The organism is Simplicispira sp. GW247-4R2A, from assembly GCF_059424465.1.
The window spans coordinates 1-56,087 of sequence record NZ_JBWKZM010000016.1 but is presented as its reverse complement, the minus strand read 5'-3'; the positions used below and the strand labels follow the sequence as shown (position 1 = coordinate 56,087).

The window sequence follows — 56,087 nt, the reverse complement described above, 5'->3', positions numbered from 1 at the left end:
CCTGGCGCGGCAGGGCGATGAGCGCCGCGAATCCGCGCAGTGCGGCGTACAGCGTCGTGAATGCCAGGGCAAGGCCCAGCAGGACCAGGTTGAGCGAGAGGTCGAGCCGCCAGGGCGGCCAGAAGACGGTGACCGTTCCCTGGTTGTTGCCGGCAAACAGGGCCGAGGCCACCGCCACGGCAAACAGCGCCAGGAGCCAGAGGGTTGCGCGCATCGGCGGGCCCGGTTCTCAGCGCCCAGCGGCCGCCGTGGCGAGCGCGGAGAGGGTTTCGTCCAGGCGGGGTGCCTCGGCCGTCTTCAGGTGCGACTGAATCTGCTGCAGTGTCGTTGCGGCGTTTTGCGTGCGGCGCGATGCCGGGTCGAAGTATTTGTTCAGCGCGCTGCTGGCGATGGTCATGTCGGAGCGCGCGGCGTCAAGCTGGCGCGCGAGGATGCCCAAACGGGCATTGAGCAGCATGAGCTTGAGGTTTTCGCGCAGGAAAAAGGCCTGGTCGGGCGATATCAGAATGGCTTCTGGCTGGTCGATGCGGCGGATGCGCACGAGGCTGCGCAGTTCGTCCTGTACCGCCAGCCAGCCCCGCTGGAGCAGCGCCAGCCAGGCGGGAGAGGGCTCGGGCGCGGGCGCGCCCGCTGGCGCCGCGGGGTGTGCACTGGCGGCGAGGCGCTGCGTGGCCGCCGCCTGGGCCACGGCGTTCTTCAGCGGCAAGTCGTCGATTTGGCGCAGCAACTCATCGAGCCGCGCAAGCAGGCCTGCCGTGTCGGTCACGCTGGCGCTGGAGATGCGCTCCAAGTCCAGCGCGAGCGCGCGCTGCACCGGGGACAGGCGAGGCTGCGCGGCACGCTCGATGCGCTGCTGCGCACTTTTGATGGCTGCCACCAGCGGCTGCATGCTGCCGGTGAGCTGCGCCTGCTGCTGCGCCAGGCGCAGGCCGGCGTCGATATCGACCACCAGGTTTTCGTCGCGCGAGCGCGACAGGCTTTGCATCAATTCTTCGAGCTGGCTGCGCTGCAGGGCCACTTCGTTGACGCGTGTTTCCTGCACCGCCAGCTTGGCCGAGGTTTCCTGTGCCAGGTCGCTCGCCTGGCGTGCCAGGGCGCGCGCCTCGATCGCCTGGCGGCCGGCGTCCTGGCTTTGGCGGGCCAGCGCTTCCTGAATGCCGCTGAGCCTCTGCCACAGCAGGGCGCTGCCCGCCAGGCCGAGTACGGCCAGCACGGCCACCAGGGCCAGTGCCCAGCCCAGCATGCGGGCGCTGGACGCGAAGGCGCCAGGGGCTGCGGCCGGTTCGTCGGGTGTGCTCATGCGTGGGATTCTATCGACGTCGCCACGTCCGCCAGCGCGGGCCGGCACTCGAAAACCGCTCCGAAGCCTGCTGCGCGCGCCGCCTCGGCGATGCGCGGGTGCGTGGCCAGAGCGCGAGCGCCGTCCCAGCGCTGGTCGGGAAGCGCCGCGCAGAGGTGGCCCAGGGCCTGTGCGCTGCTCAGCACCCACAGCGGACCGCCGGTGACGGCGGTGCTGCGGGCCAGCGCAAGCTGGTCATGGGTGAACTGCGGCGCGGCGCGCGTGTAGGCGACGACGAAATCCACCTCGCCGCCTGCCGCGCGGATTTGCGCACTCAGCCAGTCGCGCCCGCTGCCTGTGGCGTTGGCGCCGGGTTCGCTACCGCGCACCACCAATACCCGGTCGCCTGCGCTGACACCGGGGCCCACGCGCTCCCACAGCGATTCGGAATCGAACTGGCGGGCCCCGGCTGCCGGTTGGTCAATGCGCTCGGCAGGAACGCCCAGGGCGTGCAGCACGCTGGCGGTGCCCGGCCCCGGTGACCACACTCTTGTTTTGATAGCTGGTTGCGCTTGCTGCATAAGCGCTAGAGCCTGATTTGACTCAAAAAAATGGCGTGCTGCATTGCCGCTGACAACCATCACGGCGGTGTAATCGGCCAGGCGCCTTTGCACTGCAGCCAGCGCCTGCGGGTCGCTGGCCGGGGCAATCGCCATCAGCGGCAGCGCCGCCGCCGCAATGCCGCGCGCAGCAAGCGCCTGCACCCATTGGGAGGCCTCGGGTTCTGGGCGCGTGATGAGGGCGCGGGGCGCGGCAGGCATTGGCTAGTGCGCGCCGCGTTCGCGCAGCTGCGCGGCCACGGCCTGGCCCAGCGCGTCGGCCTGTGCCAGCGTGGTCGCCGACCCGCTCGCGCTGGCGCGCACCAGCGGCGTGCGCAGTTCCGGGTCGCCCCAGGCGGCGTCGATATGCAGTTGCGCCCCATCGAGCCGGGCGTGCGCGGCCAGGGGCATGGAGCAGCTGCCGCCCATGCAGCGGCTCACGGCGCGCTCGGCCGCCACGCGCAGCCAGGTGGGCAGGTGGGCGAGTGGCGCCAGGGCTTCGATCAGCTCGCTGCGGCCAGCGCGCACCTCGATGCCGAGCGCGCCCTGGCCGGCAGCGGGTAGCATTTCGGACTCGTCGAACTCGCAGCGAATGCGCTCTTGCAGCCCCAGGCGTTTCAAGCCAGCGGCCGCCAGCACGATGGCTTCGTACTGGCCTTCATCGAGCTTGCGCAAACGGGTGTCGAGGTTGCCGCGCAGTGGCTCGATGCGCAGGTCGGGCCGCAGCGCTTGCAGCAGCACGGTGCGGCGCAGGCTCGACGTGCCGACGACCGCGCCCTGGGGCAGGTCTTGCAGGCGGGCGTAGCGCGGCGAGACGAAGGCGTCGCGTGCGTCTTCGCGCTCCATCACGCAGGCCAGGGCAAAGCCTTCGGGCAATTCCATGGGAACGTCCTTGAGCGAGTGCACGGCGATGTCGGCGCGGCCGTCCTCCAACGCGGCTTCCAGCTCTTTCACGAACAGGCCTTTGCCGCCGACCTTGGAGAGCGTGCGGTCCAGAATCTGGTCGCCCAGCGTGGTCATGCCCAGCAGGCTGACCTGGTGGCCGCGTGCCGCCAGCAGGGCTTGCACATGTTCGGCCTGCCACAGGGCCAAACGGCTTTCGCGCGTGGCGATGACGATCTTCAGGGGTTTGGAATTCACGGCGCGGCAGAGGAAAAACTTGAGCCAGGGATGCTAGCATGCTGCGCCGCAGCAGCGCCCGCCGCGCGGCGCACCCCTTTCGGAGACCATGCATGGCCAGCACGCGCAAGAACGACAAAGACCAACCCCTCATCGACGATATCCGCCTGCTCGGCCGCATTTTGGGCGATGTGATTCGTGAGCAGGAGGGCGCTGCGGCCTTTGATCTGATCGAGCAGGTGCGCCAGCTCTCGGTCGCCTTCCGGCGCGACGCCGACCACGAGGCCGACCGGGCGCTCAAGAAGTTGCTCAAGGGACTCTCGGCCGACCAGACGGTGAGCGTGATCCGCGCCTTCACCTATTTTTCACACTTGGCCAACCTGGCCGAAGACCGCCACCACATTCGCCGCCGCACCATCCGCGAGCGCGCGGGCGATACGCAGGAAGGCAGCATCGACGTCGCCCTGGCGCGCCTGCGCTGGGCCGGCATTGCGCCCAGCACCGTGGCGCAAACCCTGGCCGGCAGCTACGTCTCGCCCGTGCTCACCGCCCACCCCACCGAGGTGCAGCGCAAAAGCATCCTGGACGCCGAACGCGCCATTGCCAAGCTGCTGGCCGAGCGCGGCGAGCTGGCCGAGCGCGCCCAGCTCTACAACAGCGCCCGCGACGCGCTCACGCCGCGCGAACTGGCCACCAACGAGGCGCAACTGAGCGCCCGCGTCACGCAGCTCTGGCAGACGCGGCTGTTGCGCTACAGCAAGCTGACAGTGGCCGACGAGATCGAGAACGCGCTGTCGTACTACGAAGCCACCTTCCTGCGCGAGATTCCCAAAATCTACGCCGAACTCGAACAATCCCTGGGCCAGGGCAGCGTGGCCAGCTTTCTGCGCATGGGCCAGTGGATTGGCGGCGACCGCGACGGCAACCCCAACGTGGGCGCCGACACCCTGGTGCAGGCCCTGCGCCGGCAAAGCGAGGTGGCGCTGCGCCACTACCTGACCGAAGTGCATTTGCTGGGTGCCGAGCTCTCACTCTCCGCCCGGCTGGTGGAGGTATCGGGCGAGATGCAGCGCCTGGCAGAAAGCTCGCCCGACACCAGCGAGCACCGCCAGGACGAGCCCTACCGCCGCGCGCTCACCGGCATTTACGCGCGCCTGGCAGCCACGCTGGCCGAGCTGAGCGGCGGCCAGGCGGCGCGCCATGCGGTGGCGCCGCAAAATGCCTACCCGCACGCACAGGAGTTTCTGGCCGAACTGCGCACCATTGAGCAATCGCTCGCCACGCACCACGGCGAGGCCCTGGGCGCGCAGCGCCTGCACCCGTTGATCCGTGCGGTGGAGGTGTTTGGCTTTCATCTGGCGACGGTGGACCTGCGCCAAAGCTCCGACCAGCACGAACGCGTGCTGACCGAACTGCTGGCCACGGCGCGCGTGGTGCCCGACTACACGCTGCTGAATGAGGAGGCGCGCTGTGCCTTGCTGCTGCAACTGCTGCAGGATGCCAGGCCGCTGCGCGTCATGGGTGCGCAGTACAGCGCGCACACGCTGGGCGAGATTGCGGTGTTCGAGACCGCGCTGGCCATGCGCCAGCGCTTTGGCAATGACGCCATCATTCACTACATCATCAGCCACACCGAAACCGTGAGCGACCTGCTCGAAGTGCTGCTGCTGCAAAAGGAAGTGGGGCTGATGCAAGGCAGCCTGGGCACACCGGAAGCCCGCGCCAACCTCATCGTCGTGCCGCTGTTCGAGACGATTGAAGACCTGCAGAGCGCCGCCAGCATCATGCGCGGCTTCTACCAGACCCCCGGCATCGCCGCGCTGGTGCAGCGCTCGGGCGGCCAGCAGGACATCATGCTGGGCTACTCGGACAGCAACAAGGACGGCGGCATCTTCACCAGCAACTGGGAGCTGTACCGCGCCGAGATCGCGCTGGTGGAGTTTTTCGACGAGCTGGCTGCCACCACCCCCATCCGCCTGCGCATGTTCCACGGCCGTGGCGGCACCGTGGGGCGCGGCGGCGGCCCCAGCTACCAGGCCATCCTGGCGCAGCCACCCGGCACCGTGCGCGGCCAGATCCGGCTGACCGAACAGGGCGAAGTCATTGCCTCCAAATACGCCAACCCCGAGATCGGCCGGCGCAACCTCGAAACCCTGGTGGCCGCCACCCTGGAGGCCACGCTATTGCAGCCCACCAAGCCCGCCACACCCGCGTTTCTGGACGCGGCGGCGCAACTGTCGGTGGCCAGCATGGCGGCCTACCGCGCGCTGGTGTACGAGACGCCCGGCTTCACCGACTACTTCTTCAACTCCACGCCGATCCGCGAAATTGCCGAGCTCAACATCGGCTCGCGCCCGGCGTCGCGCAAGCCCAGCCAGAAGATTGAGGATTTGCGCGCCATTCCCTGGGGTTTCAGCTGGGGCCAGTGCCGCCTCACCCTGCCGGGCTGGTACGGTTTTGGCTCGGCTGTGGAGGCGTTTTTGAACGCCCCCGGCAAAGACCCCAAGGCCCAGCTCGCGCTCTTGCGCAAGATGGTGCGCGAATGGCCCTTCTTCAGTACCTTGCTGTCCAACATGGACATGGTGCTCGCCAAGAGCGACCTGGCGCTGGCGTCGCGCTACAGCGAGCTGGTGCAGGACGCCCGCCTGCGCAAAAAAGTGTTCGGCGCCATCGAGGCCGAGTGGCACCGCACGGCCGACGTGCTGACCCGCATCACCGGCGACAAGCAGCGCCTGGCACACAACACCGCGCTGGCGCGCTCCATCAAACACCGCTTCCCCTACATCGACCCGCTGCACCACCTGCAGGTCGAGCTGATCCGCCGCTGGCGCGCAGGGCAGGGCGACGAGCGGGTGCAGACCGGGATTCACATTTCGATCAACGGGATTGCGGCGGGGTTGCGCAATACTGGTTGATTGCTATTGCATTTATAGCTGCTAGCGCTTATCGGGTAAGCGCTAGGGGAATTTTTTCGTCAAAATTCAACTCCCCAGCAGCTCCCCCACCGCGTGCAGGTCTTCCACGCGGTCGCACACCGCCTTCACGGCCATCATGATGGGGATGCCCAGCAACAACCCCCACAGGCCCCAGAGCCAGCCCCAGGCCAGAACGCTGACGAAAACGGCCACCGGGCTCAGGCTGCTGGCGCGGCTGGTGAGCCAGGGCGTGAGCAGGCTGCCCACCAGGGTGTGGATCACCAGCGACGCGCCGCCCACGGCAAAGGCCATGTCGAGGGTGCCGAACTGCAGAAACGCCACCAGCGCCGAGGCGCCCGTGACGGCGAGCGAGCCGATATAAGGCGCCAGGTTGAGAACCGCGGCGATCACGCCCCAGACTGCCGCGTTTTCCAGGCCCAAGATGGCGTACACCAGGCCCGTGGCCAGGCCCACGATGGCGCTGGTCGCCAGTTGCACCAGCAGGTAGCGCTGCACCTGGCCGTTGATCTCATCGATGACCTGCAGCGTCACCTTGCGCCGCGCCAGGCTGCGGCCGGCGATGCGCATGAGCTTGAGGCGAAAGGTGTCGCCGGCGGCGAGCGCGAAGAAGGTGAGGAACAGCACGATGGTCAACTGGCCCAGCACCGACATCAGCCCCATGGTGCCGCTCCAGAGGTAGTCGCGGATGTCGAGCGGGCTGCGCTCGATCTGCACCCGCTGCACGCCGCGCCGGGCCACGGAAGGCGCGCTGGTTTCGGCGGCGGCCTGCTCGATCTGCGAAGCCGCCTTTTGCACCGTCTCAATGGGGCTGGGCTGGCGGGCGCGCTCGCGCATCTTGTCGCGCACCTTGGAGGCGGCTTTTGGCAGCGAATCGACCACCTGCGAAGCGCCGTCGCTCAGTTGGTACACCGTGCCCGCCAGGCCGCCGCTCAGGGCCAGCAGCAGGGCCGCCGTCGCGACGCCGCGCGGCACGCGGTGGCGATTGAGCCAGCCGACGACGGGCGAGAGCGCGCAAATCAGCAGAGCGCTCGTGGCGATGGGGATGAACACCGCCGCCGCCCAGTGCAGCACGGCCAGGCAGGCGCACAGCGCAATGATGGCCAGCGAAGCGCTGCGCGCGCCCACCGGCACATGCAGCGACACGGGTTCCGATCGGTGCTCGGTGGGGGTGAGCACCACCGTGCTGGCGTCTTCACAGGGCGAGGGCTGGGGCAGTGGCTCGCTGGCGGTTGGGTCGGTCATCGGCGGATTGTGGCGTGTCTGGCGCGCCGCCCTTGTAGGCGCGTATCGGCTTCGACGCGAGGTGGCGGGTGACCGAAACCGGGCGCGAACCCATCGCGCACCGGGCTCAGGCTATCAGCAAGCGGGCCAAGCCCGATCGCTGTTGCTCGCGTCCACCGTGCCCAGCAACTTCGTCCAATAAGTGGGCAGGCTGGACCAGGGGCTGCCAGTGCCGTCCAGATCGGTGACGTACACCAGACCCGTGTTGGTACGCGCCTTGTTGGCCGTTTGCACGGCCGTTTGCATGGTGGTGCAAGCGCCGGCGCTGTAGACCAGCATTGCCTGCTTGGTGTTGTCCTGGTTGTAGACCCAGGTGTGGGAGGGCTGCGGGTCAATATTCTGGTAAGCGGCTGCGCTGCCTTCGAAGTTCACCAGCACATCGGCCACGCCTGCATAGCCAGCGTCCGGGAAGGTGCCTGGGTCGCCAATGACGCTCAAGCCCTTGCCGTGGATGTAGGTGTAGAGGTCGGTGTAAAACGCCAGCCGGTCGCTTCCTGCCGCCATTTCTCCAAGGAAGAAGCCGTCGAGCAATGCGGGATAGAGCTCTATGTATTTGTCGATGGTGGCCTTGACATCGACCACGGAGCGCGTGCCGCTGCCGTAGGCGGTAGACACATAGGCCACCACCTTTTGGTTGCCCGGTTTTACCGCCTTGAATTTGGTGATGGCACTGACGAGATCGGTGTCCGCTTTGCTTGTACTGGTGAGAATGCCGTTGCTGGCGTTCGCGATGGCGGTGATCTTCACATCCGGGTAGCTGGTGGCACCGCTGATGAGGGTGTCCCAGGGGGATCCTGTGGCTGCGCTGAAAAAGGCGGGTACCAGCAGCTCCAGATCTTTTGGCCTGGGGCGTATGAACAGTGTGATGAGGTCGCTGCCCGAATGTGTGGCGCTGGTGGCCGTGGCCCCTACATCCACAGGGCCCGGCTGCGTGACTTGCAAGTCCGAGGCGGCAGTGCCTGTGACCGTGGCGGTCACCGGGCGTGTCAGGCTGGCGGAGGCGCTGTTGACGGTGAGCGTGACCAGGGTGCCATCGGCAGCGCGAGCGCCATTCACGTCCACGCTCACTTGCAGGTTGATGGGGGTGTTGGTGTCGTATACGCCGCCATCTCCAACGGGGCCGGTGAAGTTCACACTGATCGGCCCAGATGAGGGTGTGGGAGCTGGCGCTGGCTCAGTGGAGCCCCCGCAGCCTGCCAAAGCGGCGGTCAGAACTAGCACGCTTGCGGCGAGGCGGCATGAGGGGCGATAGTGGTGAGGCATTCCTTCTCCTTGAATTTCGTGCCATTGTGAGGGATTGTGGGTGCTTGCCACCGCCGCAAAACAGCGGTTCTGGTTGGGAAAGACCAGTTTGTTGCGCCGATTGCCGGCGCGCCAGATCGCTACCATGAGCCGCATGCCCCCACCCATCCTCCACATCCGGGCTCTCGCGCCCTTGCTGGCAGCCGCGCTGCTGGCCGGCTGTGGCACCCTTGATGTGCCGCGCGCCGACAACTACCCCGCTACTGGCCAGAAAAAAGTGCGCGCCGTGCACCACTGGGATGTGCTGGCCAGCGATGTGGCCGGGCGTGTGGTGGAGAAAATATCCGAATGGCCCAAAGGCGACTACCCCATTCATGTCACCGTGCCCGACAACTCCAGCTTCAATCAGGGCTTTCTCAAGCTCTTGCGGGTGCAGTTGCTGGACCGGGGCGTGGTCTTGTCCACCGTGCCGACGGCGGTGGAACTGGAGGTGCAGACGCAAGTGGTGCAGCACGGGGCGGATGTGCCCCGCAGCCTGCCCATTCCCCTGGGTGGGACGATGTTGGGGGCGAGCGTTGGCGTGTGGCGCGACTGGAAGGACCATTACTCCAACCGCGTGTTGTTGCCTGGCGCGGCGACTGCGATTGGCGTGGGCGCGGGTCTGGCCATCGATCTGGCGCAGCTCTACACCCAGGGTGCAGCAGCCGGCGGGCCCACGCGCACCGAAGTGCTGATTACGACCACACTCAAGAGCCATGACCGCTATCTGGCAGGCTCGGCGGACATGTACTACATAGAGCGAGCGGACGCCGTGCTGTACCAGCCTGAGTTGCCCGCGCCGCCCCCCACACCGCTCAAGACCTGGCAGGTGGTGACGCCATGAAGCGGGGGTGTTTGGTGGTGCCCAAGAGCATTGCGGCGTTGGCGCTGGTCTTGTTGGCGGCGGGGTCGCTGACCGGCTGCGCCGGCTACTACTACGGCGAGAAGTACGGCCCAACGCTGGCCCTGTCACCGCACACCGACATGGTGGGCAGCAGCTACGCCGCCGCTGATGCACTTTTGCAAAACGCGCCGCTGGACCCGCGTGCGCCGGTGCTGGTGGCGACGCTGGTCGACCTGGATCACCTGGGTGCTTCGTCGCGTTTTGGCCGCGTGGTCTCCGAACAGATTGCCGGGCGCCTGACGCAGCGCGGTCTGCCCGTGCCCGAGCTGCGCTTGCGCGAATCCGTGGCGCTGGTGCCGCAAGAGGGGGCGCTGCTGCTCTCGCGCGAGCTGCGCGAGGTGAGTCGGGCGCATGCAGCGCAGGCCGTCGTGGTGGGCACGTATGCCGTGTCGAGCCGGCAGGTGTTCGTCAGCCTCAAGCTCGTGCGGCCGGAAGGCAACTTGACCATTGCCGCGCACGACTACGCGCTGGTGCTGGACGACGAGCTTCGCAGCCTGCTCGGTCTGCGTTGACCAGAAAGCGAAACCCGGCCGCTGCCATGCGCCGGGTTTGCCGGGTTTGCTTTTATTTTGATAGCTTACAGCGCTTGCTGCATAAGCGCTAGAGGCCAAAAAACCTTGAAATTTTCAGTGCAGCATCAAGGCGCCGCTGGTTTTGCTCTTGCCTGCGCGCGCCGGCGGGTTGCACAGGCCGCAGGTGTAGCCGCGGTTTTCGTACAGCTCGGTGACAAACTGGCCCTTGCAGTCGCTGCACTGGGTGCGGGTGAGCATGCCGGCGTCAACAAACTTCACCAGGCGCCAGGCGCGGGTGAAGGACAACAGGGGCTCCACCTGCGCGATTTCGATCTGCTCGCTGTAGAGCCGGTAGGCCTTGGTGAGCAGTTCCACCGAGTCCAGGTCCATGCCCTTGCCCAGGTATTCGTAGATGTTCAGGAACAGCGAACTGTGGATGTTTTCCTGCCAGGTCAGGAACCAGTCGGTCGAGAACGGCAACTGTCCTTTGGATGGCGACTTGCCCGCGATCTCTTTGTACAAGCGGATCAGCCGCTCGTAGGACAGCGTGGTTTCCGATTCGAGCACCTGCATGCGGGCGCCCATGCCGATCAGCAGGGCGGCGCGCTCGATCTGGCGCGATTCGTTGAGCACGCTCTTGGCGGCGGCGCGCTTGGGAGCGCTGGTGCTGGCGGTGGTGTCGGTCATGGCAGTCTCGGGCAGGTGGGGGGTGAGCGAAGGTCCGGGCGATCAGAGCACTTCGGAGACGCGGCTGGCCATCAGGATGTTGGCGTGCAAGGTGTTGGTGGCTTCGTTGCCCACCTTGCGCGGCGTGTCGTGGTTGGTCAGCAGCCCCCAGACCAGGGAGTCGTCCACGCGGAAGCTGCACAGCAGCGTGTTGCGGGACGCAATCTTCATCACCTGGGCCGGCGAGAGCGAGGCCAGCAGGTCGGCCGCTTCTTCGTTGAGCCCGAGACGGAACACCGCCTCGGCCTTGTCCTGGCGGATCAGCGTCTGCGCCAGCATCAGGTAGGTCAGGTTGGCTTCGCGGATTTCGGCGAGCACTTGTTCTTGGGTCATGGGGCACATCCTTTTCAGGTCCGGGGGCGCTTTGCATGCCGTGTGCATGCTTTGGCGATCCGGTGAAATGGATTGTGAAACCGGCCTAAAAAGAAATTAAGTCGGCATTCGGCTGCGCAGCGTGTCTGGTTTCGGGGTGGGGTTTGTAGGAAGTTGCCTTACACCGCCCGCTGCTTTTGGCCGACTGCGCAGAGGAGCGGACCTGCTGCGCTTTCTCCGTCAACCGCGTTCCACGGGCCGTGTTGGGTCGCTGCACCATTCGCTCCAACTGCCGGCAAAAAGGGCAGTGGGCGCGTAACCGGCAAGCTCCATGGCCAGCAGGTTGGGGTTGGCGGTGACGCCGCTGCCGCAGTGGTGCACCACCGTGGCGGGGTCGTGCGCGCCCAGCAGCGCTTCGAACTCGCTGCGCAGTTGCACGGCGTCCTTGAAGCGTCCGCCAGGCCCGAAATTCTGCGAGAAGGGCCGGTTGAGCGCGCCCGGGATGTGGCCCGCCACCGGGTCCAGTGGCTCGACTTCGCCCCGGTAGCGCTCGGGAGCGCGGGCGTCGATCAGCGTCTGGCTTGGCGTGCCCAGTTGCGCCTGTACCTGGAGTGCGCTGCGCAACTCGCGCAGCGGTGGGTGCAGGTGGAAATTGGACTGGAAGTGCGCCGGTTCCTCGCCGGTCGTGGTGCCACCGCCGGCGGTACGCCAGGCGGCGAGGCCGCCGTCGAGCACCGCCACCGCATCGTGGCCCATCCACTTGAGCATCCACCACAGGCGGCCGCAGAAGGCGCTGCCGTTGCGGTCATAGACCACCGCTTGCATGCGGTTGGCAAACCCCACGCTTGAGAGCCATACGGCAAAGCGCTCGCGTGTCGGCAGTGGGTGGCGCCCGCCGGACATCGGCCCGTCGACCGCATGGGCGGTGACGATGCTGCCGCCCGCGCCGGGCGCACCGTGCGGCGCGCTCAGGGCCTCGTCCAGGTGGGCATAGACCGCGCCGGGGATATGCGCTTCGAGAAAGGCGCTGCGGCCGGCCGATGGCTGGGGCAGGTCGAAGCTGCAATCGAACACCATGCAGGGCGCGTCGCCCGCGTGCAAGGCCAGCAGCTGCTCGGCGGAAATGAGGTGGGTGTAGACCATGGGTGGGTAAACGTGCGTGTCAGGCCTCCATTGTGCGCAGCCTCGGGCCCGTGTGCATCAGAGCTCTTCGGCAGGTGCCGACGCCACGCTGCGGGTACGCAGGGCGGTGGCAACGATGCCGCTGGTGATGATCAGCCCCATGCCGGCCCAGCCTGAAGGCGCGATGATGTCGCCAAAGATCGCCATGCCGTAGAGCGCGCCAAACACGATGCCCGAATACTGTAGGTTCGCCACCACCAGCGTGGCGCGCGGGGTGTGGGCGCTGGCGTAGGCGCGTGTCATGCACAACTGGCCGCCGGCGGCCAGCACGCCGATGGGCAGCAGCCACAGCACCGGCCAGCCAGGCCACGCCGAGTGGCCGGTGGCCAGCACCGCGGCGCCGCCCGCCACGACCGAGCCCACACCAAAATAAAACACCGTGCGCTCCTCGGGCTCGCCGATGCGCGAAAGGGCCACCACCTGCATGTAGGCCAGCGCCGCGCACATGCCTGAAAGCAGACCCACCAGAGCCCCCAGCGCCTGCCCAGGCCCCTGCCCGAGGCTGGGGCGCAGCAGCAGGACCACACCAACGAAGCCAGCGGCCACGGTGAGCAGCAGGGGGCCCTGCAAAGCCGGACGCGGCGTTTCGGGCGAGGGGCGCCAGTTCACCAGGGCGCCGCCGACCAGGAACGCGGCGATCCAGACGCTGCTCATGTAGTTGAGCGTGACGGCCGTGGGCAGCGGCAGCTGGGCGATGGCGTAGAACCAGCCGCCGAGCGAGATCACGCCGATGAAGGCGCGCCAGGCGTGCATGCGCGGGTAGCGCGTGGCCAGTGCCACGCCGCGTGCACGCGCCAGCCAGGCGAGCAGCGCCATGCCGATCAGCCCGCGCGCGAGCACCAGCTCGGCCGAGGTGAAGTACGCCGAGCCAAACTTGACGCACACGCTCATGCTGGCGAACAAAAAGGCGGCGAGCACCATCCACAGGGCTTGCATGGGCGTGTGAAAATTAAATGAAAATGGCTTTTAGCGCTTATTCAGCAAGCGTTTTCAGCTACTGTAACAATAGCATCGTGGCCGTGCTTCCCGCGATTGGGCTCCCTGGAACTGGCCCTGCCCGGCCACTGGCGCCTCAGAGGCTTGCTCCCATGCGCTGGCGGTACCACTCGTGGAAGTGCTGCATGCCGTCTTCCATCGGGCTCTGGTAGGGGCCGACTTCGTTGTCGCCGCGCTCAAACAAAGCCTTGCGGCCGGCGTCCATGCGCTCGCCGATTTCGTCGTCCTCCAGGCAGGTTTCCATGTAGGCGGCCTGCTGGGCCTCGACGAATTCGCGCTCGAAGGCCGTGATTTCCTCGGGGTAGAAGAATTCGACCATGTTCAGCGTCTTGCTCGGGCCAACCGGGTGCAGCGTGGAGACGGTGAGCACATGCGGGTACCACTCGACCATGATGTGCGGGTAGTAGGTGAGCCAGATGGCGCCGCGCTCGGGCAGCTTGCCGTGCCGGTACTTGAGCAGCACCTCGTGCCACTTCTTGTAGACCTGGGAACCCGGCTGGCCGAAGGTGGCCGCGACTCCCACGGTCTGCACCGAGTATTCGTTCTGGAACTCCCAGCGCAGGTCGTCGCAGGTGACGAAGTTGCCCAGCCCTGGGTGAAAGGGGCCGACGTGGTAGTCCTCCAGATAGACCTCGATGAAGGTCTTCCAGTTGTAGTTGCACTCGTGCAGCTCGATGCGGTCCAGCGTGTAGCCGTCGAACGAGAGTTCCTTGCGCGGACCCATGCCCGAGAGGTCGGCTTCGATATCGCGGCCGTTGTCCTCGAACAAAAGCCCATTCCACTCGCGCAGCGGGTAGTTTTTCAGGTTCAGGCAAGGGTCGTGCTTGAAATGCGGCGCGCCCAGCAGCTCGCCGCCGGGGCTGTACGTCCATCGGTGCACCGGGCAGACGATGTTGCCGCCGGCACTGCCCTTGGCATGCTCCTGCAGCGTGCCGCGCCCGCCCAGCATGATGGCCTGGCGGTGGCGGCAGACGTTGGAGATGAGCTCCACCTGGCCGCCAGGACCCCGCACCAGCGCGCGGCCCTCGCCTTCCTGGGGCAGGGCGTGGTAATCGCCCGCTTGCGGCACGCTGAGCGCATGCCCCACATAACGCGGGCCGCGCTGGAACAGCGTGGCCTTCTCGCGCTCGAACAGCGCGGGGTCGAAATAGCTGGAAACCGGTAGTTGGCTCGTGGCCGGCTGCAGTCGAAGGCTTACATCAGACATGGGTGACCTGATAAAGACTCCCCACAGGGAGAGACGCACAGCGTCAGTGAAAAAAATGAAACCGGCGTGGTGCCGGTTCGGTATGGAATGGGATTATAGGCAGCGGGGTTATTGCTGCGCTGGCAAAGCCCGCAGGGGTGCCACGTGTATTGCGCTGGCCGGCAGCATCGCCTTGCGGGGAGGCCGCCTGTGCTCTCGTCCTAAAATTGCCGGCTTTGCTTGTTGACCACCTCCCGCCCATGGCAAAACCCAAGACAACCGAACCGGCCAGCTACGAAACTGCGCTCGAAGAGCTCGAGCAATTGGTCGCGCGGATCGAGTCGGGCCAAATGCCGCTCGAGCAACTGCTCACCGGCTACCAGCGTGGGGCCGTGCTGCTGGCTTTCTGCCGCGAGCGGCTCGAAGCCGTGCAAGACCAGATCAAGGTGCTGGACGCCGGCGTTGTCCAAACCTGGACCGGCGAATGAGCGGCGTACCCGATCAGGCATTTGCCGCCTGGAATGTGGCGCAACTGGCCCGCACCGAAGCCGCCCTGTCTCGGTGGGTGGGGCCGGGCGCACCTGAAGACCTGGGCCAAGCCATGCGCTATGCGGTGCAAGGTGGTGGCAAGCGTCTGCGTCCGCTGCTGGTGCTGGCGGCGCGCGAGGCGGTGGCGGGCGAGGGGGCTTTGCCTGGCAATGCAGCGATGCGCGCAGCGCTCGACGATGCGGCGCTGCGCGCCGCGTGCGCCGTTGAGCTCATTCATGCCTACTCCTTGGTGCACGACGACATGCCCTGCATGGACAACGACGTGCTGCGCCGGGGCAAGCCTACCGTGCATGTGCAGTTTGGCGAATCCGGCGCATTGCTCGCGGGCGACGCGTTGCAGGCACTGGCCTTCGAGCTGCTCACTCCCGAGCACAGCGCCATCCCGGCGAACGTGCAAGCCGCCCTGTGTCGGCAGCTCGCGCGCGCGGCGGGCGCGGCGGGCATGGCGGGCGGGCAGGCGATCGATTTGGCCAGTGTCGGCCTACAGCTTGACGAATTTCAACTGCGGCGCATGCACCAGCTCAAGACCGGCGCGCTCCTGCAAGCCAGTGTGATGATGGGCGCCGCCTGCGGCACGCCGGGTGCGCTGGCGCTTGCGGGCCTGGCGCGTTACGGGGCCGCTCTCGGGTTGGCGTTCCAGGTGGTCGACGATATCCTGGACGTGACGCAGGATTCGGCCACGCTGGGCAAGACGGCCGGCAAGGACGCGGCCCACGCCAAACCCACCTACGTGTCACTGCTCGGCCTGGAGCCTGCGCGGCAATGCGCGCAGAATCTCCACCGCGAAGCACTGGCCGGGCTGGACGCCAGCGGCCTGCCCGACACCACGCGGCTCGCGGCGCTGGCAGACATGGTGCTGCTGCGCTCAAATTAGAAGTAAAAATGCCTCCTAGCGCTTATGAAATAAGCGCTATAAGCTATCAAAAATATAGTATTGAATGTCCACGAACGCCTACCCCCTGCTTGAGACCGTGAACGACCCGGCGGATCTGCGCCGGCTCTCACGCGCCGAGCTCAAGCGCCTGGCCGACGAACTGCGCGCCTTCGTGCTTGACAGCGTCTCCAAAACGGGCGGGCACCTGAGCTCCAACCTGGGGACAGTGGAACTCACCGTGGCGCTGCACTACGTCTTCGACACCCCGCGCGACCGCCTGGTGTGGGACGTGGGCCACCAGACCTACCCGCACAAGATATTGACCGGCCGGCGTGAGCGCATGGGAACGCTGCGCCAGCTGGGCGGCATTTCCGGCTTTCCGCAGCGCGCCGAGAGCGAATACGACACCTTTGGCACCGCGCATTCCAGCACCAGCATTTCCGCCGCCCTGGGCATGGCGATGGCTGCCAAGCGGCGCGGCGATGAGCGCTATGCGGTGGCCATCATTGGCGACGGCGCCATGACGGCCGGTATGGCCTTCGAGGCGCTGAACAATGCCGGCGTAGCGGACTGCAACCTGCTGGTCATCCTGAACGACAACGACATGAGCATCAGCCCGCCCGTGGGCGCGCTGAACCGCTACCTGGCGCAGCTCATGAGCGGGCAGTTCTATGCGGCTGCCAAGAACGTCGGCAAGACGGTGCTGCGCCCCGTGCCGCCGCTGCTGGAACTCGCCAAGCGCCTTGAGCAGCAGGCCAAGGGCATGGTGGTGCCGGCGACGCTGTTCGAGAAGTTTGGCTTCAATTACATCGGGCCCATTGATGGGCACGATCTGGATTCGCTCATTCCGACGCTGCAGAATATCCAGGAGCTCAAGGGTCCGCAGTTCCTGCATGTGGTCACCAAGAAGGGCCAGGGCTACAAGCTGGCCGAGGCCGACCCGGTGGCCTACCACGGCCCCTCGCGGTTTGATCCGAAGATCGGCCTGGTCAAGCCCGCCACGCCGCCGCGCCAGACGTTTACCCAGGTGTTCGGCCAGTGGCTCTGCGACATGGCGGCGCACGACGAGCGCCTGGTGGGCATCACACCGGCGATGCGCGAAGGCTCGGGCATGGTGGAGTTCGAGCGGCGTTTCCCTGATCGGTACTACGACGTGGGCATTGCCGAGCAGCACGCGGTGACATTCGCCGCGGGCATGGCCTGCGAGGGCGTCAAGCCGGTGGTCGCCATCTATTCCACCTTCTTGCAGCGCGCCTACGACCAGTTGATCCACGACGTGGCCTTGCAAAACCTGCCCGTGGTTTTTGCGCTTGATCGCGCAGGTCTGGTGGGCGCCGACGGCGCGACCCATGCGGGCGCCTACGACATCGCCTTTGTGCGCTGCATCCCCAACATGGCCATGGCCTGCCCGGCCGACGAACGTGAGTGTCGCCAGTTGCTCTGCACCGCCTTCGCCCAGAACCACCCGGTCGCTGTGCGCTACCCGCGTGGCAGCGGTGCCGGCACCGCGCCGTTGCCGGGGCTGGACGCCTTGCCGTACGGCAAAGGCGAAATCCGCCGCACCCGCAGCAGTGCCTTGCGGCCAGCCGGCCTGCCGCGCATCGCCATCCTGGCGTTTGGCACCTTGCTGTACCCGGCCCTTGAAGCCGCCGAGCAGTTTGACGCGACCGTGGCCAACATGCGCTGGGCCAAGCCGCTGGATACCGAATTGCTGCTGCAACTCGCCGCCGAGCACGACGCGCTCGTCACGCTCGAAGAGGGCTGCATCCAGGGCGGCGCAGGCAGCGCGGTGCTTGAAGCCCTGGCCGCCGCGGGCATGCAGAGACCGGTGCTGCAGCTCGGTCTGCCCGACGTCTTCATTGAGCACGGTGACCCGGCCACGCTCCTGTCTTTGCAGGGGCTCGACGCGCCAGGCATCGCAGCCTCGGTGCAGGCGCGCTTTGGTGCATCGGTGCGTGCCATGGGCGAGCGCGCAGCCTGACAATTCCCCTGCGGAGGTAGGGGCGCTGCGCTTTCCGATGCGCAGTGGCTGCAGGTGCATGCTTGCAGAACCCTGAAGGCATGCGCCTCGCGGCGGGCTTTCGCGGGAAAACCCGCAGAGGCTCTGGAAAGTGCCTTTTTACAATTCCTCCATGGCTGCTAAAGTGGCTGGGCCGCGCGGCGGATGTGCCACGCGTTAGGCACTATTGCAACCCCGTTTCTCAAGAGGTTCTCATGGATCGTCGCTCACTCATCAAACATGCCGGCGTCGCTGGCGTACTGGCCGCAGGGGTTGCCCCTGCCGTGCACGCCCAGGCCACTGTCCGCTGGCGCCTGGCATCGAGTTTCCCCAAGTCGCTCGACACCATTTTCGGCAGCGCCGAGATGTTCGCCAAGACGCTCAAGGCGTTGTCTGGTGGCAAGTTTGAGGTCTCGGTACACGCCGCCGGTGAGTTGATGCCTCCCTTCGGCGTGGTGGATGCCATTCAAAACGGCACGGTGGAAATGGCGCAGACCGCGCCGTACTACTTCACCGGGAAAGACTCCATTTTTGCCTTTGGCTGCGCGGTACCTTTTGGCCTGACGGCGCGCCAGATGGACGCGTGGATGGAACACGGCAACGGCCGCAAGCTGATGGACGAGTTCTACGCCAAATACAACATCAAGAGCCGCAGCGCCGGCAACACCGGCACGCAGATGGGCGGCTGGTACCGCAAGGAAATCAATACCGCTGAAGACTTGAAGGGCCTGAAGATGCGCATGGGCGGTGGCCTGTTCGGCGAATCCATGCAGAAGCTCGGCGTGGTGTCGCAGAACATGCCAGCGGGCGAGGTCTACCAGGCGCTGGAAAAGGGCACGCTGGACGCTTGCGAATTCGTCGGCCCTTACGACGACGAAAAGCTGGGCTTCAACAAAGTGGCGCCTTACTACTATTACCCCGGCTGGTGGGAAGGTGGCGCCGAGCTGGAATTCTTCATCAACGCCAAGGCCTACGCGGCGCTGACGCCCGAGTTCCAGGCCATGGTGGACGCCGCCACGGCCGTCGCCGCCCGCGACATGACGGCCAAGTACGACGCCTTCAATCCCATTGCGCTCAAGAAGCTCGTGGGCGCCAAGACCCAGCTCAAGGCGTTCTCCAAGGAGCTCATGGACGCCGGATTCAAGTCGGCGATGGAAGTGTTTGCCGAGCACGAAGCCAAGTCGCCCGAGTTCAAGAAAATCCACCAGGACATGCGAGCCTTCCAGCGCGATCAGATCCTGTGGGGCCGTTTCTCCGAGTTCCGCTTCGACAGCTACATGACTTCGGTCAAGCTGTAGCCCGCAATCGTTCTTGTCGCGATCAAGCCATGGCGGCATTGATCGCCCAAGCAGCCGGAATCTCAGGCCCGCGCCTGCGCGGGCCTGACGCCGGTTTTTTTTTTGGCACCGCATCAGCACCGCCAGCACCTTTTTTCATCCACAGGAGACTTGCAATGGATCGTCGTTCCCTTATCAAAAATGCCGGTATCGCCGGGGTGCTCGCGGCAGGTGTTGCACCGGCTGTGCATGCGCAGGCCGCGGTGCGCTGGCGCCTGGCGTCGAGTTTCCCCAAATCGCTGGATACCATCTTCGGTGCCGCCGAGGTGTTTTCCAATGCCGTCAAGAGCATGTCTGGCGGCAAGTTCGAGGTTTCGGTCCACGCTGCTGGCGAGTTGATGCCTGCGTTCGGTGTGGTCGATGGGGTGCAGAACGGCACCGTCGAAATCGCGCACACCGCGCCCTACTATTTCTTCGGCAAAAACGAGGCGTTCGCCATCGGTGGTGCCATTCCCTTCGGCATGAACTCGCGCCAGCTCACCGCCTGGATGGTGGACGGCAACGGCGAAAAGCTCATGCGCGAGTTCTATGCCCAGTACAACATCATCGACTTCATTGGTGGCAATACCGGCACACAGATGGGCGGCTGGTTCCGCAAGGAAGTCAAATCGCCTGAGGACATCAAAGGCCTGAAATTCCGCATTGGCGGCTTTGGCGGCAGGGTCATCGAACGCATGGGCGGTGTGCCGCAAAACATTCCTGGCGGCGAAATCTACCAGGCGCTTGAAAAAGGCACGATTGACGCGGCCGAATGGATTGGCCCCTACGACGATCAGAAGCTGGGCATCAACAAGGTGGCCCCGTTCTACTACTACCCCGGTTGGTGGGAAGGCAGCTTGAACCTGTCGTTCTACGCCAATGACAAGGCCTTCAATGGTCTGTCAGATGAGAATAAGGCCATCATCAAGGCGGCTTCCTACGAAGCCCATGTGACCACGCAAGCGCGCTACGATGCACGCAACCCTGGCGCACTCAAGCAACTGGTTGGCGCCAAAACCAAGGTGCTGCCGTTCCCGCAGTCGGTGATGGACGCCTCGTTCAAGGCTGCCAAGGAAGTCTATGCCGACCTGAACGCGAAGAACCCCGCCTGGAAGAAGATCTACGCCGACTACCTGAACTTCCAGCGCGATGAAGTGCTGTGGTTCCGCTTTGCGGAAGGTACCTTTGACAACTTCATGCAGCGCCAGAAACTCTAAGCGCAAGCAGTCCGAAGAACCCCGCCTGGTGCGGGGTTTTTTTTGTGGGTGCGCCCGACGGGGTGCACCCACTCGGAGGGGAAAGCCCTCTACCCGCCCCGCATGGGGAAGCGTTAGCAATGGCAAGGGTTTCGCGGGGGACGGCGAGTCTGAAGAGCGCGCCCAATGGCAAGGCGCTGCGGTGCGTGCGCCTACTGCGCCAGGAGCGGCGGCACCGCGTTAATTCAACCGGTAAGCTCCAGCAAGCACCTATGCCTGTGAATTTGGTGGCCCAGAGGCCTCCCGCATTCCCGTAACGTCTGCGGCAAAAGTGGTTGTCGTGGCACGCATTGGGCAGCTTCGTTCGGTAAGTCGCTCGGCATTGGGGTGCGCAGGCCCCGCGAGCGGTACGGGCCAGGGCATCGGTTGGGGTTTGACGGACCGGTCTCGCTATGGCTCTGGAGCGTGGTTCCGGCCTGGAGGTGCTGCGTTTCTCGAGAGTTTTGCTCGCCTCCTTGAAGAGGAGGGGCAAAAAAAAGAGCCCTGCGATCGGCAGGGCTCTTGGCTTGGAGCGGGAATGAGGGCCCGCCGGGTTTATTTTTTCTCGCTCTGAATAGCGTCCTGTGCCGCCTTCATCGGATCTTCCGGGACTTCGGGTTGCTCGCCGGGAGCCGGTTCCGGTGCAGCGGCATCCAGCGCATCGAGCTTGCGCATTTGGGATTCCATTTGCAGGCGAATCTTGTCCAGGTCGTACACCTCCTTCTTGTCGAGGCCGCTGGAGACGATGCCTGGGAAGACGATGATCAACGAGACCATGATCACCTGGATCAGCACGAACGGCACGGCGCCCCAGTAGATCTGCATGGTGGTGATAGGCTGGATCAGTTTCTTGGTGACGCGGTCAGTGTAGGCAGTGGCCGGTGCCACGCTGCGCAGATAGAACAGCGCAAAGCCAAACGGTGGGTGCATGAATGAAGTCTGCATGTTCACCGCCAGCAGCACGCCAAACCAGATCAGGTCAATCCCCAGCTTGTCGGCGACCGGAGCCAGCAGCGGCACGACGATGAAGGACAGTTCGAAGAAATCCAGGAAGAATGCCAGGAAGAAAATCAGCAGGTTGACCAGAATCAGGAAGCCCACCTGGCCGCCGGGCAGGCCGGTGAGCAGGTGTTCCACCCAACGCGGCCCCTCGACGCCCTGAAACACCAGGCTGAAGACGGTCGAGCCAATCAAAATGAACACCACGAAGGTGGACAGGCGTGTGGTCGAGATGAGGGCCTGCTTGAGCAGCTTGAAACTCAGGCGTCCACGCACCATCGCCATGGTGAACGCGCCCAGTGCGCCCATGGCGCCGCCTTCCGTTGGGGTGGCGATGCCGAGGAAGATAGTGCCCAGCACCAGGAAGATCAGCAAGAGCGGTGGAATCAGCACGAAGGTCACGCGCTCTGCCATGCGCGAGAGCAGGCCCAGGCGCGTGATCTTGTTGAGCATGGAGAGTACAAAAGCCAGCGCCACTCCAACGCACATGGAGACGACGATCGTTTCGTCCTTGGCAACGCTGGTGACGGTTTCACCTGACCACCAAGTGTGAATGTCGGCAATGTGGTGCGCGAAGAACAGCGAGGCGCCCACGGAAACGATGGTGAGGGCCAGCAGCGAGGGGAGGCCGCTGCTGCCGTTGTCTTCGCGGATGGTGCGAGCCTCTGGCGGCAATGCTGGAACCCACTTGGGCTTGAAAATCGCCAGCAGAATGACGTAGCCGATATAAAAACCCGTGAGCATGAAGCCGGGGATGAACGCGCCCTTGTACATGTCGCCCACGCTGCGGCCCAACTGGTCGGCCAGCACGATGAGCACCAGCGACGGTGGGATGATCTGTGCCAGCGTGCCTGAGGCGGCGATGACACCGGTGGCAATGCGCCGGTCGTAGCCATAGCGCAGCATGATGGGCAGCGAGATCAGGCCCATGGAAATGACGGAGGCGGCGACCACGCCGGTGGTTGCGGCCAGCAGCGCGCCGACAAAAATCACGGCGAGTGCCAGACCGCCGCGCACCGGGCCAAAGAGCTGGCCGATGGTCTCCAGCAGGTCTTCCGCCATGCCGCTGCGCTCCAGGATCAACCCCATCAGTGTGAAGAAGGGAATCGCCAGCAGCGTGTCGTTTTGCATGATGCCGTAGATGCGCAGCGGCAAGGCCTGTAGCAGTGCTTCGGGCAGCAGGCCCAGTTCAATGCCAATGAAACCAAAGAACAGACCGCAAGCCCCGAGACTGAAGGCCACGGGAAAGCCCATCAGCAGGAACACGATCAGCCCCGCGAACATGATCGGGGCCAGATTGGAGGTAAAGAATTCCATGAATGTGTCTCCGCTCAGTCGGCTTGGGTGGCTGCGTTGCCATTGCCTTTGGCGGCTTCGGCCATACGGCGGATGGATTCGGCCAGTTCTTCCTCAGCCGTTTTCTCGTCAAGTTTGACGGTTGGATCAGGCACCAGGCCCTTCAGGAAGGCGATGCGCTTGATCAGCTCCGACCAACCCTGCAGCAGCAGCAACGCGAAGCCCACCGGCATCATCAGGTACACCGGCCAGCGGATCAGGCCGCCTGCGTTGCTGGACATTTCGCCGGATTGGTAACCCTGGAGGAAGAACGGGATGCCAAACCACAGTACCGCCGCGCACATCGGCGTGAGGAACACCACGAAGCCGAACACGTCGAGCCAGATCTGCGTGCGCTTGGAAAACCGGCTTGAGACGACGTCCACACGCACATGCTCGCGGTGCAGCAACGTGTAGCCTGAGGCGAGCAGGAAGGATGCGGCAAACAGGTACCACTGCACTTCCAGAAAGCCGTTGGAGCTGTAGTTGAAGACCTTGCGCACGATGGCGTTGAGGCCGCTGATCACCGTGGACGCGAGGATCAGCCAGATGACGGCCAGACCGACGCGCTCATTGAGCCAGTCGACGCCTCTGGATAGTTTGAGTAATACCTGCATGGAGTCTCCAAAAATGGACTGTGACGAATCGCTGGCGGTTTGCCATGAGTGCCATAGGAGGCGGCTGGAGCTGGAAATCGCCGGCTGCAAATGGGCCGCAGCGGTCCATTTTCGTTTTCGACGCTCCAACTCCAACAGTCTCCAGGCGCGCTCTTGTAACTTTTCGAGTCGAGCGATTCTACGAAGCACTGTAGGCGCAGGCTGACAGCAGCGTGACGGTGTATTCCCTAGGCGCGGTATGCGTCAGAAGCTACTAAAAATATAGCAATTAGGGTTAACGCTTAGAACGAAAAACGTGCTTTTGCGCGGAAAACCTCCACCACGGCAGCACAGCGCTCATAGCCAGAACCTGGCCGCAGTACTCGGGTGCGTAGCCCGCGAGCTGTGCCATGCGCGTCTGCCAGGCAGCCGACTGCAGCAGCGTTCGCAGCGCCAGAGTGGGGGCCTGGTCGAGGCTGGATTTGAGACAGGCGAGGTGGTAATGCTCGTGCACCAGGGGAATGAAATCGAGCCCGCGTTCGCGTGCCGCCATCTCGATGCCCAGGCCAACATCGGCCGCGCCCGCAGCGACGGCCTGTGCCACGGCGGCGTGCGAAGGCTCGGTTTGCCCGGCTGCGCCCAGGGCGCTGGCCTCCAGCCCTTCGCGCTTCAGCAAATCGCCCAGCAGCACGCGCGTACCCGTGCCCAGAGGCCGGTGCACGAAGCGCGCGCCGCGTGCTGCCACGTCGGCTAGGCGCAGCAGGCCAAGTGGGTTGCCACGCGCCACGATAAGGCCTTGCGTGCGCCGTGCAAAGCCGATCAGCTTGTGCAGGCCGGGTTTGAGCAGCGGCTTGTACGTGCGCGCTGTCTCCGAGCCTGGCGCGGCGCCCTCCAGCGTATGAAAGCCGGCGAGCGTGCAGCGCCCCTCATTGAGCGCACGAATGGCGTCCACGCTGCCGGTGAAGCGGATGTCAAGGTGCAGAGCGCCCCGAGCCCTTGGCTGACCGACCGACCCACTTGTCGGGTCGCCCGCCGCAGCGACTTCGCGCAGCAGCCCCAGGGCGTCGTCGTGGCTGGCGTAGAGCGTGAGCACGTGGGCGTTTGGGTCGAAGGCGACGGCAAAGGCGCGCTCCAGGTCAGCGTGCAGCGCGGCGATCTGCGGCGCCAGGCGGGCCTGGGCCTGGCGCTCGGCCCACAGGAGCTTCTGGCCAAATTCGCTCAGTTGTGCGGCCTGGCCCTTGCCCCAGACAACGAGCGTGCCGCCCAGCTCTATCTCCCAGCGCTTGAGCGCACCCCACACGTGGCGGTACGACAGGCCCAGGGCGCGCGCGGCGCCCGAGATGGAGCCTTCCTGCGCCACCGCGGCCAGCATTTCAGGCAGCGGGTTGCGGATCAGGCGGTTGCCGGCGTCGCGCGACAGTGTGTAGTGGAGCTGAATCCTATGCACGGTGTTTCATATGGTGGCTTGCAGACGGGGCGCCTACGATAGCGCAGCCCCATTTTGCTATTGGCATGTCCTCCACCCTGTACCCCAGTTTCGTCACAGCGCTGCAGCTCATCGCCAGCTTCGATCCAGCGCTCTGGAGCATCGTCGGCCGCTCACTGGCGGTCAGCACCACGGCGTGCGCGATTTCCTTTGGCGCGGGGCTGGCGCTGGGGGCCTGGCTGGGCGTGGCGCGCTTTCGCGGGCGTGGCGCGCTGCTGTTGCTGCTGAACACCTTGCTGGCCTTGCCGTCGGTGGTGGTTGGCCTGCTGGTGTATTTGCTGCTGTCCCGCAGTGGCCCGCTGGGCTGGCTGGGTTGGCTGTTTTCTTTCCAGGCCATGGTACTGGCCCAGGCCGTGCTGGTGCTGCCCGTGGTGACGGCGCTGACCCGCCAGACGGTGGAAGACGCCGAACGCGCCTACGGCGAGCAGCTCCAGTCGCTCGGCGCCGGGCGCATGCTGCGCAGCCTGCTGCTGGCCTGGGACACGCGCCTGGCCTTGTTCACGGTCCTGGTCGCCGCCTTTGGCCGAGCCATCTCTGAAGTGGGCGCGGTGATGATCGTCGGTGGCAACATCGATGGCTTCACCCGCGTGATGACCACGGCCATTGCGCTCGAGACCAGCAAGGGCGACCTGCCGCTGGCTCTGGCGTTGGGCACCGTGCTGCTGGCTGTGGTGCTGGCGCTGCATGGCAGCGTGGCGCTGCTGCAGCGCTGGGCCAGCCGGCGTGATGCGGCGATCGGCGCCGCAGCCCTCACGCTTGCTGCCGGGGTAGCGGCGTGATGCCCAACCCGGCACCGCTCCTGGCCCTGCGCAGTGCCGGCGTGCGTTTTGGTGCCCTGCATGCACTGCAGGAAGTCAACCTGAGCGTGCATGTCGGCGAGCGCCTGGCACTGATAGGCGCCAACGGCAGTGGCAAGAGCACCCTGCTGCGCGTGCTGCATGGCCTGCAGCGCCTCTCCAGTGGCGAGATGGTGCACGGAGCGCCGCACCGCCAGGCCATGCTGTTTCAGCGCCCACACCTGCTGCGCGCCAGCACACAGACCAACGTGGCGCTGGCGCTGTGGCTGCGCGGCCACGCCTGGCGCGACGCGCGCGCGCAGGCGCTGCGGGCCCTGGCGCGTGTGGGCCTGGAGGCGCTCGCACGGCAGAACGGCCGCACGCTCTCGGGTGGGCAGCAGCAGCGCGTGGCGCTGGCGCGCGTCTGGGCGCTGCAAGCCCAGGTACTGCTGCTCGATGAACCGACGTCCAGCCTGGACCCGCACGCCAAGCGCGAAGTCGAGGCGCTGATTGCCCAGCTCGCTGGCTCGGCCTCGGCGGATGCGCAGGCCGGCCCTGTCACCACCGTGTTCAGCAGCCACAACCTGGGCCAGGTCAAGCGCCTGGCCACCCGCGTGCTCTATCTGGAGCGGGGCCGCGTGCTGGCCGACCTGCCCGTTCACGATTTCTTTAATGGCCCCTTGCCAGAGGCTGCCCGTTTGTTCGTCAAAGGAGATACCCTGTGAAAAATATCAGGCTTTTCAGCCCTTCAGCGCATGTGTGTAAAGGGCTTCTAGCTATTTCTTTGGTAGCTGGAACCGCCGCTTGGGCCGACACCATCACCATGGCCTCGACGACGTCCACCGAGCAATCTGGTTTGTTCTCCCACTTGCTTCCGGCGTTCAAGAAAGACACCGGCATCGACATCAAGGTGGTGGCCGTGGGGACTGGCCAGGCGCTCGACATGGCGAGACGCGGCGATGCCGACGTGCTCTTCGTGCACGACCAGGCCGCCGAGGAAAAATTCATAGCCGAGGGTTGGGGAATCAAGCGCTACCCGGTCATGTACAACGACTTCGTCATCGTCGGCCCTCAGGCTGACCCGGCAGGCATTGCTGGCAAGGATGTGGTTGCGGCGCTGAAAAAAATCGCCATCGCCAACGCGCCCTTCATCTCGCGTGGCGATAAGAGCGGCACCTATGCGGCCGAGCTGCGCTACTGGAAGGCTGCCGATACCGAAAAAGGCACGGGCTACAAGGCCTGCGGCTGTGGCATGGGCCCGGCGCTCAACATGGCTGCCGCCAGCGGTGCCTACGCGCTGACCGACCGCGGCACCTGGCTGAACTTCAAGAACCGCGCCGACCTGGGCATCCTGGTGGAAGGCGACAAGCGCTTGTTCAACCAGTACGGCGTGATGGTGGTCAACCCCGCCAAATACCCACAGGTCAAGCTCAAGGACGCGCAAAAGTTCGTTGACTGGGTGATCTCCCCCACGGGCCAAAGCACCATCGCCGATTACAAAATCAACGGGCAGCAGCTGTTCTTCCCGAACGCGGACAAGTAAGCTGCCAAAGCCAAGTGCCGAGAAACTTCAGGTGTTTTCGGCCTTTTGCGCAAGCAGGGTCTGCGTATGCAGCTATTCTTTGAATAGCATTCCCCTCAATCGAGCAACGCCACGCCTTTGACTTGCGCGAACAGCGAGCGCCCTGGTGCTATGCCGAGTGCCGTCACCGAGCGCTGCGTAATGCGCGCCAGCAGCCGCGCGCCGCCGGCGTCCAGCGCCACCATCCACTGGCCGGAGCTGTCTTCGCGCAGGCCGGTCACGGTGGCGGGGACAATGTTCAGAATGCTGGTGCCGCTCTGGCGCTCCAGTGTCAGGCTCACGTCGCGCGCCTGGATGCGTACGCGCAGGCGCTGGCCCAGGGGGCGGGCCGTGGTACTGATCACGTGCAGTTCGCCGCCGGCAAAGCCCAGGGTGGAGAGGTGCTCCGCGCTGTCGTGGTGTACGAGCGTTCCCTCGACAATGGTGGCTGCCGCGTCGCCCTGGGCCAGGGGCAGGTCGAGGCGGGCCATCAGGACTTCGGCGCTGCCGCTGGCGCGCACGCGGCCGGCGTCCAGCAGCACCATGTGCGTGGCCAGGCGCGCGACTTCGTCGAGCGCATGGCTCACATACAGCACCGGAATGGCCAGTGTGCGCTGCAGGGCTTCGAGATAGGGCAGCAGCTCGGCCTTGCGACCGGCGTCCAGGGCGGCCAGGGGCTCGTCCATCAGCAGCACGCGCGGCTGCGCGGCGAGCGCCCGCGCAATGGCCACACGCTGGCGCTCGCCGCCCGAAAGCGTGGCCGGGCGCCGGTCCATCAGGCCGGCAAGGCCGAGCAAATCGACCGTTTGCTCGACGGCGACAGCAGCGCCTGCGACCGCACTGCGCCCCGTAGACTGGACGCGCTTTTGCGCATACATGATGTTGCCGCGCACGCTGAGGTGATCGAACAGGCTGGCTTCCTGAAACACAAAGCCCAGTGCCCGTTGGTGCGTGGGCAGCCAGATGCCGGCCGCGTCGTCCTGCCAGGTGCTGCCCGCCACGCGCACCAGGCCAGGGTGGGCGCGCTCCAGACCGGCGAGTGCGCGCAGGCAGGTGGTCTTGCCGCAGCCAGACGGGCCGAACAGGGCAATAAAGCCGCGCCCTGGCAATTGCAGGTCCACGTCCAGCGTGAACGGGGATCGCTCCAGCCGCAGGCGCGCCTGGATGCCAGGGTTTCCCGCATTCATGGCAGCAGCCTTGTGCGGCGCGTCAGGTTCAGCCCCAGCAGCACCAGGAATGAGAACACCACCATGCCGCCTGCGAGCCAGTGCGCCTGTACGTATTCCAGCGCCTCGACATGGTCGTAAATTTGCACCGAGACCACCCGCGTCACACCGGGGATATTGCCGCCCAGCATGAGCACTACGCCGAATTCGCCCACCGTGTGCGCAAAGCTCAGGATGGCGGCGGTGACGAAACCGCCGCGCGCCAGTGGCAGGGCCACGGTCAGGAAGCGGTCCAGCGGCCCCGCACCCAGCGTGGCGGCGGCTTCCAAGGGCCGCTCGCCCACGGCCTCAAACGCACCCTGCAGCGGTTGCACGGCAAACGGCAGTGAATAAATGAGCGAGCCCAGCACCAGCCCCCAGAAGGTGAAGGGCAGCGTGCCCAGACCCAGCGCCGTGGTCAACTGCCCCAGCGGGCCGTTCGGCCCCAGCGCCGCCAGCATGTAAAAGCCAATCACCGTGGGCGGTAGTACCAATGGCAACGCCACTACGGCCGACACCGGCCCGCGCCAGCGCGAGCGCGTGCGCGCCAGCCACCAGGCCAGCGGTGTGCACAGCAGCAGCAGCAGCGCCATCGTCGTCACCGCGAGGCGCAGCGTCAGGCCGATGGCGCGCAGGTCGGTCTCAGTGAAGCCCATGAAGCTCGCAAACGACTTATTTGATGATGCCGTAGCCGTAGGATGTGATGACGGCGTGTGCCGCGTCGCTGCGCAGGAACTCCATGAGGGCCGCCGCCGCCGGATTGTCCTTGCCGTGCTCAAGCACGACGGCGTCCTGGCGGATGCGAGCGTGCATCTCGGCTGGCACGCGCCAGGCCGAGCCCTTGGTGATCTTGCCGTCCTTCATCACCTGAGACAGCGCGACGAAGCCCAGTTGGGCATTGCCTGTGTGGACGAACTGGTAGGTCTGCCCGATGTTCTCGCCCATCACCAGTTTGGGTTGCAAGCTCTCGGCCAGGCCCAGCTTGTCGAGCGTCTGCATCGCGGCTGCGCCGTAAGGGGCGAGTTTCGGGTTGGCAATCGCCAGGTGCGCAAAGCTGCCTGTGGCCAGCACTTTGCCTTCGGCGTCCACCATCCCCGCGTCCGGGCTCCACAGCACCAGGCTGCCCAGAGCGTAAGGGACCAAGCTGGTGCCGACGGCCTTGCCGTCCGACACCAGCCGCCCAGCCGTCTTGTCGTCGGCCGAGAGGAACACGTCAAACGGTGCGCCGTGGCTGATCTGCGCGTAGAACTTGCCGGTGGAGCCAAAAGTCAGCTCTGCCTTGTGTCCGGTTTCCTTGGCAAAAAGGGCGGCAATGTCCTGCATGGGCGCTGTGAAGTTGGCGGCTACCGCCACCTGCACTTCGCCGGCCTGGGCGGCGAAGGCACAAAGGCTCAGGGCAAGGGCTGCGAGAAGGCGGAGAAGGGATGGCAGGGAGGACGGCATGGTGGCTGGCGCTCAGGCGCTATTCATTTATGGAATAGCGAAAGTATAGGCCCCGCGTTGCATGGGGCGTCAGACATGGGTGTGCAAATGGTGGGCATCCGGCACATGCGGGTGCGCATGCCGCACTGGCGGATGCTGGTGCCAATGGCTGTGTGGCCCGATCGGCATTGGTTCGTGGCGGTGGAGATGGTGGCCGTCGTCATGCGAATGTGCGTGCTCGTGCTCCAGCCATTCGTGGACGTGTTCGTGGTCGTGGCTTTCGAGCAGATGCAGGCCGACGCCCGCGAGCATCAGGAGCCCGCCGACGGCCAGCAACCAACTGCCTGAGTGGCTTCCCATGACCCACGCGCCCAGCGCGCCAATAAATGGTGCAAACCCAAATACCGACCCCGTTCGGCCGGCGCCAAATGCCCGCTGCGCCAACAGGTACAGACGCAGGCTCAGGCCGTAGCCCGTGGCGCCAACCGCCAGCAAAGCCATGGCTGTGCTCCATGCCGGCATGGGTTCGGCAAAGACCAGAGCCAGCACGAGGGTAGCGGCCGCGCCCAACCCCGATTTGTAGAGAACCACTTGGCCTGGATCGCGCTCGGCAACCTGCCGCGACAGGCTGTTGTCCACTCCCCAGGCTGCGGTAGCACCAAGAACCGCCAGCAGTCCCAGCAGTTGGTTGTCGCCCGCGAGGCCTTGCTCGAACACCAGCACAGCACCTCCAGCGACCAGAAACAGCAGGGCAGCCACCACGCGCCGGTCCATGGTTTCACCGTATAGGCGCCAGGCCAGCAGTGCGGTAAAAACCGCTTCCAGTGTCAGCATCAGGGAAGCGCTGGTACCACTGGTGCGCTGCAAGCCCCAGGCCAGCGCAACAGGCCCCAGGACCGCGCCGAAAAAAGACATCCATAGCAGACGAGGGGCATCGCTGGGTGTCACGCGGGCCTCGCGGGTGGCAGGCAGGCGCAGCCACAGCGCTACGCCTGCAGCCCCCAGGTACAGCAAACCCGCAGTGGTGAACATGCCAAGTCCCTGGCCGAAATGCTGGACCAAAGGGGTGCTGAGCCCAAACAGGGCCGCGGCCATGAGCGCGAGCCATGCGCCCTTGCGCGCTGGGGAATGGGAGTTCACTGGAATGCCTCGCACAAAATTTCATGATGCCACGCAACGCAGCAATGCCAGTACGCTGGTCACTAGATCGCGCCGCTTAGAGCAGGCTCTTACACCGGCCCAATTGCCTGAATGCGCACGTCGACACACAGGCCGCATTGTTTCTCTTCGTCCGCGAAACCTATTTGGACTTCCGCGCCCAGGCGGTTCGCTATGGCCTTGACGATGGACAGCCCCAACCCGGAACCCATTTGGTCGGTGCCAAGTGTGCGATAGAAGGGGTCGAACACGCGCTCTCTCTCGGTGATTTGAATACCCGGACCAGAGTCCCGGATTTGCAGAACGACATGACTGTCTTCCGTCCTGACCGAGAGATCGACCTTGCCTCCGGCGGGTGTGTAGCGAATCGCGTTATCGACCAGGTTTTTCACCAGCGTCATCAGGTCTGGCTCGTTTACCCACACTTGGGCATCGTTCGACCCTTCGATTCCCACATCAATATGTTTCACCTCGGCCAGCGGCATCAGGTCTTCCAGAACACGGCGATAGATATTTTGTATCGACACAGACGATTTTGGATGGTCGAGTGCGGTCTGTGCCTTCGCCAGGGCAAGCAACTGGTCGAGCAGGCTGCGACTGCGCTCGATGCCGCAGCGCAATGTCGTGAGTCGCTCGTGCGCGAGATCCGACATGTCCGTTTCGGCCAGCCGCTCGGCCTGTAGTGACATGGCGGTCAACGGGGAGCGGAGTTCATGCGCGGCGTCGGCAACAAATCGGCGCTGCGCTTGCATGGACCGTTCCACTCTGCCCAGCAAGCGGTTGATGGCGCCAGCAAACGGGAGCACTTCGATGGGCAAGGCGTCTTCCATAATTGGATGCAGTGCTGTTTCGGCACGGCGGTCGACTTCTGCCGAGAGTGCGGCAATCGGCTGAAACATCTGTCTCACCAGGCTCGTGACAAGCAGGAGCAGGACGGGTACCAGTATCAGGAACGGCATCAAGGTGCGCAGGGCGCTGATTTCGGCAATGTCGTCCCGCACATCGGTTTCCTGTGCCACAGCAATGCGCTCACCCAAAGGGGTTGTCTTGACCAGTACACGAAAGGACTCGCCTTCGACATCCACTGTCTGCAGTCCGTCAGCTAAGGGCAGGGGCAACGGTAGTACGGCGCCCATATGCCCTTGCCCCACCGCGCGCGCGCCTTCGGAAAGAAACTGCACCACGACACGCGTCTCGCGGTAATTGCGACGGGCCAGGCTGTCGTTCTGGGGCAGGCTGGGGACCAAGTGTTGCCGGTCAAACAGTGTGGCCACCTGCTGCAGTGTCACATCCTGCAGTTCATGGGCTTGCTTGAATGCGGTGACAAACGAAAACACACCTGCCACCGCTGCGACGACCAAAATCGTCAGCGACAGCGCGACAGAGAGCTTGAGTTGCAAGGATGCATTCAGGCGTTTTTTGAAACCATCCATCCCGCTCCCCTGACATTCTTGATGACCTCGCTGCCCAGCTTGCGCCGCAGCGCATGGATCAGGAACTCGACAGCATTGCTGTCCACCTCTTCGCCCCATCCATAGATACGGTCTTCCAGGTCGCTGCGTGAGAGGATCGCCCCAGGCCGCACGAGGAGTGCCTGCAGGAGGGAAAACTCCCGGTGGGACAGCTGAACCGGCGTACCGTCCGCAGCCGTCGCTTGCCGGGTGGCTGGGTCTAGCGAGACGGTTCCATTGCCCAGCAAGGGGACCGCATTTCCACCTTTTCGGCGCAGTACTGCACGCATGCGGGCCAGCAGCTCGGCCACCTCAAACGGCTTGACGATGTAGTCGTCAGCCCCACCGTCGAGACCGCTCAGGCGGTCGGTCAGGCCATCGCGTGCGGTGATGATGAGTAGGGGAACTGGGTTGTCCCTGGCGCGAATGTGGCGCAGCACTTCCAGCCCATCCTTGCCGGGAAGCCCCAGGTCGAGCAATACCAGGTCGTAGTGCTGGCACGTCAAGCTGGCAAGGGCTATGGCACCATCCTTGACCCAGTCGGTTGCATAAGCGGCGTCTTTCAGCGAGGACTGGATGGCTTCGCCGATCATGGCGTCGTCTTCGACCAGCAATACCCGCATAGGCCCTCCAATTCGTGATCTGTCAATGTGCTGTGGCAGCGGCGCGCTGCCGGAACACCACGATGCTGATTACGATAAAGGCAAACAGGGCCGCAGAAGCCGAGTAGCGGCTGAGCGCCAGGCCACCAGCGCTCAAAGGCTTGTCTAGAAAATCCCCGACCACGGCACCAAGGGGGCGCGTCAGGATGAAAGCGGCCCAAAACAAGAGCGTACGCGACACCTGCGTCCAAAAATACGCCGCCACGACCAATGCCAGCAATACAGAAAACACTGCGGCTGCCCCGGTGTAGCCAAGACCGGCTGTGTCTGCAGTCCAATCTCCCAACGCCGTCCCTAGCGTCTGTGAAAACATGATCGTGACCCAGTAGAACATTTCTGCCTTCGATGAACTGACCGTGTTGACCGACACCGACCCGAGCGTGCGGTGCCAGACGAATAACGAGCCTAGCAGCAAGGCCAGAAGCAGGGTCGATCCTCCTGCGTACCCAATGCCCAGCGAGCGGTCAAAAAAATCCGCCAGCGTGGTGCCCACGGTGGTGGTGGCGATGATGGTGACCCAGTACAGAGAAGGATGAAATTTTCTGGCCTTGATCTGTGCCACCACGGCCAGTGCGAACACGGCGGCAAAGATACCGGTGGCCACCAAGTAGCCCAGGTGCATGGACATGGAAACCGCGTCGCCCCCCGTTTCGCCCAGCGTGGTGGCGGCAATTTTGATGATCCAGAAAAGCAAAGTGACTTCCGGCACCTTGCTGAGACCTTTGTCTGTAGTGGTGTTCATGGTGATGTGAATTGTTCGTGATTCTTGCGAAATTTGCCGGGATCGCCGTCAACTCCGCTCTGCCACGGCCGTTGGCGCTGTCCACTGCGCAAACCCCACCAGGAGAACGATCACACTCAGAAAGATTGCGCTGGTCCACGCTGTACCCATTCCCAGGCCACCCGTGGCTTTTGTCTGCGTCAGCAGGTCCCCCAGTGCGGCGCCGAAGGGGCGCGTGAGGATGTAGCCGATCCAGAACATCAGAATCGCATTGCCGCCCATGCGCCAGGCGGCAAAGGTAATGGCAATCAGTGCGCCATAGGCCACAGTGCCCCAGGCGAAGCCTAGCCCGAGCGTCTCACTTGCCAGGTCACCCGCTGCCGTGCCCAGCGCAAAGGTGCAGAGGATGGCCGCCCAATAGAACAGTTCCCTGCGCCGTGTGACGATTGCATGAATCGACAGGCTTTTTTCCACGCGATACCACACGAGGAACGTGGCGGCCAGCACCGCGGCCAAAATTGGCGTGCTCAGCGTCAAACTGATGCCAAGGCTGTCTGTAAAGAAGTCTGTGATCTGGGTGCCCACGATGCTGACGAGCACGACCGTGAGCCAGTAGGCCCAGGGTGTGTAGCGCCGCGTGCGCAGTTGCAGGGACAGGGCGAGCGCCAGCAATGTCCCCATGAAGGCCATGGTCAGGGTTGGCCCGAGTCCGGCGTCGAACGCCAGGAAGTCAGCGCCGGTTTCGCCGACCGTGGTGGACATGATCTTGATGACCCAGAACGACAGGGCGATTTCCGGGACTTTGTTGGACAGACTCTTTAGGGAGTCGGCTGTGGGGGCAGTTTCCATCGCTTGCTTCCAGAGCTTGGCTGAAGAAGCCTTGAATGTGCCGTTCAATACTTAGCGCAAGCATAGAGATAGAGGCGCTGCCACGCCTCATGGTGTGTGATTTCTGGCTACCAAAGGAGGGTGCGAGATGGGGTCGCGCCGGGTGCCCGGCCACCGTGCGTTCGACTGTGAGGCACAAGGTGGCGCGGCGTCCGGGTCACGCGTCGCCGGCTGCCAACCGCAAGTTCACGCCGTGGGCAGCATCGATGCGGGGGCGCGCCAGAGGGAGAGAAGATCGGCGTCGGTTTCGCCAGCGCTCAGGGGCTGGAGTTGCCCTGTGGCATCGATGCCGTACACCGGTGGCATGCGACGGCTACAGTGGCGACTCCACATCGAGGCGCTGTAGGCGCCAGCCAGTCCGATTTCGATGATGTCGCCCTCCTGAATCGCCGGCGCATCGATGCTGCCCAACAGGTCGCCCGCAAAACACAGTGGGCCGGCGATGACCTGGGTCCGCGAGGCGCCCATGCGCGGCGCGAAGTGCGGGTCCAGCGCAGCCAGCGGGTAATCCCAGTCGTCGGGGCGGTAGACGCGGCGCAGCAGGAAATCGGCCCCGAGGTGGATGGTGGCAACATCGCGGCAGATGTACTCGACGCGGGAATAGGCCCGCGCGCTGGCCGCGAGCAGGGAGCGACCCATTTCGGTGTAGACCGTCCAGCGGCCGCTGAACAGCTCGGGCACTGCCGACCGCAACGCCTGGGCATAGACCTCGTAGCTGTCTTCAGTGGCCAAGCCGCCGCCCAGATTGATCCAGCGTGTCGAGGGGTGTCGTCGCGCAATGTCGACCAGGCGCCTGGCCGATAGCGCCAATTGCTCAATGGAGCAGCCCTGGGAGCCGATGTGGGCGTGCCAGCCGGCGCAGTCGAGGCCCTCGGGCAGGCTGTCGTGGGGCTCGCCAAAGCGGCTGCGTGCGTCGGCGACGCTGGTATGGGCGATGCGGCCGGGGCCGGTCAATGTGTTCACACGCAGGGAGCAGGGCGCACTCAGGCGTTCCAGTTCGGCCAGGCTATTGGCGCTCAACACCCAGCCCAAGGCCTCGGCACGTGCGATTTCTGTCCGCGTTTTGGCGGGGGAGTCAAACAGTACCGTTGCGCCTGGGCAGGCCTGGTGTGCGACGAGCCCTTCCTGCAAAGAGGCTGCTTCAAAGCCGAAACCCCATCGGGCGAATCGGGGCAATAGTGCCGCGAAGGGTGCCGCCTTAAGTGCCAGGCAGTGCTGGAAGCTTGGTAGGGCGTGACGCAACTCCAGGGCTCTGGCCTCTAGCTGATCAAGGTCATAGACGATGGCGCTGGGCTGCTCGTCGGTCAGGTGCAGACGCCCGCGGAGTCGGGTGTGCAGTTCAGCCATGGCGCAGTTCGTCTCGCAGGGTGCGGGCCAGTCGCGCAAGGTCGGGTGCCATCTGGTCCGGGTTGGTGTGGGCGCTGAGCGCCACACGCAGCAAGCTGCGTCGGCCGGCTGCCACTGGTTGCCCGATGAAAAAACCTCGCTGAATCAAACGCCGGTGCAGTGTGAGTGTCTGATCGGCGTTCAGGCCAAGGTCGAAACTCAGAATGCCCTGCCTGTCGTGCGGGGTATCGTTGTCAACTGCGCCGCGCGGCAACTGCGGCACGAAGGCGGTTTGCAGGGCATTTCGCCAGGCGCTGCGTTGCGGTGGTCGTGCGAAGTTCTCCAGGGCCAGTCGCCAGCGAGCGAGCAAACCGGGCGCTACCGTGAACCCCCGGGCCTGTGGCCAGCCGGCCGGAAACAGTGTGGCGCCACAAAATGGCGGTGCGCCGAAGTATTTGGAGCCGGTGATGATCACCGCCCAACCCTGAGTCAGCCAGCGTTGCACATCCTGCGCGGCAAAGCGGCCTTGTGATGCATCAACCACCACCCGAACGCCCGCGGCGTGTTCATCCTGCAGTTGTCTGCAAGCGGCCTCCGAGGGGGCACTCAGGCCCGTTTTGGAGCAGGATACGTGGTGCACCAGTAGCGGCAGATGGTCATGGCGCTGGGCGATGGCGAAAAGCTGCGAATCGATTTGGTCCTGGCTCAGTACCCGGCCGGCCTCGTCGCGCAGCAGCACCTTTTCCATGGCGGTATCGATCGCCAGTGGTGTGGTTACGGGGCAGCCCAAGGTGTGGGTCAGGCCCGCAGCAGCGCGTTCGCAACCGCTCCCGATTTCACGCGGGTCCATCAACACGGTGCAGTAGGGGTGCGGACCCATGGCCAGGGCACAGCTGTATTCGGCGTCGGTGCCCGAGGCGGCCAATCTGCACTGTGTGGCGCCAAAGAGGGTCTGCAGGTGGCGCTGCGGATCCAGGGCTGTGGATCGGTGCTCCAGCGTGCGCCACTGCGCCAGCAGGGCCGGTGTGATCGGATTGGCAGTGCAACTGCCAAAGTTTACCAGGCTGTCGTCGGCCAGGGCAGGCAAGCCGTAGCGGGTGCGCCCGCGGTCGTCAACACCCTGCAGCAGGGTGGCCAGACCGGCCGGCAGCGTGCGCCGTGGCGCGGTGGCCAGGGCGCTCATTGCAAGATCCAGGGTTTCAGGTGCCTGCGGTCTTGCGCGGCGCAGGCCAGAAGGTCCTGGAAGGCAGCGAAGAGGGCCAGCATGTGGGGCCGCTTGTAGCCGAAGTCTTGCAGGGGGTCCATGGCGTGGGCGACGCCGCCGGTATCGCACTCGAACACCAGCAGGCGACCGTCCTGGGTTTCACCGCAGTCGATGCTGACGTAATCCAGGCCCAGGCGGTTGTCTATCGCGGCCAGTGCCGATGCATGGCGCTGGCCAAAACTGGCGGCGAACTCGTCAAAGAAGCGGCACTCCTCGGCACGGTTGTCCGGGCGATCGAGCATGTCGCCGTTCAGGTAGTGCACCATCCAGCGTGCCGAGGCCGCCATGTGCACCGGAAACGGCTTGCCGCCAATGAACGCAATGCGGTACTTGCGGTATTGCCCGTCCGCGCTGACGTAGTCGACAAAGGGCGAAATGACAAACTCGTCTGCACTTTCGCTGGACAGGTAGGCCGCCAGGTCGGCAGGGCCTGTGAGCTTGGCCAGCCCTTGACCTGCGTGGCTGCCGTTGGGCCGGCAGATGATGGGAAAGGCAGCTCCCGGCAGCACTTGATCGAGGGAGACGTGCTGCCCCGCCAGCTCGTTCAGCGCAGCGCGATCGAGTGCCCTGGATGGCGGCATCGTGCAGCCGGGTACCTCGCGCAAGGTCTGCCAGACGGTTTCGCGCGCCAGTGCCAGAATCCTGTTGGGATCATTGAGCGTGGCATGGGGCAGGGTGCTGCTCGCGCCTGCCAAGGCTTGCAGCATGCCCTTTGTGGCGGGTGACACGCAGACCCCAACACAGGCCACGTCATGGGGCGGCAGTTCGGTCCACAAGGCCGGGGCATCGGGGTCCAGGTACAGCATCTCCAGCGTCACGTTCGACCCACTCAGCAGGAATTCGAGCGGAATGTTGGCCATCAATCTGCCCGGCGTCATCAGGGTCAGCAGGCGCAGGCGAGGGGTCCCGCGGGCAGGCAAGGTGTAATGCCGGGAAATCGACAGGGCTTCGCGTTGCAGGCTGCACCCCAGATCGTCCTGATCCATCAGGAACATGACCGACGACAGGTCCAGCATGGCGTTGGCGTCATTGGGGTCGCGCCGCAGGCGATCGAGCAAGCGCTGGCGCTGCGGATTCAGGTCCAGACCCCGAAAGGCCATTTCCATCAACGTGGGAAGACCGATGAGCGCTGTGTCGTCAGCCGCCTCGGGATAGAACAATGCAGTCGGAACGGTGCAGGAGGAAGGAGCGACTGAAGGGCGGTTTTCAATCATCGGTTGGGTCGGTCGCTAGAAGGTGTCGGGAGCATTGTTTCCGATCCAGGCGCGTGTGATGGCGGCAATTGGGTGGCATCCTGGGCACAGTTCTGCAGCTCCACCTCTGCCTGCGCCCTGGCGGCGGTATGGCGACGGTCCGAGGCCAGAGTCTTGTCCCCATGCGAGGGTGCCAGGGCGAGGACTGTCGACGTACCCGTGCGCTTCTCTGGTGCGCTGCTTCCCGGTCCGCTGCCATTGGTCTGGCCAATAGTGAGGCCCTTCGTTGCACCCATGGTCCGTGGCTCTTAAATCGAGAACCGTTGTGCCAACGTCTGACCCAGAGGTTCGAGTCGGATGGCTTCTTCCTGTACCAATTCGCCAAAAGCACTTCCAGACAGCACCTGGTACTCATGCAAGCGTGCAGGAGCCAGAGGGTCTTGCGGGTGAATACCCAGGCTGGGGTGGCACATCAGCAGGTCGCCGCTGTGGCACGCCCCCAGCCACCTTCTTGTCCAATTGAGGTAGCTGTCCTCGTTGCCCCTGAAATCGTGCACACCCAGCAGGTGCGCGTTCTGGCGGAAGCCTTGCGCCTGTGCCTGCCGCGTTAGTGCGGCTGACCCCAGTGCTTCAATGGTCCAGGGCTTGAATGCCTGCCGCCAGGGCATTGGCGTGTTGATGTGCGCGCGTGCCGTGTTTCTCAGCCATGGCAGGTTGCCCGCATACCGCCGTTGTAGCTCGGTCAGCAGTTCATCCCGCACGACCGGGAACTGGTGAACATGCTGGTGTCCGTCCACGTAGGCGGGTGGGCGGCCGGTTTGTTGTTCAAACGCATCGAGTTGGGCGCGGATTTCGCTGCGGATACTGGTGCGGTCGAGCGTGCGCAGCCAACTGCGCAGGATGAGCGGCCCAAGCTGCTGTGGCTGCAGCAGCAACGGGTGCTGCGTGAGGTCCAGGTGCAGGCCGATCTCGGTCTGTCGGGGATCAATTTCTTCGAGTTCCGGGGCCCATTGACCCCATGCTGGAGCGCCCACCATGCAGCCAATGGCCTGCGTGCGTCCCTGCCAGGCAAGCAGCAGCGCCGCCTCACAGACGCCGGCATGCAGGCCAAAATCGTCTACAGCAATGCACAGGCTGCGGCTATGCTCGGCAGTTTCATGCGCACGCGTTCCCTTGTCCATACCAATCCCCCCGGCAGCTTGCGGGGGCGCATTGCCTGGTTCGTGCTGGTGGGCACTGCTGCTGCTGCTGTCCATTGGAGTGTGGTCGTGATGTTGGTGGCGCATGCTGGCTGGCGGCCCTTGCTGGCCAATGTGTTGGGGTGGTTGATTGCTTTTGGCGTTTCGTTTTCTGGGCACTACCGCTGGACCTTCCGTGACCATGGCGTACCGCTCTGGCGCTCAGCCATGCGGTTTTTCGCCGTATCGGCAAGCGGTTTCGCCATCAACGAGGCCGCGTATGCCTTGCTGCTGCACTGGAGCGGTCTGCGCTACGACCTGGTCCTTGCCGTGGTGCTCGTCGCCGTGGCGGGTGGCACCTACCTTTTGAGCCGCCATTGGGCTTTCAACCGCAAGCCAGCGCGCTGAGCATGGCAGGGTTCTTGGTGTCGATGCGCCACAGGGTGGTTCCGCTTTCGTGGTGAATGTCGGTGGCAACGCCGAGGAAGGGGTACCGGGTCAGCGCTGAAGAGGAGCCAAGCACCCAGGTGGTGGCCGAGTGGCACAAAAGGGCGGGCAAGGCAGCGGGCAGCACCAGGAGCTTGGCGGCAGCGGTTTTGTCGAACTGGCCGGCGTCGGCGATTTCCTTGCGTTCGTTGTCGCGGTGGTGGAGTTCGGGGTCGTCCCAATTGCTCACCACCGCCACGGGCGCATTCAACCGGGCATAGAACGGCAGGTCGAAATAGTATTGGTCCAGCATGACGACAGGTTCTGATATTTGGCGGTTTTCGCGCAATACCTGAGCAAAAGCACGCGTGGATTTCTCTGGATGTACGGCAATCCAGGTCAGGATACCCAGCGTCAGCATGCACCCGATGCCGGCACCAATGCGCCATAGGCGGATGGATGCGCGTGACAAGAAAGCCTGCGACAAAAAGCCATCTGCCGCGAGGAACGCCAGCGGTGGAACTGCCGGCAGTACATAGCCCAGCAACTTGGATTTGGGCAGCGAGAAGAACAGAACAATCATCGCGGGCCAAACCAGCATCAGCAGTCGGACCGCCTGTTGTGGGGCTGACAGGCCGACCTTGGGCTTGATGGAGCGCGCCATCCAGGGTAGCCACGGCAGAAAGCACACGCACAGCACCGCGGGGTAAAACCAGAACGGCATCATGTTGTTGAACCCGCTTTCGGTGAAGCGCTTGAAGTGCTGAACGACGAAAAAATAGTTCAGAAAATCGGGAAACCGATCCTGCATGGCCACGAACCAGGGGGCTGTCAGCGCCAGAAAAACCAGTATCCCGGGCCACCACAAGAGAGCGAACAGGCTGCGCCAGCGTTTTTGCAGAACGAGCCAGACAAAGATCACCCCTGCAGGAAGCACAAAGCCAATCAAGCCCTTGGCCAGCACGCCCAAGGCGGCCATGGCCCATGCGCCAGTCAGTACCGCACGCCAGGGCTTGCCATGCTCGGCCAGCAGGGTCGCATGGGCCAGCAGCACGATGGTGGCGCCGATGCAGCCCGCCACCAGCATGTCCAGGTTGGCAAACTGCGCAGCGACAAGCCACAAAGGCTGCGCCAGCAACACCACCAGGCCTGTCCGGGCCTCACGCTCGCCCGACCACCGGCGAATGAATGCATACGCGGCGGTCGTACCGAGTGCAGCGCCCAGCAAGGAAGCCACTCTGGCCGCCCACTCGTGGTGGCCAAAGAGCCACAGGGAAGCTGCCGTGATCCAGTAGAAGAGCGGCGGTTTGTGGAAGTACGGCAGCCCGTTGAGGGTGGGCGTGAGCCAGTCGCCCGAGCGCAGCATTTCCCAGGCAACGCCGACGTAGCGCCCCTCGTCCGGCAGCATCAAGGGGCGTGCCCATGCAGTCCAGGTCAGCCAAGCCAGCACGAGCAAGGCGAAGGCCGTGGTGGTGGGCGTTCTCTTGGTTGTCAGTGCCTGCATCAATCGGCCTTCCTCAAGCCCTGGCCCAGTGCACGCTTGACAATGTAGACAGGTCGCGCCTTGACTTCCTCGAAAATGCGTCCCACATACTCGCCCACCACGCCGAGCGAGAGGAGCTGGATGCCGGAGAACCCCATCAGCCCCACGGCGATGGTGGTCCAGCCGCTGATCACGTGGCCATACAGCAGATAGACGGCGGTCAGGTAGGCGCCATAGAGCAGCGCGAAACACGCCAACACGAAGCCCATGAAGCTGACGGCACGCAGCGGCCAAGTGGTAAAACCGGTCAGGCCGTCCACCGAGAGCCGAATCAAGCTCCAGGGGTTGAAGGTGGTCTTGCCGTGCAGCCGCCCCTCTGGCACGTAGGGGACGGCAAGGGCATCGAAGCCGACCCAGGCGTACAGCCCCTTCATGAACCGGTTGCGCTCTGGCAGCGAAAGCAGGGCATTTACCACGGCGCGGTCCATCAGGCGAAAGTCCCCTGCGCCGGCTGGCACCTCGAAGCGCCCCGCCATATTGACAAGCTTGTAGAACACGCGCGTGCCCAGGCGTTTGAACAGACTTTCATCTTGTCGGTCTTCGCGCAGCGCGTAGACCACATCGCGGCCCTGGCGCCAATGCTCCAGGAAGGTGGGAAGAAATGAAGGCGAATGCTGCAGGTCGGCATCCATCATCACAATGGCATCGCCCTGCGCCGCTTCCAGGCCAGCCGTGAGCGCGGCCTCCTTGCCGAAGTTGCGTGACAGCAGCAGTGCGCGAAAGCCCGGTGTCTGCGCCCATTTGGCAAGCACCAGGCTGGTGGCGTCCGAGCTGCCATCGTCCACCAAAATTACTTCCCACCGGCGCGAGCAAGCCTGGAGGGTGTCGCGCAACTGGGGCAGCAACTGCTCCAGGTTACGCGCTTCGTTGTGGCAGGGAACAACACAAGAGACAGAGCCGGATTCGCGCGGTGGTGGCTGGATGGTGACGGGTGCTTCGGTGTGGGCGGCATGGTGGCGTACGTCGCAGGGTGGTGAAGCGTCGGCTTCGTGATGCTGCGGCACTGTGGCAGCACCTGGATTGGCGATCATGGAAGTCCTATGGTGGTGGCTGACCGTATTGGACGCCGGAAGACGATGTGAAATGTTAGCCAGGCGCTGGTGGCGCCCACCAAGGCGCCGGCCAGAACATCGGAGGGGAAATGCAGCCCAAGGTACACACGGCTCCAGGCCACAAGCACGGCAGCAGCCAGAGCCAGCAACGCCCAATACGCACGTCCCGCCGTCAGTGCGACAGCCGTGGCAAACCCGAAGGCCACGCTTGCATGGCTGCTGGGAAAGCTAGGGGAAGCTGCGTGCGGCAGCAACTGTTTGCCAAGCCCGACAACAAAGGGTCGATCGACAGGAATGAAATGCTGGGTCAGCCGTGCCAGCAGCCATGCCATCGCCATGGCGATCAACACGTGCAGCACGCGCAACTTCACCTGGCGGTCTCCCGCCACAAAAACGCCGGCGATTCCGCCTGCCATCAGTTGCGGCAAATGGTTGGTTGCGAACAGGGCCAGCGCTGTCAACCAATGCGGCGAAGTTGCCGATCCATTGATCGCTAAAAAGAGCGCAGAGTTGAGAGACATGGCTACAGCTTCGGTCAGGTGGAGAGCAAACATGCAATTGTCAACGCCAAGTCTTAGGACAAAATTAGGGCGACGCTGATCAAATTCTTCTCGGCCTGGGGGCGCATCCGCACCTTGGGCAGCGTCCTGCGTTCCCTCGGTGCGGCCCGGAAAACGCGTTTGCGGTGGCGTCCCGCACCGTATGGGGAGGGGACAACACTCCTCAAGCCTTGCCCGGTTGCTTCCTGAGGCACTATTGCGCCCTATGACTTTGCCCCTTGCCCTGCCTGCCGCCCTCGGACATGAGCTTACCGACAAGCGCATTGCCATTCTGCGCGAGATCGGCGTGTGCGGCTCCATTTCGCAAGCTGCCCGCGCTGTCGGCGTGAGCTACAAGGCCGCCTGGCAAGCGGTGGATACGCTGACCAATCTGGCGCGCGTGCCGTTGGTGGCGCGTGCTGTGGGTGGGGCGGGTGGAGGCGGCGCTTCCTTGACCTCTGCGGGCCGGGAATTGCTGGCCGCGGCCGATGCGATGGCGCAGGCACGCGGTGCGGTCATTGCAGACTGGCAGGCGCGGCCCTACACCGGCCAGGCGCTCGCCCGGCTGGCGGTGCGCACCAGCATGCGCAACCAGTTGCCATGCGTGGTGCAACGCCTGGAGGCGTTGGGGCCGATTGTGCGGGTGCATCTGACCCTGGAGGTGCCGCAAACGGCGCAAGCGGACTCCAGGAGCGAGCTGGGGGGGCACAAGGATGCTGCTGCGTGGCCCAGCTTGACCTCGCGGATCACCCGCGAGAGTGCCGAGTTACTGGGCTTGGCGGCGGGTCAGGCGGTGCAGGCGCTGTGCAAGGCCACTGCCGTGCGCGTTCTGCGTGCCGCCACTGGCGGCGAGGTGGTGCGGTCGGGCGCCTGTGCACTGCAAGCCAAGGCAGTGCGCGTTGTGCGTGGACAATTGGGCGATGAAGTCGCGGCCGAGCTGTGGGGCAGCGCACCGTGGGGTCAGCAGATGGTGGGATTTGCGGCACCCGGCAGCGGTTTGCGTGCTGGCAGCCGGGTGGTGCTTGAGCTGGAAGAAAATGCCGTGGTCCTGGTGCAAGCCTGAGATTGGGGCCTCACGAGCAAACCTAGGGGAGTGTCTGTCATGGAAATGGAAGGTCGCCGCGCGTTTGCCGCTGGCCAACAAGAACTGTGGGATGCATTGAATGACCCCGAATTGCTCAAGGTATGCATCCCTGGCTGTGAGAGGTTCGACATAGGCGAGGCTGGACAGCATGCAGTGGACCTCGAGCTGAGAATTGGCGCGGGCATGGTGCGCTTCAACGGCAGCGTGCAGGTGGCGGATCGCTTTGAGCCTGATCGCTACCAAGTCCAGTTCGAAGGCAATGGTGGGGTCGCGGGCGTGGGCAAGGGGGTGGCGCGGGCGCGGCTGATTCCGCTGGCCGACTACGCTCCAGGCCATCCGCGCTGCCAATTGCACTACAGCGTCGACGCTGTGCTGGATGGGAACATGGCCCTGCTTGACCCGCGCCTCGTCGAGGGCGCTGCGCGGGCCTTGATCGAGCATTTTTTTCGCCGCTTTGATGAGCAGTTGCGCAGGCGTTACCCGCGTGCAGCGCCAGCCGAACCGGAGGCCGTGCCCGAGGATATGGATGCCCAGGAGCGCGCTGGTGCACCCACCATGCTGCTCGACCGCTCGCCACGTGCCCGCCCCGCGGCGCGTGTGCAGCCGGCGCCCAAAACCATGGGCACACCGGCCTGGGCGTGGGCGGCACTTGCCGCGCTCGTGGTGTTGGTAGGGGGCTATCTGTTGGTGCGCCTGCGATAGGCCGGCGGTGCAGATTTGCTATTCTAATAATAGCTTATAGCGCTTATCCAATAAGCGCAATGGCCGAATATCACCCATTTTTTTGCCCGCCAGGCGCCTTACCCGTTTTTGCGTGTGCCCAGTTTGCGGTACACGGTGGCGCGGCTGATGCCCAGGCTGCGTGCGGCCTCGGCCACGTTGCCGCGCGCCTCGCGTACCGCGCTGCGGATCCATTCGGTTTCGGTTTCTCGCAGTGAGGCACTGGCAGCGGCGGGCGCGCGTCCGGGCGCGCTCTGGCGCACCGCCATGGCCTGCAAACGCAGGCCCGACCACAGTGGCAGGTCCACGCGCTGGCCGCGGGTGGAAGCGTCAAACAGGCGCGGCCAGTCGAGTGCCAGCAAGTCGCTGCAGTGCAGGCACGTGCCAGGCAATTGCTGCGGCATGGGCATGAGTTGGCGTGCCGCACTGTTGCAGCCCAGCAGGTAGCCGTCGGCGTCGAGTGCCATCAGGCCGTCGGCTTCGCTGCCCAGTTGGGCGCCGGGCCAGTTGACGCGCAGCAGCAGCGCATAGGGCTGCTGGCGCAGCAAGGCGTCTTCCAGTGCGCGTGCCGAGCGGGCGAGCACATGCCGCAGCTCGGGCCGTTCGGGGACGTCGACACCCGTCAGATCGAGCATGCCCACGCAGTGGCCCTGTGGGTCGAATAGCGGGGCCCCTGCGCAGCTGTAGCTGCCATTGGCGTCGAAAAAATGCTCGCCACGGTGCAGCCAGACCGGGTGCAACTCGGTCAATGCGGCACCGATGGCAGCGGTGCCCACGCTTGCCTCCGACAGATCAATACCGCGGCGGCCAATGGCGTGTGCGCGCGGGTCGTGGTGGTCCACCGGGCCGGTAACGTCCAGCACCACACCGCGTGCATTGGTCAGCAGGGTGAAATAGCCCATGCCGCCGGTGGCATGGGTGAGATGCTCCAGCACCGGCCGGGCAGCGCGCAGCAGGCTTGCATGCTCGTCGTGGTCGCGGCGCAATGCGGCGGCGCTGACGCCGTCAAATGCCAGCGGATGTTGCGGCGAGCGACCCGCCTGCAAACAGCGCCGCCAGGAGCGCACGATCCAGGGCTCCATGCCTGTCGGGGGCACCCCGAGGCCTTGCACCAGCAGGGCATGGCGTGCCTGCGCGATAGAGGCGCTGCGGTCTGGCGTATGGGAAGAGACGGTGGTCACGGTGGCGCCAAGGAAAGTGGACGCACGCTGCGGTGCAGCATGTTTCAAATTGAGAATATCGCCAAGCGGCCCAGCCGGGTTCAGGGTTGTCCCTAGCCACCGGCCCAGGTGGGGGGCAGAAGATGGCAATTGCTCTTTTCCAGCCAATCCCCACCAGGAGACAGCCCGATGCCCGTGCAGTTCACCGTCAATGGCCGGCCGGCCAGCGTCGACGCCCCCGCCAACACCCTGCTTGTGCACGCGCTGCGCGAGCACCTCCACCTCACCGGCACCCATGTGGGGTGCGACACCAGCCAGTGCGGCGCCTGCACCGTGCTGCTCGATGGCCGCGCCATCAAATCCTGCGCCATGCTGGCCGTGCAGGCCGAGGGCTGCGAGATCACCACCATCGAAGGCCTGGCCACGGCGGACGGCGGCATGCACCCCATGCAGGCGGCGTTCAAGGAGTGCCACGGCCTGCAGTGCGGCTTCTGTACGCCCGGAATGGTGCTCTCCGCCGTCGATCTGGTGAAGCGCTACCCCGGCGCGAGCGAGGCCGAGATCCGCGCGCTGCTTGACGGCAATATGTGCCGCTGCACCGGTTACCAGAACATCGTCAAAGCCGTGCAGCAGGGCCAGCAGGCCATGGCTGCCTCCGCAGCCTGAGACCAACGAAGGAGACACAAGCCATGGGTGCATCCGACTTTTCCAAGCTGCCGCACATCGGCGAATCCGTCCGCCGCAAGGAGGACTACCGCTTTCTCACCGGCGCTGGCCAGTACACCGACGACATCGTCCTGGCTGCGCAAAGTTTTGCCGTTTTCGTCCGTTCGCCGCACGCCCACGCCAAGGTGGTCAGCATCAACACCGATGCGGCCAAAGCTGCCCCCGGTGTGATCGGCGTCTTCACCGGCGCCGATGTGGCGGCCGACAACATCAACGGCCTGCCCTGCGGCTGGCTCATTACCAGCACCAACGGCGAGCCCATGAAGGAGCCGCCGCACCCCATCCTGGCACAGGGCAAGGTGCGCTACGTGGGCGACGGCGTGGCCATGGTGGTGGCCGAAACCTTGCAACAGGCGCGCGATGCCGCCGAACGTGTCGAGGTCGATTACGACGTGCTGCCGGCGGTCGTCAACGTGCAGGATGCGGCCGCGGGCGCCGTGGCAGGTGCCGGCCTGCACGACATTGCCGAAGACAACCACTGCTTCAAGTGGGCGATTGGCGACAAAGGGGCGGTCGATGCGGTGTTTGCCAATGCGGCGCATGTCACCAAGCTCGATCTGGTCAACAACCGCCTGATTCCCAACGCCATGGAGCCGCGCGCCGCCATCGGCTCGTACAACCGGGGCACCGACGAATACACGCTCTACGTCAGCAACCAGAACCCGCACGTCGAGCGCTTGCTCATGACGGCCTTTGTCATGGGCCTGCCTGAGCACAAGGTGCGGGTGATTGCGCCGGATGTGGGCGGTGGCTTCGGCTCCAAAATCTTTCTCTACGCTGAGGACGTGTGCCTCACCTGGGCATCAAAAAAGCTCAACCGCAACATCAAGTGGGTGGCCGACCGCAGCGAGTCCTTCCTGACCGACGCACACGGGCGCGACCACGCCAGCCACGCCGAAATGGCGATGGACGCGAGCGGCAAGTTCCTCGCCATGCGCGTGCACACCGATGCCAACGTGGGCGCCTACCTGTCCACCTTCGCCAGTGCGGTGCCGACCATCCTGTACGCCACGTTGCTCGCCGGCCAGTACAGCACGCCTCAGGTGTACGTGGAGGTGGACACCTGGTTCACCAACACGTCTCCCGTGGACGCCTACCGTGGCGCCGGCCGGCCCGAGGCCACCTATTTGCTGGAGCGCCTGGTCAGCCGCTGCGCCTGGGACATGGGGCTGTCGCAAGACGACATCCGCAAGCGCAACTTCATCACCAGCTTCCCCTACCAGACACCAGTGGCGCTGCAGTACGACGTGGGCGACTACCACGCCTGCATGACGCAGTCGCAGGAACTGGCCGACGTGGCTGGGTTTGCGGCGCGGCGCGTTGCCAGCGAGGCCAAAGGCTTGAAACGTGGCATGGGCTACAGCAGCTACATCGAAGCCTGCGGCATCGCGCCCTCGAACATTGCCGGGGCCCTCGGCGCGCGCGCCGGCCTGTTTGAATGCGGCGAAGTACGCGTGCACCCTACCGGTAGCGTCACGGTGTTCACCGGCTCGCACAGCCATGGTCAGGGGCATGAAACGACGTTTGCCCAGGTGGTGGCGGCGCGCCTGGGCATTCCGGTGGAAAACGTGGACATCGTCCACGGCGACACCGGCCGCGTGCCCTTTGGCATGGGCACCTACGGCTCGCGCTCGATCAGCGTGGGCGGCGCCGCCCTCATGAAGGCGCTCGACAAGATCGAGGCCAAGGCCAAGAAGATTGCCGCGCACCTGATGGAAGCGAGCGACGCCGACATCGACTTTGCCGGCGGCGAGTTCACCGTCAAGGGCACCGACAAGAAAATCCCGTTTGCCCAGGTGTCCCTCGCCGCCTACGTGCCGCACAACTACCCGCTCGACAAGCTCGAACCCGGCCTGAACGAAACGGCCTTTTACGACCCCACCAACTTCACGTTCCCGGCCGGCACCTACATCTGCGAAGTCGAGGTGGACCCGCAGACCGGAGTGGTGCGCGTGGACCGTTTCACCGCGGTGGACGACTTCGGCACCATCATCAACCCGATGATTGTCGAGGGCCAGGTGCACGGCGGCCTGGTCCAGGGCATCGGCCAGGCGCTGATGGAAAACTGCGTCTACGACCGCGAAACCGGGCAACTGCTCACCGGCAGCTACATGGATTACGCCATGCCGCGGGCCGACGATTTCCCACAGTTCAAGCTGGGCCATGTCTGCACCCCCTGCACGCACAACCCGCTGGGCACCAAGGGCTGCGGTGAGGCGGGCGCCATTGGCTCGCCGCCAGCGGTCATCAACGCCGTGCTCGACGCCCTCGCGCCTCTGGGCGTGAAGGACTTCGACATGCCAGCCACGCCGCACCGTGTGTGGCAGGCCATCCAGAACGCACGCGCCTAAGGAGATTCCAGCATGTACGCATTCACCTACGAAGCGCCCACCTCGACCGCCGCTGCTGCCGCGCAAGCCGCCGCCGGCGCGCGCCCGATTGCCGGTGGGCAAAGCCTGCTGCCCTCGCTGCGCCTGCGCCTGGCCGATCCGGGCCAACTGGTGGACCTGGGCCGCATCCCCGAGCTGGCCGGCATCCGCAAGGAGGGCGAGCACATGGTGATCGGCGCCATGACCCGCCACCAGCAAGTCGCCGACAGTGCCGAAGTGCGCGCGGCCATCCCCGCGCTGGCCGATCTGGCAGGCCACATTGGCGACCGCCAGGTGCGCGCCCGCGGCACGCTGGGCGGCTCGCTCGCCAACAACGACCCTGCTGCCTGCTACCCAAGCGCTGCGCTGGCGCTGGGCACCACCATCGTCACCAACCAAAGGGAAATCGCGGCCGATGATTTCTTCGTTGGCATGTACACCACGGCGCTGCAAGAGGGCGAGCTGATCACGGCGGTGCGCTTCCCCATTCCGCGCAAGGCCTCGTACCAGAAGTTTCGCCAGGGCGCCTCGCGCTTTGCCCTGGTGGGCGTGTTCGTGGCCCAGACCACCAGCGGTGTGCGCGTCGCCGTTACGGGCGCGGCCAGCAGCGTGTTCCGCCAGAGCGCGCTGGAAGCGGCGCTGAGCCAGAGCTTTACCGTGGCTTCGGCCGCAGGCGTCAAGGTGGACGCTGCGGACCTGGGCAGCGACATCCACGCCAGCCCGGTGTACCGCGCGCAGCTCATCAGCGTGCTCACGCAGCGCGCCGTGGCGCAGATGCTGGGTTGACGCCTGTCTCCGCTTGAAATTTCAAGGAAAATATGGCTCTAGTGCTTATTGGGTAAGCGCTTGCAGCTATTTAAACAATAGCAAATGAACGCAGACCCGCAGGTTCTCGCGCCTGCGTCCATCGACGCGCTGGCCCAGGCGCTCCAAGCCGAAGGCTATTTCGCCGACCGGCGCCTCGCCACGGCGGCCTGGCTCGCGCTCAAACTGCAGCGCCCGCTGCTGCTCGAAGGCGAGCCGGGCGTCGGCAAGACGGCGCTGGCCCAGGCGCTGGCGCGCGCCTTGGGCCGGCCGCTGATCCGCCTGCAGTGCTACGACGGGCTGGAGCAGCGCGAAGCCTTGTACGAATGGAACTACAGCGCGCAGCTCTTGCACATGCGTGCTGCGGAAGCCCAGGGTGGGCTGGACACGGCACATATCGAGCGCGAGATTTACCAGGAGCGCTACCTCGTCAGCCGGCCGCTCCTGCAAGCCCTGCGCACACCGGCGCCGGGCGCGCTGCTGCTGGTGGACGAAATTGACCGCGCCGACGAGCCCTTCGAGGCGTTCTTGCTCGAATACCTGGGCGAGTACCAGGTCAGCATCCCTGAACTCGGCACGGTGCGCGCCGCAGTGCCACCCGTCACCCTGCTCACCAGCAACCGCACGCGCGACCTGCACGACGCCGTCAAGCGCCGCTGCCTGTACCACTGGCTCGACTACCCCGACCGCGAGCGCGAACTGGCCATCGTCCGCTCGCAGGTGCCCGGCGCCAGCAGTGCCCTGTCGGAGCAGGTGGCCGATTTCGTGGCGCGTCTGCGCAGCCAGCCCTTTGCCAATGCCTTCCAGCGCGCCCCCGGCATCGCCGAGGCGGTGGAATGGGCCAAGGCCCTGGTGGCGCTTGATACCCTGGTGGTCGACCCGGAAGTGGTGCAGGACACCGCCGGCATCCTGTTCAAGCAGCGCGAAGATGTCGCCGCGTTGACGCAGGACATGGCGGCGGAGTTGCTCACCCCCAGCGACGCGGAGAGCTGACGTGCACACGCAGTACGCGGGGAGCGTGGGAGGCGATGATTCGCCGCCGGGCGCGCTTCCGAAGGCGAATCGCGCCCCCTCGGGGGGCAGCGAACCACGCGCAGCGGGGAGCGTGGGGGCTACCGATTCGCCGCCGGGCCGCCCCAAGGCGAATCGCGCCCCCTCGGGGGGCAGCGAACCACGCGCAGCGGGGAGCGTGGGGGCCACATACAGCCAGCTCGGCGACGCGCGGCGTGGCAAGTTGGCCGACAACCTCACCGGCTTTGGCCGGGCCCTGCGCCGCGCCGGTGTCCCGGTGGACGCTGCCCGCATGGCACTGGCGCAAGAGGCCGCCCTGCTCGTCGGCTTGGCGCGGGCCGACCTGTGCGCCGCGCTGGAGACCGTGCTGGTCGCCCGTGAGCAAGACCTGCTGGTGTTTCGCGAACTCTTTGCGACCTACTTTCGCAACCCCAACGTCGCGCAAAAATTGTTGGCGCAGATGCTGCCCATCGCGGAAAGCCACGCCGAGCCGGTAAAACGCCGCCCGCGCGTGGCCGAGGCGCTCGCGCCCGTGCGTGCAGCCCGCGTACCCACGGAGCCCGAAGAGGAAAAAATTGATTTCGATGCCGCCATGACGGCAAGTGAGCGCGAACGCCTGCACGCGGCCGATTTCAACCAGCTCTCCGCCAGTGAATACCGGTTGGTGCAGTGCCTGGCCCAGCGGGTGCCACTGCCTCTGCCGCGCTACGCGGCGCGCCGCACCCGGCCCGGCCCGCATGGCGCGCGCGCCGACTGGCCATTGGCCCTGCAGCGCGCCATGCGCACGGGCGGCGAGCTGGTGCAGGTGCCGCGCCTGGCGCGCCAAAGCCAGCCGCTGCCGCTCTTGGTGCTGCTCGACGTCTCGGGGTCGATGGAGCGCTACGCGCGCTTGTTGCTCGCCTTCCTGCATGCCGCTACCGCGCCGGGCAATCGGGCAGGAGGTGGGGCAGGGCGGCGGGACGTGTTTGCCTTTGGCACCACGCTGACCGACCTCACGCCCGCCTTTCGCCACCAGGACCCGGACACCATGCTGGAGCGGGCCAGCGCCGCCATCCCGGATTTTGCCGGCGGCACGCGCCTGGCCGAATCGCTGGCCCTGCTGCGCACCCGGCACGCCCGGCGCCTGGTGGGCCGGCGCACGCTGGTGCTGCTGGTAAGCGATGGGCTCGACACGGGCGAGCCTGCCGCGCTGGCACAGGAACTGGCCTGGCTGCGGCGCCACTGCGCGCGCCTGCTGTGGCTTAACCCGCTGCTGCGCTTTGGTGGCTACGAGCCCAGCGCGCGCGGTGCAGCCGAACTGCACCGCGCGGCCGACGCCATGCTCGCGGTGCACAACCTGCAAAGCTTGCAGCAGCTCGCCAGCAGCCTGGCGCAGGTGCTGCGTGCGCCCGCGCGCACCCGATAACCCGAACGACGAGGAGAACTTCCTATGGAAATGCAAGCCAGCCGGGCGCTTCCCGCCAGCCAGCAACAGGCCTGGGACGCGCTCAATGACCCGGACATGCTCAAGTTGTGCATCCCGGGCTGCGACAAGCTCGAAGCCACTGGGGAGGGGCAGTACACCGTCGGCATGGCGCTCAAGATCGGCCCGGTCTCGGCCAAGTTCAGTGGCAAGCTCGCGCTCAGCGATATTGTCCCGCCCACGAGCTACCAGCTCGCCTTTGACGGCCAGGGCGGCGTGGCCGGCTTTGGCAAAGGCCAGGCGCAGGTACGGCTGGAAGCCGTGGCGGACGATGCCCTCGGCCAGCCCTGCTGCGAGCTGCATTACACCGTGCACGCCACCGTCGGCGGCAAGATCGCCCAACTGGGCCAGCGCCTGATCGACGGCGCCGCCAAAGGCATGGCCGAAGACTTTTTTCGCCGCTTTGATGAGCAATTGCGCCGCCGCCACCCGCGCGCCGAGCCGCCGGCCGATACCGAGCCGATGGACGCCGAGGCACGGGAAGGTGCCGCCACGGTCCTGCTCGATTCCCGGCCCGGCGCTGATGCGTCGGAACGCGCGGGGGCGGCGCCCTCGGGCGGCATTCCGATGTGGGTCTGGGGTGCGATTGCCGCGGCGCTGGTGGCGGTGGCGATTTACCTGAGCTGAGGTGGGACATGGACAATCTCGATGTCACCGTATTGCGCGCGCTGAGCCACTGGCGCAGCACCGGCCAGCGGGCGCTGCTCGCCACGGTGGTGCGCACCTGGGGGTCGTCCCCCCGCCCCGAGGGCTCGATCATGGCGCTGTGCGAGAGCGGCGCCGTGGTGGGTTCGGTTTCGGGCGGCTGCATCGAGGACGACCTGATGGCCCGCTACACCCGCGCCTGGGCGGGCGAGGGGGACGACGCGGCGCTGGTGTCCGGCCCGCCGGTGTTCGCCAAGTACGGTGTCACGGCGGACGAAGCGCACCGCTTTGGCCTGCCCTGCGGCGGCACGCTGGAACTGCTGATTGAGTTCGACCCCGACGCGGGGGCCTTGGCCGAGCTGCTGTCCGCGCTGGAAGCCGGCAAGCTGATGCAGCGCAGCGTGTGCCTGCGGGATGGCGCGGTCGTGCAGGGCCCGGCTGCCACGCCCGCCACCTTGGTGGTCGACGCCGAGCGGGTGGTCAACACCTTTGGCCCCGAGTACCGCATGCTCATCATCGGCGCGGGCCAGATGTCGGAATACCTTGCCACCATGGCGCTGTTCTCCGGCTTTGCCGTCACCGTGTGCGACCCGCGCGAGGAATACCGCAGCAGCTGGAGCGTGGCCGGCGCCCGTGTGGTCAGCGACATGCCGGACGACGTGGTCAGCGCCATGCGCCCGGACCGGCGCACCTGCGTGGTGGCGCTCACGCACGACCCCAAGCTCGACGATCTGGCGCTCTTGCAGGCGCTGGAGACCGAGGCCTTCTACGTCGGCGGCATCGGCTCGCGGCGCAACAATGCGGCGCGGCGCGAGCGCCTGAAAACACACTTCGACCAGACGGACGAGAGCCTGGCGCGCTTGCGCGGACCGATCGGTATCTATATCGGCAGCAAGACGCCTCCCGAGATTGCCGTGAGTGTCATGGCCGAGGTGCTGGCGGTGAAGAACGGCGTGGTCCTGCCGCGCGACATGGGGGTGGGGGAGGCCAAGCAGGTGCACGAGCGCTTGCCCTGACCGGGGCCGCCGGCGCCCTCGGCAAAGCGGTGATTGGGGCGGCGCCCATTGGGCTAGGCATACCACTCTATCCGAGGGTCTTTCCCCACGCTCCGCCTCCGTAGGGGCTCCTACACTGGTGCGATAACCACCGTGGGAGGACCCGATGACGACCAAGATTGCCCCTGAGCTGCTCGCCCTGCAGCGCCTGTACGCCTGGGAAAGCGAGGCGCCCACAAGGGGCGCCTTGACCCAGCCGATGGGCGGCGGCACGGTGAGGGACTTCAGCTGGGGCGAACTGGCTGCGCAAGTGCGCTGCATGGCAGGGCATCTCCAGTCGATTGGCATCCAGCCCGGCGACAAGGTGGCCATCCTGTCCAAGAACTGTGCCTGGTGGCTGATGAGCGATCTGGCCATCTGGATGGTGGGCGGCGTCTCGGTGCCGCTCTACCCCACGCTGGCGCCCGAGACCATTGCGCACATCCTCAAGCACAGCGAGGCGCGCGCCTGCTTCATCGGCAAGCTCGACGGCTGGGAATCCATGGCGCCCGGCGTGCCGGCAGACCTGCCTTGCATCAGCTACGCGCTTTCGCCAGAGTCCGCGCGCGAGGCCTATCCGCTGTGGGACACGCTGTGCAAGGCTGCCAAGCCGCTTGCTGGCCAGCCGGTGCGGGGTGGCGACGATCTGGCCACATTGATCTACACCTCGGGCACCACGGGCATGCCAAAGGGCGTGATGCACAGCTTCCACAACTTCGCCTGGGCGCTGGACGCCGGGATCCGCCGCCTGCCCATGGGCAAGGACGACCGCATGCTTTCCTATCTGCCTTTGGCCCACGTGGTCGAGCGTGTGCTGGTGGAGCATGGCTGGCTGCGCACCGGCATGCACGTGTTCTTTGCCGACTCGCTCGACACTTTCACCACCGACATGCAGCGCGCCCGGCCCACCATCTTTTTCTCGGTGCCGCGCCTGTGGGTCAAGTTCCAGCAGGCCATTCAGCACAAAATGCCTGAGCCCAAGCTGCAGCGCCTGCTCGGCCTGCCGCTCATCGGGGGCCTGGTGCGGCGCAAGATTCAAAAGACGCTGGGCCTGGACCAGGCACGCATCTGCGCCGGTGGCGCCGCGCCCATGCCGCTGGCGCTGCTGCAGTGGTACAGCAAGCTGGGCATCGCCATCAATGAAGGCTACGGCATGACGGAAAACCTCGCCGTCTCGCACATCACCGTGCCGGGCAAGAACCAGCAGGGCAGCGTTGGCCCGGCCTACGAGGGTGTGCAGGACCGCATCGACCCCGAAACGGGCGAAATCCAGATGAAGAGCCCGGCGGTGATGCAGGGCTACTACAAGGCCCCCGAGCAGACGCGCGATGCCTTCACGCACGACGGCTGGCTGCGCACCGGCGACAAGGGCCGCATCGATTCTGACAAGTGCTTGCACATCACCGGCCGCGTGAAGGATTTGTTCAAGACCGGCAAGGGCAAGTACGTGGCGCCCGCGCCGATTGAAGACAAGCTGGGTGACCACCCGGCCATCGAGGCCTGCGTGGTTACCGGCGCCAACCTGGGCCAGCCGCTGGGCATTTTGATGCTGAACGCCGACGCCGCTGTAGAGGCCCAATCGGCCGAGGGGCGCAAGGCACTCGAGCATTCGCTGGCGCAGCATCTGGCGAAGGTGAACGCCACGCTGGACCCGCACGAGCAATTGCAGTGCCTGGTGGTCAGCCGCACGCCCTGGACGGTGGAGAACGACATCATCACGCCCACCTTCAAGGTCAAGCGCAACCGTATCGAAGACCTGTACGCTGCGAAATTTGAAGAATGGGAAACCTCGCGCAAGAAGGTGCTCTGGTCGTAGGAGCTCCAACACGTTGCTATGCCCTGAAATTTTGATGAAAATATGCCTCAAGCGCTTATTCCACAAGCGTTGGCAGCTCTTCTATTCATAGCGATCGTACTGGCTTGACCGCAACTGCTCCGGCTCGGTTGCAAGCGGGGCGGGGGCACGCGCCAGTAAAGGGTTGGTAAAACCTGCCGCGGTGGCGGG

At 65.2% G+C, this 56,087-nt stretch carries 52 protein-coding genes (1 of these 52 running past the window's edge); 22 read left to right on the top strand and 30 right to left on the bottom strand.

Going from position 1 to position 56,087, the window contains the following annotated elements; translation table 11 throughout:
* The 4 genes in view from AC07ZH_RS12060 to hemC are tightly spaced (at most 15 nt apart) and all read right to left on the bottom strand, a layout consistent with a single transcriptional unit that may run on beyond the window.
* Nucleotides 1-214 carry the 5' portion of a heme biosynthesis protein HemY gene (locus tag AC07ZH_RS12060; RefSeq protein ID WP_495199942.1) on the bottom strand. The gene continues 1,067 nt to the left of window position 1, outside the view, so the window shows 214 of its 1,281 coding nt (coding positions 1-214); the start codon lies at nt 212-214; its stop codon lies beyond the left edge, outside the window.
* A gap of 15 nt (nt 215-229) precedes the next feature.
* Nucleotides 230-1,300 (bottom strand): uroporphyrinogen-III C-methyltransferase, encoded by a 1,071-nt coding sequence (locus AC07ZH_RS12055; RefSeq protein ID WP_495199941.1) that lies wholly within the window; start codon nt 1,298-1,300, stop codon nt 230-232.
* Nucleotides 1,297-2,100 (bottom strand): uroporphyrinogen-III synthase, encoded by an 804-nt coding sequence (locus tag AC07ZH_RS12050; RefSeq protein WP_495199940.1) that lies wholly within the window; start codon nt 2,098-2,100, stop codon nt 1,297-1,299. The genes AC07ZH_RS12055 and AC07ZH_RS12050 overlap by 4 nt, the downstream gene beginning before the upstream one ends.
* 3 nt (nt 2,101-2,103) lie before the next feature.
* Nucleotides 2,104-3,018 carry a hydroxymethylbilane synthase gene (gene hemC / locus AC07ZH_RS12045; RefSeq protein WP_495199939.1) on the bottom strand — a complete coding sequence of 305 codons (915 nt, stop codon included), beginning with the start codon at nt 3,016-3,018 and terminating at the stop codon, nt 2,104-2,106.
* A 92-nt stretch (nt 3,019-3,110) separates the two neighbouring features.
* Between hemC and ppc the strand changes: the two genes are divergently transcribed.
* Nucleotides 3,111-5,912 carry a phosphoenolpyruvate carboxylase gene (ppc, locus tag AC07ZH_RS12040; RefSeq protein WP_495199938.1) on the top strand — a complete coding sequence of 934 codons (2,802 nt, stop codon included), beginning with the start codon at nt 3,111-3,113 and terminating at the stop codon, nt 5,910-5,912.
* Between the two features lie 66 nt (nt 5,913-5,978).
* Here ppc and AC07ZH_RS12035 read toward each other — a convergent pair whose 3' ends face one another.
* On the bottom strand, nt 5,979-7,175 hold the full coding sequence (locus AC07ZH_RS12035) for an AI-2E family transporter (RefSeq protein WP_495199937.1): 1,197 nt from the start codon (nt 7,173-7,175) through the stop codon (nt 5,979-5,981).
* Between the two features lie 114 nt (nt 7,176-7,289).
* Nucleotides 7,290-8,348 carry a spherulation-specific family 4 protein gene (locus AC07ZH_RS12030; protein WP_495199936.1) on the bottom strand — a complete coding sequence of 353 codons (1,059 nt, stop codon included), beginning with the start codon at nt 8,346-8,348 and terminating at the stop codon, nt 7,290-7,292.
* A 262-nt stretch (nt 8,349-8,610) separates the two neighbouring features.
* Between AC07ZH_RS12030 and AC07ZH_RS12025 the strand changes: the two genes are divergently transcribed.
* Nucleotides 8,611-9,339 (top strand): hypothetical protein, encoded by a 729-nt coding sequence (locus tag AC07ZH_RS12025; protein WP_495199935.1) that lies wholly within the window; start codon nt 8,611-8,613, stop codon nt 9,337-9,339.
* On the top strand, nt 9,336-9,911 hold the full coding sequence (locus AC07ZH_RS12020) for a FlgO family outer membrane protein (protein ID WP_495199934.1): 576 nt from the start codon (nt 9,336-9,338) through the stop codon (nt 9,909-9,911). The genes AC07ZH_RS12025 and AC07ZH_RS12020 overlap by 4 nt, the downstream gene beginning before the upstream one ends.
* 114 nt (nt 9,912-10,025) lie before the next feature.
* On the opposite strand, the gene flhC is transcribed toward AC07ZH_RS12020, so the two are convergent.
* From flhC to AC07ZH_RS11995, 5 genes are all read right to left on the bottom strand, one after another.
* Complete coding sequence (gene flhC, locus AC07ZH_RS12015) at nt 10,026-10,598, bottom strand: flagellar transcriptional regulator FlhC (RefSeq protein WP_495199933.1); 573 nt, start codon at nt 10,596-10,598, stop codon at nt 10,026-10,028.
* A gap of 42 nt (nt 10,599-10,640) precedes the next feature.
* Nucleotides 10,641-10,970, bottom strand: coding sequence for a flagellar transcriptional regulator FlhD (gene flhD / locus AC07ZH_RS12010; RefSeq protein WP_119108709.1), 330 nt, complete (start codon nt 10,968-10,970; stop codon nt 10,641-10,643).
* Between the two features lie 219 nt (nt 10,971-11,189).
* Entirely contained in the window at nt 11,190-12,092 is a 903-nt protein-coding gene (locus AC07ZH_RS12005) for a sulfurtransferase (RefSeq protein ID WP_119108708.1), read from the bottom strand.
* Nucleotides 12,093-12,149: 57 nt separating this feature from the next.
* Nucleotides 12,150-13,067 carry a DMT family transporter gene (locus AC07ZH_RS12000; RefSeq protein WP_495199932.1) on the bottom strand — a complete coding sequence of 306 codons (918 nt, stop codon included), beginning with the start codon at nt 13,065-13,067 and terminating at the stop codon, nt 12,150-12,152.
* A gap of 136 nt (nt 13,068-13,203) precedes the next feature.
* On the bottom strand, nt 13,204-14,334 hold the full coding sequence (locus AC07ZH_RS11995) for an aromatic ring-hydroxylating oxygenase subunit alpha (protein ID WP_495199931.1): 1,131 nt from the start codon (nt 14,332-14,334) through the stop codon (nt 13,204-13,206).
* A 239-nt stretch (nt 14,335-14,573) separates the two neighbouring features.
* Here AC07ZH_RS11995 and xseB point away from each other — a divergent pair, with 239 nt between their 5' ends.
* The 5 genes from xseB to AC07ZH_RS11970 all read left to right on the top strand — a co-directional run bounded on the left by xseB (nt 14,574) and on the right by AC07ZH_RS11970 (nt 20,268).
* Nucleotides 14,574-14,801, top strand: coding sequence for an exodeoxyribonuclease VII small subunit (gene xseB, locus AC07ZH_RS11990; protein WP_495199930.1), 228 nt, complete (start codon nt 14,574-14,576; stop codon nt 14,799-14,801).
* Complete coding sequence (locus AC07ZH_RS11985; RefSeq protein WP_495199929.1) at nt 14,798-15,736, top strand: polyprenyl synthetase family protein; 939 nt, start codon at nt 14,798-14,800, stop codon at nt 15,734-15,736. The genes xseB and AC07ZH_RS11985 overlap by 4 nt, the downstream gene beginning before the upstream one ends.
* Nucleotides 15,737-15,800: 64 nt before the next feature.
* The gene (gene dxs / locus AC07ZH_RS11980; RefSeq protein ID WP_119108703.1) at nt 15,801-17,717 is read left to right on the top strand and encodes a 1-deoxy-D-xylulose-5-phosphate synthase; all 1,917 of its coding nucleotides are present in this window, start codon (nt 15,801-15,803) and stop codon (nt 17,715-17,717) included.
* Between the two features lie 233 nt (nt 17,718-17,950).
* On the top strand, nt 17,951-19,033 hold the full coding sequence (locus AC07ZH_RS11975; RefSeq protein ID WP_119108702.1) for a TRAP transporter substrate-binding protein: 1,083 nt from the start codon (nt 17,951-17,953) through the stop codon (nt 19,031-19,033).
* Between the two features lie 155 nt (nt 19,034-19,188).
* The gene (locus tag AC07ZH_RS11970; protein ID WP_119108701.1) at nt 19,189-20,268 is read left to right on the top strand and encodes a TRAP transporter substrate-binding protein; all 1,080 of its coding nucleotides are present in this window, start codon (nt 19,189-19,191) and stop codon (nt 20,266-20,268) included.
* 573 nt (nt 20,269-20,841) lie between these two features.
* Here AC07ZH_RS11970 and AC07ZH_RS11965 read toward each other — a convergent pair.
* From AC07ZH_RS11965 to AC07ZH_RS11955, 3 genes are all read right to left on the bottom strand, one after another.
* Nucleotides 20,842-22,602 (bottom strand): TRAP transporter large permease, encoded by a 1,761-nt coding sequence (locus AC07ZH_RS11965; protein WP_495199928.1) that lies wholly within the window; start codon nt 22,600-22,602, stop codon nt 20,842-20,844.
* 14 nt (nt 22,603-22,616) lie between these two features.
* Nucleotides 22,617-23,237: a TRAP transporter small permease subunit gene (locus AC07ZH_RS11960; protein ID WP_495199927.1), complete on the bottom strand. Its 621-nt coding sequence runs from the start codon at nt 23,235-23,237 to the stop codon at nt 22,617-22,619.
* 274 nt (nt 23,238-23,511) lie between these two features.
* Nucleotides 23,512-24,663, bottom strand: a complete 1,152-nt coding sequence (locus AC07ZH_RS11955; protein ID WP_495199926.1) for a substrate-binding domain-containing protein — start codon at nt 24,661-24,663, stop codon at nt 23,512-23,514.
* 65 nt (nt 24,664-24,728) lie between these two features.
* Here AC07ZH_RS11955 and AC07ZH_RS11950 point away from each other — a divergent pair, with 65 nt between their 5' ends.
* The 3 genes from AC07ZH_RS11950 to AC07ZH_RS11940 are packed head-to-tail and all read left to right on the top strand — an operon-like array spanning nt 24,729 to nt 27,021.
* Nucleotides 24,729-25,481, top strand: a complete 753-nt coding sequence (locus AC07ZH_RS11950; RefSeq protein ID WP_495199925.1) for an ABC transporter permease — start codon at nt 24,729-24,731, stop codon at nt 25,479-25,481.
* A complete protein-coding gene (locus AC07ZH_RS11945; protein WP_495199924.1) occupies nt 25,481-26,203 on the top strand; it encodes an ATP-binding cassette domain-containing protein in 723 nt (240 codons plus the stop codon). Before AC07ZH_RS11950 ends, AC07ZH_RS11945 begins: the two co-directional genes overlap by 1 nt.
* A complete protein-coding gene (locus AC07ZH_RS11940) occupies nt 26,200-27,021 on the top strand; it encodes an ABC transporter substrate-binding protein (RefSeq protein ID WP_495199923.1) in 822 nt (273 codons plus the stop codon). Before AC07ZH_RS11945 ends, AC07ZH_RS11940 begins: the two co-directional genes overlap by 4 nt.
* Before the next feature lie 95 nt (nt 27,022-27,116).
* Here the strand turns inward: AC07ZH_RS11940 and modC are convergent, their stop codons facing one another.
* The 12 genes from modC to AC07ZH_RS11880 all read right to left on the bottom strand — a co-directional run bounded on the left by modC (nt 27,117) and on the right by AC07ZH_RS11880 (nt 39,510).
* Nucleotides 27,117-28,226: a molybdenum ABC transporter ATP-binding protein gene (gene modC, locus AC07ZH_RS11935; protein WP_495199922.1), complete on the bottom strand. Its 1,110-nt coding sequence runs from the start codon at nt 28,224-28,226 to the stop codon at nt 27,117-27,119.
* Entirely contained in the window at nt 28,223-28,900 is a 678-nt protein-coding gene (modB, locus tag AC07ZH_RS11930) for a molybdate ABC transporter permease subunit (protein WP_495199921.1), read from the bottom strand. Before modB ends, modC begins: the two co-directional genes overlap by 4 nt.
* A gap of 16 nt (nt 28,901-28,916) precedes the next feature.
* Nucleotides 28,917-29,687, bottom strand: a complete 771-nt coding sequence (gene modA / locus AC07ZH_RS11925; RefSeq protein ID WP_495199920.1) for a molybdate ABC transporter substrate-binding protein — start codon at nt 29,685-29,687, stop codon at nt 28,917-28,919.
* 69 nt (nt 29,688-29,756) lie between these two features.
* A complete protein-coding gene (locus tag AC07ZH_RS11920; protein WP_495199979.1) occupies nt 29,757-30,812 on the bottom strand; it encodes a DMT family transporter in 1,056 nt (351 codons plus the stop codon).
* An 83-nt stretch (nt 30,813-30,895) separates the two neighbouring features.
* Entirely contained in the window at nt 30,896-32,257 is a 1,362-nt protein-coding gene (locus tag AC07ZH_RS11915; RefSeq protein WP_495199919.1) for a sensor histidine kinase, read from the bottom strand.
* On the bottom strand, nt 32,233-32,898 hold the full coding sequence (locus tag AC07ZH_RS11910; protein WP_495199918.1) for a response regulator: 666 nt from the start codon (nt 32,896-32,898) through the stop codon (nt 32,233-32,235). The genes AC07ZH_RS11915 and AC07ZH_RS11910 overlap by 25 nt, the downstream gene beginning before the upstream one ends.
* Nucleotides 32,899-32,920: 22 nt before the next feature.
* The gene (locus AC07ZH_RS11905; protein WP_495199917.1) at nt 32,921-33,679 is read right to left on the bottom strand and encodes a COG4705 family protein; all 759 of its coding nucleotides are present in this window, start codon (nt 33,677-33,679) and stop codon (nt 32,921-32,923) included.
* Nucleotides 33,680-33,727: 48 nt separating this feature from the next.
* A complete protein-coding gene (locus AC07ZH_RS11900; protein WP_495199916.1) occupies nt 33,728-34,507 on the bottom strand; it encodes a COG4705 family protein in 780 nt (259 codons plus the stop codon).
* A gap of 225 nt (nt 34,508-34,732) precedes the next feature.
* Nucleotides 34,733-35,893 (bottom strand): type III PLP-dependent enzyme domain-containing protein, encoded by a 1,161-nt coding sequence (locus AC07ZH_RS11895; protein WP_495199915.1) that lies wholly within the window; start codon nt 35,891-35,893, stop codon nt 34,733-34,735.
* Entirely contained in the window at nt 35,886-37,055 is a 1,170-nt protein-coding gene (locus tag AC07ZH_RS11890; RefSeq protein WP_495199914.1) for a hypothetical protein, read from the bottom strand. The genes AC07ZH_RS11895 and AC07ZH_RS11890 overlap by 8 nt, the downstream gene beginning before the upstream one ends.
* Nucleotides 37,052-38,350, bottom strand: a complete 1,299-nt coding sequence (locus AC07ZH_RS11885; protein ID WP_495199913.1) for an ATP-grasp domain-containing protein — start codon at nt 38,348-38,350, stop codon at nt 37,052-37,054. Before AC07ZH_RS11885 ends, AC07ZH_RS11890 begins: the two co-directional genes overlap by 4 nt.
* A 287-nt stretch (nt 38,351-38,637) precedes the next feature.
* Nucleotides 38,638-39,510, bottom strand: a complete 873-nt coding sequence (locus AC07ZH_RS11880; RefSeq protein ID WP_495199912.1) for a ChbG/HpnK family deacetylase — start codon at nt 39,508-39,510, stop codon at nt 38,638-38,640.
* On the opposite strand from AC07ZH_RS11880, the gene AC07ZH_RS11875 reads away from it, so the two are divergent.
* Nucleotides 39,487-39,915 carry a GtrA family protein gene (locus AC07ZH_RS11875; RefSeq protein ID WP_495199911.1) on the top strand — a complete coding sequence of 143 codons (429 nt, stop codon included), beginning with the start codon at nt 39,487-39,489 and terminating at the stop codon, nt 39,913-39,915. The genes AC07ZH_RS11880 and AC07ZH_RS11875 overlap by 24 nt on opposite strands.
* On the opposite strand, the gene AC07ZH_RS11870 is transcribed toward AC07ZH_RS11875, so the two are convergent.
* From AC07ZH_RS11870 to AC07ZH_RS11860, 3 genes are read right to left on the bottom strand one after another with little or no spacing between them, the layout of a single operon-like run.
* A complete protein-coding gene (locus AC07ZH_RS11870; RefSeq protein ID WP_495199910.1) occupies nt 39,893-41,437 on the bottom strand; it encodes a glycosyltransferase family 39 protein in 1,545 nt (514 codons plus the stop codon). The two genes, AC07ZH_RS11875 and AC07ZH_RS11870, sit on opposite strands and share 23 nt — an antisense overlap.
* Nucleotides 41,437-42,507, bottom strand: coding sequence for a glycosyltransferase family 2 protein (locus AC07ZH_RS11865; RefSeq protein ID WP_495199909.1), 1,071 nt, complete (start codon nt 42,505-42,507; stop codon nt 41,437-41,439). The genes AC07ZH_RS11870 and AC07ZH_RS11865 overlap by 1 nt, the downstream gene beginning before the upstream one ends.
* A complete protein-coding gene (locus tag AC07ZH_RS11860) occupies nt 42,504-43,049 on the bottom strand; it encodes a phosphatase PAP2 family protein (RefSeq protein WP_495199908.1) in 546 nt (181 codons plus the stop codon). The genes AC07ZH_RS11865 and AC07ZH_RS11860 overlap by 4 nt, the downstream gene beginning before the upstream one ends.
* A 244-nt stretch (nt 43,050-43,293) precedes the next feature.
* On the opposite strand from AC07ZH_RS11860, the gene AC07ZH_RS11855 reads away from it, so the two are divergent.
* Together AC07ZH_RS11855 and AC07ZH_RS11850 are read left to right on the top strand one after the other, a co-directional pair.
* A complete protein-coding gene (locus AC07ZH_RS11855) occupies nt 43,294-44,130 on the top strand; it encodes a TOBE domain-containing protein (protein ID WP_495199907.1) in 837 nt (278 codons plus the stop codon).
* Between the two features lie 39 nt (nt 44,131-44,169).
* On the top strand, nt 44,170-44,853 hold the full coding sequence (locus AC07ZH_RS11850; protein WP_495199906.1) for an SRPBCC family protein: 684 nt from the start codon (nt 44,170-44,172) through the stop codon (nt 44,851-44,853).
* Between the two features lie 98 nt (nt 44,854-44,951).
* Here the strand turns inward: AC07ZH_RS11850 and AC07ZH_RS11845 are convergent, their stop codons facing one another.
* A complete protein-coding gene (locus AC07ZH_RS11845) occupies nt 44,952-46,052 on the bottom strand; it encodes a helix-turn-helix domain-containing protein (protein ID WP_495199905.1) in 1,101 nt (366 codons plus the stop codon).
* Nucleotides 46,053-46,220: 168 nt separating this feature from the next.
* On the opposite strand from AC07ZH_RS11845, the gene AC07ZH_RS11840 reads away from it, so the two are divergent.
* The 8 genes from AC07ZH_RS11840 to AC07ZH_RS11805 all read left to right on the top strand — a co-directional run bounded on the left by AC07ZH_RS11840 (nt 46,221) and on the right by AC07ZH_RS11805 (nt 55,898).
* The gene (locus tag AC07ZH_RS11840) at nt 46,221-46,697 is read left to right on the top strand and encodes a (2Fe-2S)-binding protein (protein ID WP_119108679.1); all 477 of its coding nucleotides are present in this window, start codon (nt 46,221-46,223) and stop codon (nt 46,695-46,697) included.
* Between the two features lie 23 nt (nt 46,698-46,720).
* Nucleotides 46,721-49,108, top strand: coding sequence for a xanthine dehydrogenase family protein molybdopterin-binding subunit (locus AC07ZH_RS11835; RefSeq protein ID WP_495199904.1), 2,388 nt, complete (start codon nt 46,721-46,723; stop codon nt 49,106-49,108).
* Between the two features lie 12 nt (nt 49,109-49,120).
* Complete coding sequence (locus AC07ZH_RS11830; RefSeq protein ID WP_495199903.1) at nt 49,121-49,912, top strand: FAD binding domain-containing protein; 792 nt, start codon at nt 49,121-49,123, stop codon at nt 49,910-49,912.
* An 84-nt stretch (nt 49,913-49,996) separates the two neighbouring features.
* Nucleotides 49,997-50,923: an AAA family ATPase gene (locus tag AC07ZH_RS11825; RefSeq protein ID WP_119108676.1), complete on the top strand. Its 927-nt coding sequence runs from the start codon at nt 49,997-49,999 to the stop codon at nt 50,921-50,923.
* 196 nt (nt 50,924-51,119) lie between these two features.
* Nucleotides 51,120-52,346: a vWA domain-containing protein gene (locus tag AC07ZH_RS11820; RefSeq protein WP_495199902.1), complete on the top strand. Its 1,227-nt coding sequence runs from the start codon at nt 51,120-51,122 to the stop codon at nt 52,344-52,346.
* A gap of 24 nt (nt 52,347-52,370) precedes the next feature.
* Nucleotides 52,371-53,030, top strand: a complete 660-nt coding sequence (locus AC07ZH_RS11815) for an SRPBCC family protein (RefSeq protein ID WP_495199901.1) — start codon at nt 52,371-52,373, stop codon at nt 53,028-53,030.
* A gap of 8 nt (nt 53,031-53,038) precedes the next feature.
* Nucleotides 53,039-54,064, top strand: coding sequence for an XdhC family protein (locus AC07ZH_RS11810; RefSeq protein ID WP_495199900.1), 1,026 nt, complete (start codon nt 53,039-53,041; stop codon nt 54,062-54,064).
* A 145-nt stretch (nt 54,065-54,209) separates the two neighbouring features.
* The gene (locus AC07ZH_RS11805) at nt 54,210-55,898 is read left to right on the top strand and encodes an AMP-binding protein (RefSeq protein ID WP_495199899.1); all 1,689 of its coding nucleotides are present in this window, start codon (nt 54,210-54,212) and stop codon (nt 55,896-55,898) included.
* Nucleotides 55,899-56,087 lie beyond the last annotated feature (189 nt).

Bases quoted from the DNA above. Each gene is read 5' to 3' on its own strand.
- AC07ZH_RS12055 (WP_495199941.1), bottom strand. From the start codon at position 1,300: ATGAGCACACCCGACGAACCGGCCGCAGCCCCTGGCGCCTTCGCGTCC.
- AC07ZH_RS12050 (WP_495199940.1), bottom strand. From the start codon at position 2,100: ATGCCTGCCGCGCCCCGCGCCCTCATCACGCGCCCAGAACCCGAGGCC.
- ppc (WP_495199938.1), top strand. From the start codon at position 3,111: ATGGCCAGCACGCGCAAGAACGACAAAGACCAACCCCTCATCGACGAT.
- AC07ZH_RS12035 (WP_495199937.1), bottom strand. From the start codon at position 7,175: ATGACCGACCCAACCGCCAGCGAGCCACTGCCCCAGCCCTCGCCCTGT.
- AC07ZH_RS12025 (WP_495199935.1), top strand. From the start codon at position 8,611: ATGCCCCCACCCATCCTCCACATCCGGGCTCTCGCGCCCTTGCTGGCA.
- AC07ZH_RS12020 (WP_495199934.1), top strand. From the start codon at position 9,336: ATGAAGCGGGGGTGTTTGGTGGTGCCCAAGAGCATTGCGGCGTTGGCG.
- flhC (WP_495199933.1), bottom strand. From the start codon at position 10,598: ATGACCGACACCACCGCCAGCACCAGCGCTCCCAAGCGCGCCGCCGCC.
- flhD (WP_119108709.1), bottom strand. From the start codon at position 10,970: ATGACCCAAGAACAAGTGCTCGCCGAAATCCGCGAAGCCAACCTGACC.
- AC07ZH_RS12005 (WP_119108708.1), bottom strand. From the start codon at position 12,092: ATGGTCTACACCCACCTCATTTCCGCCGAGCAGCTGCTGGCCTTGCAC.
- AC07ZH_RS12000 (WP_495199932.1), bottom strand. From the start codon at position 13,067: ATGCAAGCCCTGTGGATGGTGCTCGCCGCCTTTTTGTTCGCCAGCATG.
- AC07ZH_RS11995 (WP_495199931.1), bottom strand. From the start codon at position 14,334: ATGTCTGATGTAAGCCTTCGACTGCAGCCGGCCACGAGCCAACTACCG.
- xseB (WP_495199930.1), top strand. From the start codon at position 14,574: ATGGCAAAACCCAAGACAACCGAACCGGCCAGCTACGAAACTGCGCTC.
- AC07ZH_RS11985 (WP_495199929.1), top strand. From the start codon at position 14,798: ATGAGCGGCGTACCCGATCAGGCATTTGCCGCCTGGAATGTGGCGCAA.
- dxs (WP_119108703.1), top strand. From the start codon at position 15,801: ATGTCCACGAACGCCTACCCCCTGCTTGAGACCGTGAACGACCCGGCG.
- AC07ZH_RS11975 (WP_119108702.1), top strand. From the start codon at position 17,951: ATGGATCGTCGCTCACTCATCAAACATGCCGGCGTCGCTGGCGTACTG.
- AC07ZH_RS11970 (WP_119108701.1), top strand. From the start codon at position 19,189: ATGGATCGTCGTTCCCTTATCAAAAATGCCGGTATCGCCGGGGTGCTC.
- AC07ZH_RS11965 (WP_495199928.1), bottom strand. From the start codon at position 22,602: ATGGAATTCTTTACCTCCAATCTGGCCCCGATCATGTTCGCGGGGCTG.
- AC07ZH_RS11960 (WP_495199927.1), bottom strand. From the start codon at position 23,237: ATGCAGGTATTACTCAAACTATCCAGAGGCGTCGACTGGCTCAATGAG.
- AC07ZH_RS11950 (WP_495199925.1), top strand. From the start codon at position 24,729: ATGTCCTCCACCCTGTACCCCAGTTTCGTCACAGCGCTGCAGCTCATC.
- AC07ZH_RS11945 (WP_495199924.1), top strand. From the start codon at position 25,481: ATGCCCAACCCGGCACCGCTCCTGGCCCTGCGCAGTGCCGGCGTGCGT.
- modC (WP_495199922.1), bottom strand. From the start codon at position 28,226: ATGAATGCGGGAAACCCTGGCATCCAGGCGCGCCTGCGGCTGGAGCGA.
- modB (WP_495199921.1), bottom strand. From the start codon at position 28,900: ATGGGCTTCACTGAGACCGACCTGCGCGCCATCGGCCTGACGCTGCGC.
- modA (WP_495199920.1), bottom strand. From the start codon at position 29,687: ATGCCGTCCTCCCTGCCATCCCTTCTCCGCCTTCTCGCAGCCCTTGCC.
- AC07ZH_RS11915 (WP_495199919.1), bottom strand. From the start codon at position 32,257: ATGGATGGTTTCAAAAAACGCCTGAATGCATCCTTGCAACTCAAGCTC.
- AC07ZH_RS11910 (WP_495199918.1), bottom strand. From the start codon at position 32,898: ATGCGGGTATTGCTGGTCGAAGACGACGCCATGATCGGCGAAGCCATC.
- AC07ZH_RS11905 (WP_495199917.1), bottom strand. From the start codon at position 33,679: ATGAACACCACTACAGACAAAGGTCTCAGCAAGGTGCCGGAAGTCACT.
- AC07ZH_RS11900 (WP_495199916.1), bottom strand. From the start codon at position 34,507: ATGGAAACTGCCCCCACAGCCGACTCCCTAAAGAGTCTGTCCAACAAA.
- AC07ZH_RS11895 (WP_495199915.1), bottom strand. From the start codon at position 35,893: ATGGCTGAACTGCACACCCGACTCCGCGGGCGTCTGCACCTGACCGAC.
- AC07ZH_RS11890 (WP_495199914.1), bottom strand. From the start codon at position 37,055: ATGAGCGCCCTGGCCACCGCGCCACGGCGCACGCTGCCGGCCGGTCTG.
- AC07ZH_RS11885 (WP_495199913.1), bottom strand. From the start codon at position 38,350: ATGATTGAAAACCGCCCTTCAGTCGCTCCTTCCTCCTGCACCGTTCCG.
- AC07ZH_RS11875 (WP_495199911.1), top strand. From the start codon at position 39,487: ATGCGCACGCGTTCCCTTGTCCATACCAATCCCCCCGGCAGCTTGCGG.
- AC07ZH_RS11880 (WP_495199912.1), bottom strand. From the start codon at position 39,510: ATGGACAAGGGAACGCGTGCGCATGAAACTGCCGAGCATAGCCGCAGC.
- AC07ZH_RS11870 (WP_495199910.1), bottom strand. From the start codon at position 41,437: ATGCAGGCACTGACAACCAAGAGAACGCCCACCACCACGGCCTTCGCC.
- AC07ZH_RS11865 (WP_495199909.1), bottom strand. From the start codon at position 42,507: ATGATCGCCAATCCAGGTGCTGCCACAGTGCCGCAGCATCACGAAGCC.
- AC07ZH_RS11860 (WP_495199908.1), bottom strand. From the start codon at position 43,049: ATGTCTCTCAACTCTGCGCTCTTTTTAGCGATCAATGGATCGGCAACT.
- AC07ZH_RS11855 (WP_495199907.1), top strand. From the start codon at position 43,294: ATGACTTTGCCCCTTGCCCTGCCTGCCGCCCTCGGACATGAGCTTACC.
- AC07ZH_RS11850 (WP_495199906.1), top strand. From the start codon at position 44,170: ATGGAAATGGAAGGTCGCCGCGCGTTTGCCGCTGGCCAACAAGAACTG.
- AC07ZH_RS11840 (WP_119108679.1), top strand. From the start codon at position 46,221: ATGCCCGTGCAGTTCACCGTCAATGGCCGGCCGGCCAGCGTCGACGCC.
- AC07ZH_RS11835 (WP_495199904.1), top strand. From the start codon at position 46,721: ATGGGTGCATCCGACTTTTCCAAGCTGCCGCACATCGGCGAATCCGTC.
- AC07ZH_RS11830 (WP_495199903.1), top strand. From the start codon at position 49,121: ATGTACGCATTCACCTACGAAGCGCCCACCTCGACCGCCGCTGCTGCC.
- AC07ZH_RS11825 (WP_119108676.1), top strand. From the start codon at position 49,997: ATGAACGCAGACCCGCAGGTTCTCGCGCCTGCGTCCATCGACGCGCTG.
- AC07ZH_RS11815 (WP_495199901.1), top strand. From the start codon at position 52,371: ATGGAAATGCAAGCCAGCCGGGCGCTTCCCGCCAGCCAGCAACAGGCC.
- AC07ZH_RS11810 (WP_495199900.1), top strand. From the start codon at position 53,039: ATGGACAATCTCGATGTCACCGTATTGCGCGCGCTGAGCCACTGGCGC.
- AC07ZH_RS11805 (WP_495199899.1), top strand. From the start codon at position 54,210: ATGACGACCAAGATTGCCCCTGAGCTGCTCGCCCTGCAGCGCCTGTAC.